Here is a 56,039-nt window from a genome sequence, read left to right as displayed (position 1 = left end):
GGGGCGCCAGGAACCCGATCGGCAAGGGCACCCGCGCCCGGCAGAGCGAGATCATCGAGCTTCCGCACGCGGGCCCGGCCGGCCGGGCCACCTCGGTTGAGGACATCGATTTCTACGGACGCGGCCGGGCCCGGGTGGCCATCATGCAGACCATCGTCCCGGTGCCGGGCACCGGTTCGATCCTGGTCGTGGCCGGCACCACGCCCAACCTGACCCTGGTGGACCCGTTCTTCGACATGTTCGACGCCATCGCAAGCACGCTCAAGTTCGACGTGTGATCCGGGTGGCGATGTGAACGACCCGAGAAAGCGAGGTTCCTGAGATGACACGGCCACCGACGGCCGAATGGGAGGTCCTCGACCTGTCCGAGGACCCCACCCCCGGCGACCCGGAGATCCTCCGCAAGCTCGCCGACGAATACGACTCGGTCGCTGACGACGCCGAGAGCTCTTTCACCTTCATCAGCCGGGTGGAGGCCGGCGAGCTGGGCGAAGGCCAGTCCATGGACAAGCTTCGCGAGGTGCTTGACGAGCTGCCCCAGCAGGTGGGCCGGCTCAAGGACTCCTACCGGCGCGCGGCGGACGCGCTGAGCGCCTACGTTCCCAAGCTGGAGGCACACCAGGACCAGGCTGAACGGGCCCTCCAGCAGGGCCGCGAGGCCCGCAGCCGGCTCGACATCGCCACGGCCACACTGGACGCCGCCGGGGCCAACCTCTCCACCCTTCAGAATGCCGCCGATCCGCCGCTCGACGACAAAGTGGCCCGCGACGCCGTCGACAAGGCCCAGGCCGAGAAGAACACGGCGCAGGGCGACGTGGACTCCGCCCAGGCCGATCTCTCGGCGGCGCAGCGGCTGGCAGCCGACGCCAAGGCGCTGCGCGAGACCGACGCCCAGGCCGCGGCCACGGAGCTGGACACGGCAAGCGGCGACGCTGTGAAGAAGAAGAGCTTCTGGGACGGGCTGTGGGACGAGATCGCGGGACTCGTCATCGGCATCGTGGCCGTCGTCGTGGCCGTGGTGGCGATACTCGTTCCTCCGCTCGCGCTGGTCGGTCTCGGCGTCGGTCTCGCGCTGGGCGTGGCGGGGCTGGGGTTGACGATCGGCAAAGGCGTCGCCACTGGTGAGTGGGACATCGCCGGTCTGGTCCTCGGTATCGTCGGCCTGGGGCTCGGCGGGATCGTGGTGGCCGCGAAGGTCCCCGCGATCACCAACGCGGTCAAGAACGCCGGGCAGTGGGGCAAGAACCTCGGCAAGCCCAAGCCGACGGGCGGCACCGGCGGTTCAGGTGGAGGGGCGAACGCTGTTCCGTTGCAGCCCGTGCCGCCACGCCCCTCGCCCCCGAGCCCCGCGCCGAGCAGTCCCGCGCCAAGCCGGCCGCCCAGCCCCGCACCAAGCCCACCCCCGAGCCCAGCACCCAGCAGCCCCGCGCCAAGTCCGCCGCCAAGCCCAGCGCCGAGCAGTCCCGCACCAAGCCCACCCCCAAGCCCCACACCCAGCAGCCCCGCCCCAAGCAGTCCCGCACCAACCCCGCCGCCCAGCCCGGCACCCAGCAGTCCCGCACCAACCCCGCCCCCAAGCCCCACACCCAACAGCCCCGCACCAACCCCACCCCCAAGCCCCACACCCAACAGCCCCGCACCAACCCCACCCCCAAGCCCCACACCGACGGCGCCCGCCGCGCCCCCACCGCCCTCCAAGCTGGACACCGCCGCCAAGTGGGCTGACCCAATCGCCATCGTTTTGGGCACCGCCGGCATCGGCTACGCCGCCTGGCAGTTCGACCAGGCAAAGGCTGATCAGAAGGAGGACGCGCAGCCAGCCTGACGTCCGCAGCACACGATCGCCCTCCCCTCCTCCCGGCCACCGACCGGGGGGGAGGGGAGGGCGATCTGCTCTGCCAGGCCCCGTCGTTCACACGGTGGTCTCCGGGACCTGGAGCATGCGCAGATTCCCGTCGCCCGCGCTGAAGAACACCCTCCCCGGCCGCCCCGCGCCGAGCCGGCTGCGCGGGATCTTGCCACCGATGAGGTCGCCGTCGCCCACTGCCTGGGGACTGAGCAGGGCGCCCTGGCGGTTGCGCCGAGCCTCGGCGAACCAGCCGGAGAAGCCGCTGGCCAGCCGGTCGATCTGGCCGGCGAGGACGAGGCCCCGGCCAAGCTCGCTGCCGGTGCGGCAGATCTCGCTGAGCACGGGCTCCGCCGCGGTCTGCTGGAGCAGGTCAGCGTCGTCGACGACCACCACGACCGGAGTTGTCGCCTCGGCCAGCACCTGTTCCAGCTCCGCCCTGGGGATGTCCGGCCCCTCATACACCGCGAGCACGCCCGGCCGCCCGGCGAGTGCCCGCAGCGGCGAGCGCCGCGGTGCCGCGACGACCACCGAGGTCCCCGCCTCCAGCAGCGAAAGCGCCATCGTGAGCAGGACCGTACTGCGTCCGGAGCGCTGCGGGCCGCCGACGATGAAGGACGGGGTGAGGGACAGGTCGGGGCCGTGGGCGGTGAGTTCGTCGCCGCCCACACCGACCGGCGCCCACATCGGGCCGGGCCGCCGATCCGCCGGGGGCAGGTGCGCGGCCGCCTGCTCCGGGGTGAGCCGGTCCGGCAGCAGGTCGACGCGGAACGGGCGGCGGCCGTACGGCACTTCGGCGTCGAGCTCGGTGCGGGCGGTACCGATGGCCTGGAGTGCGGCGGCCTGGGCCTGGCCCGTGGAGTCCTGGTCCAGGAGGGCGATCTGCACCTCGGTCTTGTCCACCGCGCGCAGGGCGCGCCCCGAGGGGATGTCGTCCGGGACGGCCCGCTGGGAGACGCCGATCATGGAGTACTCGGCCTTGTCGTTCATCCGCAGGACGAGCTTGTCCTCGGTCGTGGAGCTGACCCGGGTGGAGAACAGCGTGCGGTCTCCGGCGAGGAGCACGTGCACGCCGACGCTCGCACCGTCGCGCAGCAGGGCGAGAATGCCGCTCAGCAGTGCGCCCGAGTCGTAGTCGGCGAGGGTCTTGTCGAACACCTCCCAGCGGTCGAGGAGTACGAGGATGTGCGCGGGCCGCTCCTCCGGCGGCAGGACCCGGCGCAGTTCGGGCAGGTCGGCGGCGCCGCGGGCGGCCAGCAGTTCCTGGCGGCGGGCGACTTCGGCGGTGAGCCGGTTCAGCAGCCGGGCCAGCCGGTCGGGCTGGGTGCGCTGGACGACGGCGCCGGTGTGCGGGAGGGCTTCGAGGGCCAGCAAGGCGCCGTTGCCGCAGTCGATGCCGTACAAGTGGACGTCCGCGCTGGAATGGGCCCGGGCGAGCGTCCCGGCGATGGTCCGCAGGGTCTGGGACCGCCCTGCCCGGGGCGAGCCGACGATGTGCAGATGGCCGAGCGTTGCCAGGTCCAGGGCCACCGGCGCCTGCTGCTGCTCGGCGGGCAGGTCGACGAGGCCGTATGCGACCGGCGCGAGGTCGTATCCGCCGGGCGTCGCTGCGACGGGCGGCAGCTCTGCCGTGACCAGGGTGTCGGGTAGGGCGGGCAGCCAAGGACTGTGCTGCGGCGGGACGTTGAGATCCCGGGCGGCGCCGCGTACGGCTTCGACGAGGTCTGCGAGGTCGGTGACTTCGGCGTCCGCCGCCTGCTGTGCGGCGCGGGGGCGTGCGGGCAGCGGGCGGCCGAGCTGGTTCCAGCCGAGCGGCACGACCCAGGGCGCCGGGACCGACGCCGTGGACACGCCCGGCCTGCGGCCGCCTACCCGCCCGGCCTGGAACGGCACGAGGGAGTTCTGGCCGAGCCGTACGTAAGCACGTCCCGGGGTGTTCTTGGAGATCGCGGCGGCCTCGGGCGAGGTCAGCACGTCCTGGCTCTCGCCGGCGTCGGTCACCCGCAGGGCGATCCGCAGATTGGTGTTGGCGCGGATCTCAGGGGAGACCACGCCGCCGGGGCGCTGGGTCGCCAGGATCAGGTGGATGCCCAGGGAGCGGCCCCGCTGGGCGATGTTGACCAGCCCCTTCACGAAGTCGGGAAGGTCGCGGACCATCGAGGCGAACTCGTCGATGACGATGAGGAGCCGGGGCATTGGCGTGCGGCCGGGTTCGCGCCGCAACAGGTCCACGTAGTCGTCGATGTCCTTGGCCCCGGCATCGGCCAGGATGTGTTCGCGCCGCTTCAGTTCGGCCGAGAGGGAGGTCAGCGCACGCTCGACGAGGTGTGCGTCGAGGTCGGTGACCATGCCGACCGTATGGGGCAGGGACACGCAGTCCTTGAACGCGGAGCCGCCCTTGTAGTCGACGAGGACGAAGGTCATGGCGTCCGGCCGGTTGGCCACCGCCAGCGAGGCGACGAGGGTCTGGAGGAACTCCGACTTGCCGGAGCCGGTGGTCCCGGCGACGAGCCCGTGCGGCCCGTCACCCCGCAGGTCCAGGGCGAACGGGCCGTCCAGCGAGGCACCGACGACCGCCGACGTGGTGCGCCCGCCCGCCTTCCAGCGGCCGGCGACCTGCTCCGCCGTCGGGGGGTCCAGCGCGAGGACGTCCAGCAGCCGGGCCGAGGCGGGGAGCACCGAGCCCTCCTCCTCCACCCCGCTGGAGTCGCGCATCGGGCCGAGCGCGCGGGCGACGGAACGGCACCAGTCGACGGACACGGCGTCGGGGCGGACTCCGGTGCGGGTGGCGAACTGGGACAGCCCGACCCGCAAGGTACCGCCCGCCTCCTCGACCACGACTGCCAGGCACTCCTCCGGCAGCAGGCGTTCCTCGCTGTCGAGGCACAGGGCGTGCACACCGACGGCCGGTCCGTCACGCAGGATCTGCACCACGCCCGGGAGCGAGCGCAGCCGCCGGGCGCCGTCCAGGACGACGAGCACGTCCGGTTCCCGGGCGGAGCCCCGCTCGCGTGCCGCCGCCGTACGGGCGGATATCAGCGCGGTCAGCTCGGCCACCCGGCGGGCCGAGGTCTCGGTGTCGGTGCCGATGCTGGTCAGGGTGTCGCCGGACCGCTGCCGTACGTGGGGCAGCCAGCGGACCCAGGTCCAGGCGTCCTCGCCCGCCTCGCCGGTGGTGATCACATGGATGACCAGGTCCTTGGGACTGTGCAGGACGGCGGCCTGGGCGAGAGCCCAGCGCGCCACGGCCCGGGCGGCCGGTCCCCGCCCGGCGATGCCCAGTACCTTGTGCTCGCGCAGCCGGACCGTGACGGGCACGTCGAACGCGTCCCGCGCCACCTGGCGCCGGTGCTCGTCCTGGGTGGGGTCCTGGAGGACCACGTCGGACGGCTGGTCGGCGGTCCCGACCCGCAGTTCGAGAAAGTCGGCGTCCGACGTACGGCGCTCCCACAGCCTGCGGCGCGGGCCGACGGCCGTGAGCAGCACGGCGGCCGGGTCGGGAAAGCCCGCACGGCGGGCGGTGCGCTCGGCGACCAGTGCCTGTTCGGCGTCGGCCTCGATCCGGGCCTTCTTCTCCTCGTACTTGGCGAGCGTGGTGGCGTACGTTTCACGGCCGAACCGGCGGTTCATGAAGTGGTTGCCGAGGATCGAGACCGGTGTGAGCAGGCCGAACAGCAGGAAGGTGAGCCTGCCGAAGACCAGGACCCCGGCGCCCGCCACGACCAGCGGGAGGATCGCCGCGAGATACGGCAGCGGCCGCCTGGCCGGCTGGGCCGGCGGGGACGGCAGGGTGAACCGGGTCTCGGGCTTCGGCGGCAGGAGCCGTGGAGGGCGGTTGTAGTCCCATCCGGTGCCGTCCTCGGACGGCTGGACTGCCGCGTCCGGCCGCTCCGGCACGACGAGTTCGAGCAGGCATGCGCCGATCACGAGCTGCGCACCGATGGGCCACGACTGTTCGCCGTCGACCTCGCCGCAGTCCAGCCGCAGGGAGTTCTCCGCTCCCTGCGGAATGAGGATGCAGCGCCCGCCGGGCCCGACGCGGAGCACGGCGTGCTGCGGGTCGGGGGTGCCGCGGCCGAGTTGCGGTGTGCCGTCGGAGGCGAGACCGATCGGGTAGTCGCCGATGTCCAGTCGGTGCACCGCACCGGCTCCCGGGCCGCCGACCACGCGTACCTCCACCAGGCCACGCGGTTCCGCCGCGGGGAGTCCGGCGGAATGGCCCAGGCCGACCACTCCGGCGTCCCGCAGCGGCGAGTCCCTCAGGAGCATGTCCTCCGGCAGGACTTCACCGTCGATGTGCAGGCCGGATCCGGTCAGTGGCAGCGCGGCACCGCCCGCCTCGGCCAGCGCCTGCGCGACGGCGCCCATCGGTGTGTCGGGATCGGCGTCGAGGTGTACGTCAAAGGCGTCGCCGACATCGTCGACCACGGTGAACATCAACCGCACGTGGATTCTCCAGGCAATTCGGAAACGGCGGGAAGCCGCGGTGGGTGCGCGGGCCACTCGGGCCCGCACGGGCCCTACGGAGGAGGCACGCAAGCGGTTCACTCCGTCAGCACCGGGCGTGAACCGTCCGGGTGCCGGGTCCGTAGGCAGCCGTTGACCGTTCCCGGTAACTCTCGTGACCTTGACAAAGGTGGTCGCATGATCTCGTCCGTCACCCTGGCCGTCGTGCTCGGCCTGGCATTGATCGGCGCCATCGCCGCGCTTGTCTTCACCGAAGTCAGATCCCGCTCCGGCGCACCGCCCCGTCCCGCCCCCGCGTCCGTCACGGGACGGGATGCCTTGAACGTCATCGACCTCGGTCTGCGGAGTGTGGCCGCGGAATGCGTGCGTGCCGGCCGTGCTCTGCCCGATGTGTACGCCGTCGTCCTCTCCGCAGACCGGCTGACGCTACGGCTGTCCGGTGCCGACCCGGATGCGCCACCACCCTGGACCACGGACGACTCGGGCGAGGAGTGGTCGGCGGGACCGACGCAGCTGGACGGTACAGACCTTGGGGGTACAGCCGAAGTGGCAGATCCCTATGCGCTGACCGTCACCATCGGACTGGACCGGAACGACCGGGTGATGGTCGAGCTGTCGCGGGCGTCGGCGGCCATCTCCGTGACCGGGGACGGCCGCGACGTACGGAAGCTGGTACGAGCCCTGGTCGCCGAGTTGGTCACCGGCCCGGTGGGGCGTCATGCCGAGGTCACGCTGGTGGGATCGGCCGCTGCCGAGATGACCCTCGGGCTGGGCCTGCAGTCGACGCGTCTGCACACGGTTGCCACGCTGCGCGAGGCGCTCGCCCAGGACTCGGCCGACGCGCGGGCGTCGGCCGCTTCCGGCCCGGCATCCCCGGTCACCCAGGTCTTCCGGCTGATCGAGGGCAGCAGTGCAGTGATCGTGCAGGGCCGCGCCCCCCGGCTCTTCGTCCTGGACGCCGCCCAGTTCCGCGACGAGAAGGAAGCAATGACACACCTGAACGCGACGGACGCGCTGATCGTGCTCGGCGACGTCCCCGATTCCGGCTGGCGCTTCCGGATCGGTGACGACGGTTCACTCGACACCGGCCCGCTGGGGCTGCGGGTCGGCGTCCACGCAGGCCGGCTGTCCTGAGCCGGCCACCGTCGAACCACCGATGCGCCCCGCCGGAGCCTGCCAGCGGGGCGCATCGCGTGTGCGGGACCGGGTCAGACGGTGCGGAGACCGCGTTTGTGCAGGGCCTCGCGCAGCGCGCGCATCGCATAGTACGTACGCGACTTGACCGTGCCAGGAGGCACACCCAACACCTTCGCCGTCTGGTTCACGGTGCGGCCCATGTAGTGAACGTGCATCAGAACCTCCCGCTGGTACGGTGCGAGATCCTTCATGGCCTCGATCACCACCTGCGTGGTGAGCGCGTTGTCGACGCCGTCCTGGATCGGCAGTTGTGTCTCATCCGGGTCGCCGAGCTCCGGTGGCCGTGCCTGCCGGGCACGGTAGCCGTCTATCACCAGGTTGCGGACCACGGTGAACAGCCATGAGCGCAGTGCATCGGCAGTGGGGTCGAGCTCGGCAGCGTGCTGCCAGGCGCGGATCGCCGCCTCCTGCAGGACGTCCTCGGCGCGATGCCTGTCACCCCTCAGCAGGCGGGTGGCGAAGCGCAGCAGTACGGACCCGTGGCGTTCGTACAGAGCTCTGAGGAATTCCTCGGTCGGCTCTGCGGAACAGGCCCCTGGTGCGTGCTTGGTGGGCAGGAGCAGTTGCTGCAAGGAGTTCCCCCTGTGATCTCGTGCCGACCCGGTCGGTCCGAGGTGTCCCGGTCGTTGAAGACCTTTCGAAGGTGAGCCCGGACTTGAGACGCGCATCGTGGAGATGTCCGGTCTGGAACATCCCGTGCGCGCACCCGGCAATCGCACCGGTGCCTGTCGAACGGGTCGGCGGTGACGGCCTTCGCTCGCCGTCCGTGCCGGTCCGGTTCGAGCTGCCGATCACTTTTCTACCGGCAGGATCGGGGGCCGATCGGGCCTGCCAGGGCGGAAGTTGTGACCGCATGCGACCGATTCGTCGAGCACGATCCGTTGACCGACGTGCGCGAACGACGGTCAACACGTCGTTCCGCCTGCCCGATTCGGCCGGAGCATTGCCCGATCCCCGCCCGACCTGATCTCCAGGGGTTCACGGGACCCGGCGTCGCGGACGAGGAGGAGCCGAGATGGTCGAGGTGAGCAGGGACCGGCTAGTCACGACTCGGTTCGCCGACCGCCAGAACAGCGACGTCACCCGGACTCAGCGCCCGGTCGTAGGCGTGCACATCGGTGATGGCACCGGCCCAGACATCGACCGTCCTGCCATTGGAATTGCCGCGGCCGATCACGAGGTTGCCCGCGGGCCGCTCCGGGTTCCGTGCTCGGACGCTGCCGGCCAGGGCACCGTCCACGTAGATCCTGAGCATGCTGTCGCTGTGGCTGTAAGTGCCGACGAGGTGGTACCAGAGGCCCAGTTCTGGTTCGCCCACTGCGTCGGCGAGGGCACGGGCATTGACAAAGCTGAAGGAGAACCGCCTGTCGCTGTCGGAATACTGCAGCTGGAAGACGCTCGCCGTCTCGCTGTCCAGGGAGACAGCGGTTCTGAAGCCCCCGCGGGCGTTCAACCGGACCCAGGCGGCAACGGAGTAGTCGCCGTCAGCGGTGTCCAGGACCGCGGCACCGGTGTCCGCGAAGCCGGAGGAGCCGTCCAGCAGCAGGGCTCCCCCGTTGGGGCCGGTGGTCCAGCTCGCTCCGCCCTTGAGCGTCGCATGGTGATCGCCAACCAGATCCGTGGCAACTCTTCCGGACGTCGCGTGCGCGGGCCACCAGCCCACGCCCTTCAGACCCGGTGTGCCGCCGTGACCGGCGGGTCCGGCAGCCTCTGGGGTCTCTCTTGCGGCACCCGTGCCGCTGCGCATGTCGACGATCACGAAGGTCAGCGCGACGGCCAGTCCGACGATCACGGCGATGAGCGACCACCTGCGCGTCATGTGTCTCTCCAGGAGTTCGGGAGGATGGGTCTGTGCCGTGGTCGACGGACGCCGCGCGAAAGCGGTTCAACACCTGTGGGGCCGGCGCCGTGAACCGGGGTTCAGGAATCTCCGTTTCGCCCGATGGCGGGTCCGGGCAAGCGGAAGAGCATGCAGGGAGGTGCGACGGTGAGGTGTCAACAGGTGCGCGTCGAACTGGCGGCATATTCGCTCGGGGGGCTCGACCCCGCCGACCGGGAAACCGTGGAGGTACATCTGGCCGACTGCCCGGAGTGCCGGGAGGAACGTGGAAGCTACGTCGGTCTTGTCGGGCTGATGGGGACGGGGCAAGTGCGGGAGGCGTTCGATGTGCCGAGCGTGGATACCGGCCTCGAATGAGCCTTGCGGCTTACTGTCCGAAGATCTCCGGCCTGCCCGGTGGTCACTGAACGCCGAGCGGGCCGCTCACACCCGGATGACCTGAGGGCCCAGCAGCGAATAGCGCTGGGCCTCCGTGGCGGACAGCGCGGTATCGGTGACGATGGCTTCGAGCTCCCGCACCTCGGCGAACCGGCAGAAACTCACCGCGCCGAACTTGGTGTGGAGGCCGACGAGTATCCGGCGCCGGGCCGACTTCACGGCCTGTGCCTTGACCTGGCCGACCGCCGGATCGGGCGTGGTCAGCCCATGCTCACGGGAGATGCCGTTCGCACCCACGTACGCCAGGTCGATCACGAAGCCGGCCAGCATTTCTTTCGCCCATTGATCCACCGTGGCCATCGTCGTACCCCGCACTCGACCGCCCAGCAGCAGTACCTGTGCGTGGTCGCGCTCGGCCATGACGGCTGCGGTGGTGAGTGATGCGGTGACGATGGTCAGCCGCCGGTCCTGCGGCAGCGCCTGCGCGATCAGCTGTGGGGTGAAGCCCTCGTCGATGAAGACGGTGACAGCTTCCCCGAGCAGTTCGGCCGCCGCCGCCGCGATCCGGGTCTTCTGCGGTACATGCCGGGTGGCACGAGTGGCCAGAGTCGTCTCGAATCCGGCGCTCTCGACAGGGTGGGCGCCACCGTGCGTACGCCGCACCAGACCGAGATCCGCCAGTACCCGCAGGTCGCGGCGCACGGTCTCCGCGGAGACGGACAAGTCCGCCGCCAGGGTGGCGACTTCCACCGATCCGTCCCGACGCGCGACCATCAGAGCTTCTCGTCGGCGTTTGTCGGCGTTCAGGGTCTTCCCCTCCGGATTGGTGTCTTCTGGTGGCTGAACAAGGTGCGGGTGGCACACGCCCAGAGGCGCTCGTGAGCCAACGAGCTGACGATCGGGCGAGGTGCGGTACCGATGTTGTCCGAGCGCTGCTGTCACGGCATCGGTCAACCGGCCTATGGCGAGGCGCTGTCGGCCACATTCAGGCGGCCCGGCTCGGTCTGCTGGACCGGCTCATCACCAGAGGTCGCGGCGTCGAATGAGTTCGCCGACAATCCCCGGCGGGGGTGCGCGTCAACCTGACCGGACAGCAGAAGCTGGTGTCAGGGAAGCAGTCCATGCTCCATGGCAAAGACCGTGATACCGGCCCGGGTCCGCTGGCCGGTCTTGTCGTAAATGTGGGCCAGATGGTGCCCCACCGTCCGGCTCGAGATCGACAGTTGCATACCGATCTCCCGATTGCGCAGCCCTTGGGCCGCCAGGCAGAGCACCTGCACCTCACGATCGGTCAAGCCCGCGGGCAGGGCCGCATTCGGTGCGACGGGATACGCGACCTTGAGTTCGCGGCCGGTGAGCCGTTCGGGACCGTCCACCGAGCGACGGAACCCACCCGCTGCCCTCAGCTCGCTTTCCGCTCGCGCCGCGAACGCTGCGGCGCCCATCGTGGAGAGCTGCTCGTGCGCCGTCAGCAACTGCGCGCGAGCATCGACACCGCGTCTTTGGCGACGCAGCCACTCTCCGTAGGAGAGGTGCGCCCGGGCCAGATTCACGCGCATCCGTGTCCGTCCCAGTCGTTCGATCGCCTCCCGATAGAGGTCCTCCGCCACGGTGTCGTCCGAGACCAGGGCTCGCGTCGCGGCCCCGACGCCGAGAGCCCAGTCGGTGCCGCACGGAAGGGTCCTCTCTGCCAGCTCGTCCGCCGCGTTGACCGCCACCTCCGTCTGCCCCAGGCGACTGGCAGCCTCGACGACCTCGGGCAGGGCCCACACCCCGAACGCCGAGATCTGGATCTGCGCCGCGGCTTTCCGCGCGGCAACGAGCGCGGCGTCATAGCGGCCGCCGCCGTTGTGCAGCACAGCGGTTGCCAGCTCGGTGATCGTGACCGCGGTCGCCTCTCCGCGCGTCGCCGCTTCGCGTGCGCTGACATCCAACAGCCGCGAACCCTGCTCCGGGTCACCGCGCCATCCGGCCAGAAACGCTGCCCCGTACGTCGGTTGCGGCGCACCGGTCGCCTCTGCCACGGCATCGGCTTCCTGGATGAGCGCGCCGGCGGTGTCGAAGCGGCCCTCCTGCAAGCGCAGCCACGCCTCGAAATTCAGACCGACCGGCAGCACAGCGAGCGCTCCCGAGTCCCGAGCGGTCGCGGTCAGCCGCGTACAGAGCGCCTCCAGGGCATCGTCGTCCCATACGCCCCACGCTGCTCGACAGGCGAGCGGGAGTGCGCGCATGTCACCGGATCGCCGATACGCGGAGAGCGAGGCCCGGATATCCGGTACGGCTGCAGCCAGCCCCTTGGTGAAGAGCTTCACCAGGCCGTCGAGCAGAAGGTCGGCTCCTCCTGGAGGCTGCGGACAAGGTGTGCTGCTGAGCACTGCCTCGGCCGCCCGGACGACCGACTCGGCATGGCCGAATCGGCCTGCCCACGCGGCCGCCCACAGCACTTCCAGGAGTGTTTCGCGGGCGAGCCCGGCGTCGAAGGGGGTGAGCAGTCGCGCTGCTTCGAGCAGCAGCGGCGGAGCCTCGCTTCCCCGCTGCACCGCGAACGAGACCTGGCCGCGCAAGCGTACCGATCGGGCGTGCTGGAGGCCGTCGAGCAGACTGGCGTCCATCGCGGCGAGCAGGCTCAGCGCCTCGTCCGGAGCGCCGGCGTCGTGCTTGGCCTGCGCGGCCGTCAGCAGGCGTTCGTTCCGGCGGGTGGGGTCCGGCGTCAGTACGGCCGCCTTCTCCAGGAAGGCCGCCGCTGCGGCCAGACCGCCGCGGACCTGTGCGCGCTGCGCCGACCGCTCCAGCTCGGCTGCGACATCCTCGTCCACGCCGGTCGTCGCCTGGGACCGGTGCCAGGCGCGTCGATCGGGATCCGTCCGCCGGTCCGTCGCCTTGGCCAGTACCGAGTGAGCGGCGCGGCGCTCGGCCAGCGGCGCGGCCCGGTAGACAGCGGAGCGTACGAGCGGATGGCTGAACCGTACTCGTGAGGCGAGCTCCAGCAGCCCGGCCGCCTCGGCCGGGGCCGCCGCCTCGATGTTCGTGCCGAGGGATGCGCAGGCCCGCTGGAGCAGCGCCGGATCACCGACCGGCTCCGCCGCGGCGATCAGAAGCAGCCGTCGCGTGTCGTCGGGCAGTGCCGCGACGCGATCGTGGAAGCTCCGCTCAATCTTCCCGGTGACCGTGTCCGGGAGGGCGTAACCGCCCGCAATGGCTGACGGACCTGCGCTGCGCGCCAGCTCCAGCAGTGCGAGCGGATTGCCACGCGCCTCAGCGATGATCCGTTCACGGACCGCTCCGTCGAGTGGCGCCAGGACTTCCGCGGCCAGCAGCTCGCGGGCGTCACCCTCGGGGAGGCCCGGCACGGTGACGAAGGGCAGCCCTTTCAGTACATCGGTGTCCGGCACGTCACGCAGCCCGAACGCGAAGGCGACGCCCATGTCCCCAACCCGTCGGGCGACGAACGCGAGGACACGCGCCGAGGCGCTGTCGAGCCACTGGGCATCGTCCACGACACAGAGGGCCGGGGTCTCACGCGATGACTCGGTCAGCAGGCCGAGGACGGCCAGTCCGACGCGGAAGGGGTCGGCGGCCACGTCGCTGCGCAATCCGAACGCGGCCTCCAGCGCCTCTCGCTGAGCGCCGGGAATCCGGTCGATCCTGTGCAGGAGCGGCGCGCAGAGCTGATGCAGAGCCGCGAACGGCAGGTCCATCTCGAACTCGACGCCGACGGCACGCAACGGCTCGAAGCCCGTCGCCGCGTCCAAGGCGTAGGCGAGCAGCGTGGTCTTGCCGATACCGGCCTCACCGTGCAGGACCAGTGCGCCGCCATGTCCCGAGCGCGCCGATCGGACGAGCTGCTCGACTGCCTCTGCCTCGCGTGCCCGACCACGAAGCTGGGCCGGGCGCGACGGGAAATGTTCCTGTGCCACTTGATGCATCCCCCAGAACGCTTTGACGCCTATTGCAGTTCGGCGTAGGCCTCCAGGGCCGGTTCGAGGATATATGAGGCTTTGATCAGCCAGATTGAGCTGCTACTCACCAAGTGGTGGCGGGTCCGGCCGGCTTCTTCCCCGGGCCGGATAGGTCGGTTGGCCGATGCACCGTGGCGCCCGGTCGTGAATCGTGGGTCACAGAAAGACCTGCACCACGGCTCGTGGGCCAGGGACAGTAAGAGCAGTTGAAGGAGACTGATGGTCAACGCGCCCGAGGTGGCCGGTGTGGAGTGCATCGAGCCGGCTGAAGTCCACTTGGACGACCTCGACTTCATGGGCAATCTGCACAACGGCCGGTTCCCAATGCTGGTCGAACGTGCGCTGGTACGGATCTGGGCGCGGGCGGGTTATTCGTTCGTCGAGGGTGTGCCGACACATCCGGACGTGATGCACGCCGTGCTCGAGCAGACGTTCCGGTACCGCAGCCCGGTCCGCGGAGTCGGCCGCGTCAACGTGTGCTTCCGGCTGCAGCACCTCGGGAAGAGCAGCATGGTCTACGCCTTCCGCGTGGTCTCCGAGGACGGGGAGACGGTCCACGCCGAGGGCAGCCGCGCCGAGGTCAACATCGACATGGCCTCTCTCGGGTCCGCGCCCTGGGCCGACGCCACCCGTGACCTCGCCTGCAACCTGTTCGGGGCGTCCCCCGAGGGCACCGCAGCACCCAACGCGGCGGGCTGAGCCTGAGGGGCTCGAAAACAGAAGCTCCACCGTCTCAACGACCGCATTTCCAGGGGGACCTGACAGATGAACCGCACCCGCCGAAAAGCCTTCCTCGTTTCCGTCTCGCTCCTGGGAGGCGTCATGCTGATGACCGCTTGCCTGGGAACGGACACGGACGCCTCGCCGCCCAAGTCCTACGACAAGGGCTCCGGCACCCCCGAGGGCGGAGGGCCCAATGGCGGAGGAACCGAGGGCGGCACCGGAACCGGCACCGGCTCCGGCTCCGGTGCCGACACCGGTGCCGACACCGGTATCGGCGAGCGGGCCGAGGTCGGGCAGACCTGCGGCGCCAACGACCTTTCCTGGAACGCCAGGTCCGAGGGCCAGGCCGGCGGATACATCCTGATCACCGCGAAGGCCAAGTCAGGAATCACCTGTGCACTGCCCGCAGAGCTCCCGACGGTGGCCTTCGGGTCGGGCGGCACCGAAGCGCGCCCGGCGGAGCGGCCGACCGCCAAGCGGATCACCCTGAGCGGGTCAACCACCGCCTACGCCGGAGTGAACCCGAAGAACACCCCGGGAAACGGCGGCAAGGGACTGGACAGCGTCATCGTGGCCGTCGGCAACGACGATCCGAACCCCGTCTCGCTACCGATCAACACCATGACCGTCGATGACCCGGTCGTCACCAACTGGCACACCTCGGCATCGGCCGCCGTCCCCTTCGGCACCTGAACGCCGGCTCGCGGGGCGCCGACAGCAGTCGGCCCGGCGGAACTCGTCCCACCAAGTGAAGTGAGCCTTTCTCCCCATGCCCGAACTGACCGCGACGGCACAGTACTTCCTGGATCTGCTCGGCATCTTCGGCTTCGCGCTGTCGGGCGGCCTCCTCGGCGTACGCAAGGACTTCAACTTCTTCGGAACGCTCGTCGTCGCCGAAGCCGCCGGACTCGGCGGCGGCCTGCTCAGGGACATCGTGCTCGACGTCCCGTCGATCGCGTTCACCGACCCCGGCTACGCCCTGGCTCCGGTCACCGCGGCACTGATCGTCTACCTCGGCAGACCTCTCGCCCGCCCGCCCTACCTCTTCGAGGTACTGGACGCTGTCGGTCTCGGTCTGTTCAGCGTCACCGGCACCATCAAGGGACTCCAGCACGGCATGGACGCCGTCCCCTCAGCCGCACTCGGCGTCATCACCGCCATGGCAGGAGGCATCCTCGCCTCCGCAGTAGCCAGAGAACTGCCCGCCCTGCTCCGCTGGGACAGCGACCTCTACGCCCTGCCCGCCATCACCGGCGCCGCAGCAACCTCCGCACTCCACACAGCCGCAGCCCTCAACATCGCCACCGCAACCGCCGCGGCCCTCACCGCCTACACCTTCCGCCTCCTGGCACTCCACTACCGCTGGCGCCCACGCCGCTCAACCACCTGGCGCGGCGCAGCCACCCAGTCCCCCGCCCTCCAGCACACCGACGCCCAATTCACCGACACCATCCCGCTGCGAATCATCCGCACCCCATCAAGCCGCCCCACCGCACCACAACATCGCCCCCGGACCCGTCACCCCGACTGTCCATGACACGGCCCCGCCCCAAGCCCCAAGCCCCCAGGCCGTCGCCCGGGTCGTTCACTGGCACCTGCGTACTGGACGGGTCGTGCTCGACGGTGGCCTCGGAGAGAATCTGGGTATGAAGATCACTGCGCACCAGCTCAACCGGGCCACGCTCGCACGGCAGTTGCTGCTCGGCCGCGAGTCCCTGGATGCCGCGGACGGGGTGCGACGTGTGGTCGCGCTGCAGGCGCAGGAGCCCGCCTCGCCGTACATCGCGCTGTGGAACAGGCTGAGCGGCTTCGACCCGGCCGGCCTGGACGCGGCCTTGGCCGGTCTGCAGACGGTCAAGGCGACGCTGATGCGGATCACCTTGCACGCGGTCCACGTCGAGGACTACCGGGCGTTCCGCGAGGCCATGGACCCGACGCTGCGCGCCTCCAGGCTCGGCGACTCGCGCTTCACGGCATCCGGGCTCACCGCCGACGACGCCGACCCACTGGTTGCGGATCTGCTGACGTACGCCGACCGGCCGCGGACCGCCGCGGAGATGGGGAGTTGGCTCGACGAGCGACTGGGCGCACCGATGGATCCGGACGCTCAGCGGATGCTGCGGCAGTACGCGCCGCTGTGGCACGCGCGCACGGGAGGGCCCTGGTCGTTCGAAACACGGCCGTCGTTCGTCGCGGCAGGCACGCGGCCGGTGCTGGCGGATCCGGACGTTGCCGCCGGAGGTCTGCAAGTCCTGATCCGCCGCTACCTGGAGGGCTTCGGGCCGGCGTCGGTCGCGGACATGGCGCAGTTCGCGCTGGTCCAGCGGGCTCGGGCAAAAGCGGCGGTGCACGCGCTCGCCGACGAGCTCGAGCAACTGGAAGGCCCCAACGGCACGGTGATGTACGACATCCCGGGCGCACCACGGCCGTCCGAGGACACGCCCGCCCCACCCAGGCTGCTGGCGATGTGGGACAGCATCCTGCTCGCCTACGCCGACCGCAGCCGCGTTGTGCCACCCGCCTACCGCAAGCACGTGACGCGCGTGAACGGCGACGTGCTGCCCACACTGCTGGTCGACGGCTACGTCGCCGGCGTCTGGCGTCCCGTCGACGGTGGCATCGAGGCCACCGCCTTCCACCCTCTTCCACGCGATGCCTGGAAGGGACTCGCCGCAGAGGCCGAGTCGCTCATCGCATTCCTCGCCGACCGCGACCCCAGGGTCTACCGACGCTACGACCACTGGTGGGCCAAAGGGCTGCCGGGCGCCGAAACACGGCTGCTCCCCGGTGACTGAGCCGCGGGCCCGCCGTCAGGTGGCGGGTCCGGCGAGCAGCGCGTCGATCTGGCCCATAGCTGCGGCCATGCCCTCGGCCATGCCCATGGACACCAGTTGCTCCATCGCCTCCGTTGTCGGGAAGGTGCTCTCGACCGTCATCACGGTGCCCGCGTCGCCGTCCGCGGTGAGCTGCACGCGGATGGTCGTGGTGGGCAGGTCGGGGTTGGGACGGCCGGAGTCGTCGGCGAAGCCGTCATCGAACTCCAGCCGGTGCGGTGCGTCGACGGACAGGATGCGCCACCAGCCGTAGTGCTTGTCGCCCTCCGGCCCGGTCATGCAGTACGTGACCGTACCGCCGGGGGTCAGCTCATGGTCGATGACGGTCGCGGGGTACGTCGGCGGGCCCCACCACCGCTCCAGCTGACGCGGGTCCTGCCAGATCTGCCACACCCGCGCCGGCGGCGCGTCGAACCGCGCGGTGAGCTTCAGTGCGAGGGCTTCGGGGTTCTTCTGGACATCGATCACGGTCATGTCAGTGCTCCTTGCCGTCTCCTGAGCCGGGATCGGCGAGGATCGCGCCGATCCGGTCGATGCGCCCTCGCCACACGACCGCCAGCTGGTCCAGCAGTCGATGGGCCTCACGCAGTCCATCCGCATTGCCCCGCACCCGCTGCTCCCGGCCCTGCCGCTCCTTGGTGACCAGCCCCGCGTGTTCCAGGACGGCCACGTGCTTCTGCACGGCCGCGAAACTCATCGGGAACCGCCGGGCGAGGTCCGAGACCGAGTGCTCGCCGGTGAGGGTGAGAGCCACGATCTCGCGCCGCGTCGCATCGGCCAGGGCGCGGAAGAGGCGATCGGCGTGGTCGGCGGACTCCTGATTTACAACCATCAGGTTGTACGTTACCCGGGTGCCGTCCGGCTGAGCAAGAACATCGCCACAGCCCGGAGGCAGGTCAGAGCCGGAGGCAGAACTCACCGGCCGTTCTTCACTGTCCCGCCGCCGCGAGTCCGAGCGTACGGATGAGGTCCTGCATGTCGGCCTCGTACAGCTTCTCGGGGTCACCGACCATGTGCCGCAGATGGCCGTAGACCTCCAGCGCGAGGAGCCCGTGCATCCGGCTCCAGAACCGCAGGCAGAGCGCGACGGCCGCGGGCGGCAGGTCCGGGAAGGACTCGCGGGCCAGGGAGGCGAGGCTCGGCCGGAAGTCGGACCACTCGTAGTCGCAGCCCGCCTGGGAGTCGGCGGCCTGCGGCCAGGCGGCGGCGACCAGACCGAGCAGCACCGCGCACAGCCGGTGCTCCGCCTCCTGCGCGGCACCGGCCTCAGGCGCTGCGTACCCGGGCACCGGGTCGCCGTAGACGAGGCGGAACTCCTCGGGGTTCGCGATGGCCCACTTCCGGTAGGCGTGCGCGTGGGCGAGCACCTTGTCCGTCGCGCTGCCGGACGGGGCGGTCCGGTGCGCTGCCTCCAGCGTGTTCGCCAGCGAGTCGTAGACATCGGCGGTGAGCGCGGCGACCAGGTCGTCGCGGCTGGCGAAGTAGCTGTAGATGGCCCCCGCCGTCATGCCCATCTCACGGGCGATGGCACGCAGCGAGATGGAGGCCGGCCCATCGGCCGCCATGTGCTTGAGCGCGATCGCCTTGATCTCGGCCGTGGCCTCCGCCCTCAGTCGGGCCCTCCGGCTCTGCGTCGCGTCTCCCATGGTTGACAGCCTAACAGCGTTGAGTCAGAGTACGCCGTGAAAAGACTGAACAGTGTGTAGTAAACGCTTTGGTGTTCAGAATCCTGGACCCGTCATCCCGCCCGTCCATGCCAAGTACTCGAGGAAGCCTCGTGGTTGATACCGTCCCCGGATCCCAGCGGCGGACCGGGCTGATGCTCGCCCTGCTGGCGTTCGCCCAGTTCATCGTTGCCGTCGACTACAACATCGTGTTCGTCGCGCTGCCGGAAATCGGCAGCGCGCTCGGCTTTACCGCCCAGTCCCTGCAGTGGGTGGTCAGCGCCTACGCCGTGGCCTTCGGTGGATTCCTGCTCTTCGGCGGCCGCATGGTCGACCGGCTGGGCGTCCGCCGCATGTTCATACTCGGCCTCGTGATCTTCGGTCTCTCCTGCCTCCTGGGCGGGTTCGCCGAGAACCCCGCAGTCCTGATCACCGCCCGTGCGATCCAGGGCTTCGGCGCCGCACTGCTGACGCCGGCCACCCTCACACTGATCAACACCCGGTTCACCGAAGGCCCCGAGCGCAACAAGGCCTTCGCTCTCTGGGGTGCCGGCGGCAGCGGCGGTCTGGCCGCCGGCGCGCTGCTCGGCGGTGTGCTCACTCAGGCCTGGGGCTGGGAGTGGGTGCTGTTCGTCCTCGTCCCGCCGGCGCTGGTCGCCGCCTTCGTGGCGTTCGGCGCGCTCGCCCCGGACGAGCGTCCGACCAGTGAGCAGGGCGGCTTCGACGCCCTCGGCGCGATACTCGCCACCGTCGGCTCGTCACTGCTCGTGCTCGGTCTGGTCAGCGGCCCGGATGGGGCTCGCTGCGCGGCGCGGGCTCGATCGTCGCCGGCGTCATGACCCTCGCGGTCTTCGCCGTGGTCGAGAACAGGACCAGGAACCCGCTCGTCCCGATGCGACTGTTCGGCAACCGCAGCCTGGTGACGGCGATCCTGATCATCCTGGTCTTCCAGAGCGCGCTGGGCGGCTCGTACTACGTCTTCACCAACTACCTCCAGGGCGTGCTGGCTTACGACGCGCTGGAGGCCGGACTCGCCTTCGTGCCGCTGACCATCATCTCGATGGCCGCGTCACTGAAACTGGCCGGCGCTCTGCTCGGCAAGTGGGGCCCGCGAGCAACCCTGTTCACCGGCATGCTGGTCAACGGTGTCGGCATGATCGTGTTGGCCGTGGCCATGTCAACCGGCGCCTCCTTCTGGGCCTTGGTCCCCGGCCTGATCGTCTGGGGTGTCGGCGGCGGTGTCACCTTCCCGGCGATGTTCGCCTGCGCCGCGTCCGGTGTCGCGCCGCAGGAGGCCGGTGTCGCCTCCGCGCTGGCCACCACCTCCCAGCAGATCGGCGGCGCCGCCGGTCTGGCCCTGCTCGTCGCGGTGGCCACCGCGGGCCTGACCGGAGACACTCCGCCCGTCGCGGACGTCGCCGACGGGCTGCGCACCGCGATGTGGATCGGCGGTGCCGCCTCGATCATCGGCGGTCTGCTGGCCTTCACTCTCAAGAAGCCGGGTGCCGCGCCCAGCACCGCGACCACGACGCCCGCCAAAGCCAGGCTGTGAGCGGCCGTCACATCATGGATCGGCAGCGGGCGCAGGCCTTCTAGTCCCGGCCGATCCGAAGACCGAGACCCTGGACGGTCTCGTTCAGTGAGGCCTCCAGCGGGCTCGGTTCGATCCCGAACGCCTTTGTCGCGGCCGACGAGTCGAGTACGAACGGCCGGCGGAACTGGTACTGCGTCTCGCGCAGTTCACGGACCAGCGGGTTGCCCAGGCCACCGAGCCACAGCACCGGCGCGGGCATGACGGACAGGCGTGGCGCGGGGGCGCCTGCGAGGTGGGCGGCACGGGTCGCGAGGTCGCGGATGGACTGCGGCGGCGCGGTGGGGGCATGCCATGGCCGGCCCCAGGCGCGCTCGTCGGTCGCGGCGGCGACAAGGGTGCGGGCGACGTCGCCGACGTAGGTCCAGCTGTGTGCGGCGTCCAGGTCGGCGGGGACGCTCACGCGCGCGCCGGTCAGCGTCTTGGGCAGGACCTGCAGGGTCAGCAGGGACTGGGAGCCCGCGCCGAGGTAGTCCGAGGAACGGACCTCGGTCGCCCGGACACGGCCCGCCTCGTGTGCGGCCAGCGCATCGCGCCACATCTGGATCCGGACCCGGGCCTTGGCGCCGGTCGCGCGCAGCGGGGTCTCTGCGGTCATGGCACCGTCGACCGGACCGTAGCCGTAGAGGTTGGACGTGGTGACCAGGACCGCGCCGGTCGTCTGTGCCGCGGCCAGGATCGCCGCCGCCAGCGGCGGCCAGTCGGTCACCCACCGGTGATAGGCAGGGCCTGCGCAGTTGTAGAGCGCGGTCGCTCCGCGGGTCAGCTCGACGAGGGTGGGCGCGTCGGTCGCGTCCGCCGCGACCTTCTCAATGCCGGGGTGGTCGGGGCCGGTTCCGCGCCGTGTCACGACGCGGACCTGCTCGCCGCGGTCGGCGAGCAGTCGTGCGGCCGCCGTTCCGACCGGGCCGGCTCCGACGATCACATGCAGGGACGACACGACAAGCACCTCCACGAACGTCGATCTGTTTCGAGAACACTGTTCTCCATAACTCCAGCCTCCCTCGACGGATGCGCTCTGTCAAGAACAGCGTTCTCTTATCGTTCCCTCGTTCTCGGGCTGTGCGACAATCCGTCGCATGACAGCGAAGTCCGCCCGCGCGCGGGTGCGCGCCGAGATCACCGAGGAGATCAGGGCCGTCGCCCGTCGGCATCTCGCCACCGACGGCGCCAATCTCTCTCTGCGGGCGGTGGCACGGGATGCCGGCCTGGTGCCCTCGGCGCTGTACCGGTACTTCGACAGCCGCGACGCCCTCCTCACCGCGCTGATCACCGACGCCTACGAGGCGCTCGCCTCCGCGGTGGACACCGCGGAGGCGGCCGTGCCCAGGGACAACGAGGCCGGCCGGTGGCTGGCGATGTGCCACGCGGTCCGGACCTGGGCGCTGGACAACTCCGCCGAGTACGCGCTCATCTACGGAAGCCCCGTGCCGGGTTACAAGGCGCCCTCGGACACGACGGGCCCCGCCTCGCGGATTCTCCTCACGCTGAGCGGCATCCTGCTCGACAGCGCGGCCGCCGGGCGGCCGGCACCGCCCGGCCGACCGCTCCCGGCAGCACTCCGCAAGGATCTGAACCGGCTGCTGAAGCAGTGGCCGGGGCCGCTGCCGACGCTGCCGGGGCCGCCGCCCGAGGCGGTGCTCGCGACGGCGTTGACGCTGTGGACGCAGCTGTTCGGCCTGGTCGGCTTCGAGACCTTCGGCCGGCTCAACGACATGATCGACGCGCGGGACGAGTACTTCGACCACCAGGTCCTGGTCATGGCCGACCTGGCAGGTCTCTCCGCCGCGGACACATAGCGCCCCGAAGGGCGGCCCCAGCCGTCCCGGAGCTCAGACGCCCGTACGGCCGTCGATGCGCTCGATGAGGTCCGCGTGGCCGCAGTGGCGGGCGTACTCGGCGATCATGTGGGTGTAGATCCAGCGCAGCGTGACCTGCCCGCCCATGAAAGGGCTGGAGTCGTCGAGCGCGCGGGCGGCGCAGTTCACTCTGGCGCGGTCGCTATGGCGGCGTACCAAGTCGCCGGTGCGGTACATGCGCTCGCCGGGTTCACCGAACGGGCAGGCGACGAAGCGTTCCGCGGTCAACGCGGGCTGGTTCAAATACCCACGGGCGAGCCCCGTGCCGGCCAAGTAGAGCTCCCCCACCTTGCCGGCTGGAACCGGCCTGGGGAACTCATCGAGAACGTAACAGACCGTCCCGTCCACCGGTCGACCTATGGTGGGCGGGTCAGAGGCTCGCACAGGATCGCTGAGCGTCGCGCACACGGTGGTCTCCGTGGGTCCGTACGCAATGATCAGTCTTCGATTTCGCGACCACCTGGCCACAACGCTCTGGGGGCATGCCTCTCCACCAACCGCGAAGGTCCGTACGGTGGGCAGCTCGTCCTGACGCAGCAGGGCAGCATCGCCGGTCCGAGGAAGAGATGCGTGACCCGCTCACGTGCGCATACCTCGGCGAGTCCCACCCCGGGCAGCGCACGCAGAGTCGGCGCGAGAACGAGAGCCGCTCCCGTCAGCAAGGCCATGCACAGTTCCCATAGCGCCGCGTCGAAAGACGGAGAGGCGAGTTGCAGGACCCTGCTGGATGGCGAGAGCGCGAGTCGCTGCTGGCTCGTGGAAGCCAGGTTCGCGATGCCGTGATGCGTCACGACAGCGCCTTTTGGGGCACCAGTGGAACCCGACGTGTAGATCACATACGCCGGATGGTTCGGTCGCAGAGAGGCACACCGGTCGGCATCGCAGAGGTCCCGACCATCCTGACGCTCCCACCTTTCCACCGTGACTGGGTCGTCCAGGACCACCAGCCCATCCTTGCCACCAGCCACCGGCAGGACATCGCGGTGCCTCCTTCTCGTGACCACCAGGGCCGGACGCGCATCGGCAAGCATGAGCGTCATCCGCTCGTGGGGATAGTCCGGTCGACCGGCAAGTACGCTGCGCCTGCCTTGGACACCGCCAGCACCGCGGTCACCAGCTCCACGCCGTGCGTCAGGGCGAGGGCGGCGGTCACTTCCGGACCCGCCCCGCGCGCCACCAGTAGCCGGGCCAACCGATTTTGCTCTGCTCACCCCGCCCACGGACCCGGGCAGTCGGCCGTGACCGGCGCGTGGCTCGACACACTCCCGTCCCCGTCGTCCTCATGGAGCGCACCATCCCGGCGGCACACATGGCCAGGCACGTCGACTGCATCGGCACCGACCGCGCCGAGGGCCACCCTGCGATGGCCGAGCTGCACCAGGTGCCGCACCGCGCGCGGACCGCGCCCCCGGCGCTTCCCGAGACCCGGCATCTCATCGACGCGCGGATGCTTGGCCTGTTGCGCGCCGGGTCCACGCTCGTCAACACCGCCCGGGGGGCTGGTCGACCAGGGCTCGCTGGTCAAGGAGGTTCCTCGCCGGAAGGATTTACGCGGTCCTCGACGTCACCGACTCGACCCCGCCGAGCGACTCGCCCCTGTACGACCACCCGCACGTGCTGCTCCCCCCATACCGCCGGCTCATTGAGCACGGAGCTGAGCCGACTCGCGGACGGCACCCTGGACGAGCTGTCCCGTTACGTGAACGGACGCCCCCTCCAACACGTGGTTCATGCCGATGACTTGGCCCGCAGCGCGTAGACCGAGTGCCGCGGCAGAACCGTACGGACTTGGTGCTGCGCGGCATCAGACCCGCGCGGGCCTCCGGTCGGCGTGTGTCCCCCCAACCGACCTGGAGTTCCCATGTCCCCCCTGAGCCGCAGGACATTCCTTGCCTCCTCCTCCGCTGCCGCCGCGGCGGCAGCCGCCTCGCTGCCTGTCCTGACCCCGCAAGCCTTCGCCGCCGAGGACGATTTCGCCCTCATTCGCCGCCGCTGGGCCGACTGGCTGACCGGTGGCGAAGTCGACATCGCTGATCCAGACTTCGCCACCAAGCTGAGCGCTGTCTCCGCCACCGCCGCTGACCTGCTCGGGAAGCTCAACACCAGTCCGGACCGCGAGTACCTGTGGGAAGAGCTCTCCCCGGTCACCGACTCGGCCAACTTCCGCATCTCGTACGGCTGGCTCCTGGGGATCACCGGAGCCTGGGCGACGAAGGGCAGCGACCAGTACAACGACGACGCGATAGCCCAGAGGATCCTCGAAGGGATCGACTTCCTCTATGCCAAGGTCTACAACGAGAACGCCACGCAGACCGGTAACTGGTGGGACTGGCAGATCGGTTCGCCCAACAGCCTGCTCGGCATCTCCGTCCTGCTGTACGACAGGCTCGGCGTCGACCGCCTCTCCGCCGTCGACCGGACCATCGGCCGCTGGGTGCCGGCCACTACCCTCGACGGCCGCTCGCTCACCGGCGCCAACAGGGCCAGCATGTGCCGTGTGGCTGTGCTCCACGGAGCCGTCGCCGACAGAGCGGAGCGCATCGCGCACGGCCGGGACGCCGTCTCGGATCTCAGCGGCGGCGGAGAGAACTCCCTGTTCGGCTACGTGGAGTCCGACGACGGCTTCTACCGCGACGGCTCGTTCATCCAGCACCACTACATCCCGTACGTCGGGAGCTACGGCGTCACTCTCCTGGAGGGCGTCGCGAGCCTGATGGCACTGCTTTCCGGGACCCCCTGGCAGATCACCGACCCGGACCTGAACGTGATCACCGACTCGGTCGACAAGACATTCGCGCCATTCCTTGCCGACGGCGGCCTCATGATGGACACCGTCCGCGGCCGGAGCATCTCCCGCGAGGCCGACCAGGAAGACCGGGCAGGTTACAACGCCATCTCCAGCATCCTGCTGCTGGCCCGCGGGGTCGACGACGCCACGGCCGCGCACTGCCGGTCGCTGGTGAAGGGCTGGTTCACCCGCGGGCGGATGTCCTACACCCACGAGTACGCGAACATGAGTCAGGTCGCGCTGCTGAAGGAGGCGATCGCCGACCCCGCGAGCTCCGCAGCGAAGCCGCTCGACGCGCATATCCAGATGGCCGACAGCGACCGCGTCGTGCACCGCCGAGCCACCTGGTCGGTCGCGCTGTCGCTGAGCTCCAAGCGGATCGCCCGCTGTGAGGTGACCAACCGGGAGAACCTGCGCGGCTGGTACATCGGCGACGGGATGACCTATCTTTACCTGCCCGGGGACACCGGACAGTTCAACACCGGATTCTGGCCCTCCGTCGACCCGTACCGGTTGCCGGGGACGACGTCAGGTCTTGAGCCGCGCGAACAGCTGCCCAACGGCTACCACATGGGCCTGACCGACTGGGCCGGCGGTGTCGCCATCGGCCGGTACGGGGCCGCGGGCCTTGACCAACGCTCGTACGACGAGAAGCTCACCGCGAAGAAATCGTGGTTCTTCCTGGAAGACGCAGTCGTCATGCTCGGCGCCGGCATCACCTCGACCGGGAGCGCAGGCGTGGAGACCACGGTCGAGAACCGCAATCTCCGTCTGGACGAGACCGCGAAGCTGACCATCGACGGCCGAGGCTGCCCCACCGGCCTGGGCTGGGAGGAGACGTACTCCCGGGCGAGGTGGGCTCATCTGGAAGGGGTCGGCGGCTACCTGTTCCTGGACCGCAAGGGCATCACGGCCCGGCGCCTGGAGCGCACCGGGACCTGGCGGGATCTCACGGTGACCGGCACCACCGTGCCCATCACCAAGCCTTACCTCCTCCTGTCCCGTGAGCACGGTGTGGGGCCGGTGGGGGACTCGTACGCGTACGCGCTGCTGCCGACCGCCGGCAGCCTGGAGACGAGGATCCGGTCTGCCGTGCCGGGATTCACGGTCCTGTCGAACACCGCCGCGGTGCAGGCCCTGAGCGCCGGGCGGAGGCTCTTCCTGGCGAACTTCTGGTCAGCAGGATCCGCCGGCCTCGTGGACTGCCAGAGCCCTGCGTCCGTGGCCGTGGCACGGGAACGGGGCCTGGTGACCGTGGCGGTCTCCGACCCGAGCCGCACCACCGAGAAGCTCACGGTGCGGGTTTCGCTGCCGGTCGGGCACGTAGTGTCCCGGGACGACACGGTCGCCGTGACCCGCCGTTCGGCAGGCGCCGTCACCCTCTGCGCAGATTTGGCCGGCACCCGCGGTCACACTCAGTCGATCACCTTCCGGGCCGTCTGAACGGGGGCCGGGCCGTTACACCTCGCGCTCACCTCGGCGTCCATCCGAACGAGCATGCTCACCACGCGTGTTCTGCGAGGTAGCAGCCGATGTCCCGGGAGCCCCACTGCCCGTCGCCACGATGACGCGATAGCGGCGGGAGAGGTTTTCGCCGGGCTCGAGCACCAGCTCGTCGAAGAAGGACCAGGACGGCGCCACCAAGGCGAACGGATCGTTGCGCACGAAACAGTGGGCCGGATGGCTGCCGTTCCTTCCCAGGTGATCGTTCTCGGGGCGTGCGCTAAGAGGGCATCTGATCTGGATTGCTGGTGGTTTGATCCGTTCAGGTGACTGCGGCAGCAGTGCGTCGTTGCTTGTTCCGTGAGCTCTCGGCGCCCGTATCGCAGTGACGTGTCCGATGCCCGATGGGCTTTGATCGAGCCGGTGTTCACGGCTTGGCGAGCGGGGCGGACCGGGCCAGGCACAGCCGCTCGAGTGCATGATCTGCGGGAGATCGTGAACGCGATCCTCTACGTGAACCGCACCGGTATCCCGTGGGAGTACCTGCCGCACGACCTCCCGCCCTACAAGACCGTCTACGACTACTACGCGAAGTGGGAAGCCGACGGCACCACGCAGCTGGTCCATGATCTGCTGCGGGAGAAAACCCGCCGGGCCCAGGGCCGTGCGGTGGCCCCGTCCGCGGCCGTGGTGGACGCGCAGAGCGTGAAGACCTCGGCCAACGTGCCCGAAGCAGACCAAGGCATCGACGCGGCCAAGAAGATCAAAGGCCGCAAGCGGCACCTGGTCACCGACACGCTCGGCCTCGTCCTCGCCGTGATCGTCACCGCCGCATCGGTGCACGATTCCGCCGGCGGCAAGCAGCTCCTCGAGCATGTTGCCGCCGCGCATCCCAGCGTGGTCAAGATCTGGGCCGACGGCGGCTACCAGACCACCGTCATCAACCACGGAGCCCGCTTGGGCATCGACGTCGAAGTCGTGAAACGGCCCAACCGCTCAGGATTCCAGCCTCTTCCGAAGCGATGGGTGATCGAGCGGACATTCGGCTGGTTGATGCAGCACCGCCGCCTGGCACGCGACTACGAAGCCTTACCCCAGCGGTCCCGAGCAATATCCACTGGGCCATGGCTAACAAAATGAGCCGCGAGCTCACGGGAGAATCCACGCCAACCTGGCGAATCGAAACGGGTGAATCGGTCAACACAGCCTGAACAGTGATCAGATGCCCTCTAAGACCAGGGTGGCATGGCCGTCGACACCGTTCGAACTCTCCCGAGTACGCGTGCCACGGGCCTGCTTGCCCATGACCGCGGGCCCTTCGCAGTCGGCCGTGAGGATCCTGCCGCCGCGGAAGGCCCGCGGACCGCGCCAGAGCAGCCCGGAGTAGCCCGCCCCTTCGCGGCCCTCGGTGGTGGGGCTCGCGAAGCGGAGGGCGTCGTTCCTGCGGTTGGTGATCGCCGTCGACCATGTCAGGTGCCAGGCCACGGAGTCCCCGCGTGGGACCGGGCGGCCTCGATGGGCCGCGACTCGGCAGCCCAGGCGTCGCCGTCGTGATTGCGCCAGATGAGCCGTTCCGCGATGACCGCCCGGCCGCCCGCGGCGCCCACCTCGTCGAAACTCTCGTGCGTCATCGAGCCAACGCACTCGGGCAGTTCGACGTATTCCTCTCCGGGTACATAGGTGGGGTCGCCCCAGAGGTTCTGGCCTGACAGATGGGAGGCCGTGAGCTGGATGCCCTGTGCCAGCGGTGGTCGTTGGGCCGGTAGTCGGTGACGATCTTGCCGGAACGTGTGGCGAGGGGGTGCAGATACGGCTTCGGCGCTTCGTAGGGCGCTTCGGGGCGATAGACGTAGGACAACAAGCGTGTCTCGCCCGCCGCCACGTCGATGCGGTCTCCGTGGGCATGTGTCAGCTTCACACCGTCTCCCTCGCCGCGGTGCCGGGCGCTCAGCCCGGGGTGTCGCCGTGGAGCGCGGCGTAGAAGGGGTCGTCAGTCTGGATCGCACCAGCGCAGACCGTGCCGTCGGTGAACGCCGACTTGTACAGCGCGGTGATGAATTCGAGGGTCGCCCGGCCGCCTGCTCCGCTGGTCCGCGGCCGGCGTCCGGCCCACGCGTCGTCCACGAAGGAACGCAGTTGGGCCACATGTGAACTGGGCACGTCCTCCCCGAAATCCCGCCAGGCCCTGGTCTCCGCCTCCGTGGCGCCGGGTGCCGGGGTGATCCGCCAGTCGGCGTTGGAGTGTCGGTACAGGTGTGTCACCTCCACGGTGGCGCGCTCGCAGTCGATGCGGATGCGGCTCACCTCATCCGGGCTGAGCACGCTGTTGACCACGGTCCCCAGCGCGTCTCCCCCAGGGCAATGCTGGACGCCCCCGGTGTCGCGCGCTGAGGGAGTTGCCTTTGCGCGCTCTTCAGCCGTACGACTCGGTCGGCGCGGGCGTCGACGAAGTGCGGATCATGGCTGGCCATGACGATGGCCAAGCCGCGCTTGGAGGCCAGCTCACGCAGCAGGTCGGCGATGTCGTCGCGCAGTGCTTCGTCGAGTCCGGCCCGTGGGTTCGTCGAGGAGAGGAGCTCGGGTTTGCGGGCAAGGGGCGCGCGAGTGCGACGCGGCGTTGCTGTCCGCCGGAGATCGCGGTGGGCCTGCGGTCGGGGAATCCGTGGTCCGTGGGCAGCTTGCATTCACGCAGCAGGTCGAGCACCGCCTGGCGGCTCGCGGCAGTAGCAGTGGCAGTGGCAGTGGCAGTCTCCGCGACGAGATGGCGGATCTTCATGCGCGGGTTGAGTGCGGACCCCGGGTCCTGGCCTACGTAGGCGACTTGGGTACGGTGCATCGCCTGCAACGCCTTCGCCTCCAGGCCGGGTACCTAGTGGTCCAGGACATTGAACGCGGCCGAGTCAATGGTGACTTGAGGGCGAAGGTGGCCGATCAATGAACGCAGCAGCGTGCTCTTGCTGGACCCGGAAGGGCAAGCACATCGACCCGCTGTTCGTTGAAACGAAAAGGACGTCATCGATCGGAAGCGTTCATGTGGGTACGCGCTGCAGCCCGGGACGGGTACATTGACCGGTCAAGCGAGACGAGAGAGCCCCTTCCGGTCGTCGGCCCCCAGCTGCCGGAGTCCGGCCTAGCGACCGTGAGCGGCCCGGACATGGCGCCCTCGGCGCAGCCCTTGCCCCTCTGCTGAGCAGGAGGTGCCCGAGAGCAGTGGTCCCCTCGGCGCGGCCTGCAGGCAGCGCGGCACAGACCCACCAGGACGCCGACGGTGGGTGGCAGTCGACGGTCATCGGTGAGGGGCGTTTACCGGCAAGTTCCGCACTCTGTGGAAGGACCGGACATGACGGATCTCAGCGGATACGACGGCGAGAGCTTCGCCACCGACCTCACCAGGGCCACCGCTACGGTCGGCGCTCCTACCGACGCCGGTGTCGCCGAACAGGCCTTCAAGGCATTCCGGCCGGACTTCACCACCGGGACCGTGCTGTGGCGATGCACTGACCGCAGCGGTGACCCTCTCTCGTTCCGGCTGTTCCCTCTCGAACCCGTGAACACCCAGGCCAGGGCCATCAGCGCCGGACTGCTCGACCAGCGCCATCCCCTCATGCCGCTGGCCACGTCCTGGTCCACGCTGTACGACGCCAATACCCAGCACTCGTACGCCTTCGACTCCGACTTCGGGCTCACGAAGACGTGGATCTACTTCGGATCGCGTCGGCCGGCGGCCGAGATCCTCAGCGCCCCGTCCGTTCCCCGCGCGATCGCGCGCCGTGGGGCGGAGTTCCACGAGCGCGGCTTGCGTGACATCAGCTTCGCCGCCATCGACTGGCGGTACAACACGGTCGTTCTCGACTTCGACATCTCCGGTCCGCTCACCCCCGAGAGCCTCGCCTCTCTGGTCGCCACGACCGGCGCACCCGCGGTGTCGGCAAGGACCGCGGACACCGTCCTCGCGTACATCTCCCGTGATCACTGTGTGGCTCTGGCCGTCGACCCCGCCAACGGGTACGCCGTGGACTGCGGGTTCTCCGTCATGGACGTGCCCACGGCGAAGCTGCCGAGGCTTCCGGCACGTCTGGAGGCGTTCTTCGCGGACGCACCCACTCACGCGAAAGACGAGTTCAACGTCGTTGGGTGGTCCTTCGGGAAGAAGGGCCCGTACATGAAGGCCGAGCGGCAGTACCACGGCGACATCCGTGCCCTGCTCGCCAGTTGGACCGAACAGACCGCCGACCGCAGCGCCTCCGGGGAGTGAGGACGATGACCACCACCGAACCTGCCGCGAACCAATTCCGCCCGCAGCTCGTCTTCGACGACCCAGCCGCCGAACGCCGGCACCTCCTCGACGCCCTCTCCCGCGCGTTCTGGCACTTCTCCGCGCTCGGCTTCGACGAGGGAATCGCCGGCATCATCACCGTGCGCGACCCGGAGCACGCCGACACGTTCTGGACCAACCCCATCGACATCCCCTTCGGTCACATGAGCCCCGGGAAGCTGATCCGCTCCCATGGGCCCACGGGTGACACCCTCGAAGGAGAGGGCGTTGTCAACCTGGCCGCGTTCGCCATCCACGCCGAGATCCATGCCGCCCGCCCCGACACGCAGGCCGTCATCCACCTCCACACCGACTACGGGCGCGCGTACTCAAGCCTCGGCCGGCTCCTCGAACCCCTCACCCAGGACCACACGGCGTTCTTCGAAGACCATGTTCTCTTCGACGAGTTCACCGGGATCGTCTTCGACCGCTCGGAGGCAAAACGCATAGCCGCCACCCTCGGACCGCGTAAGGGGGTCATCCTGCAGAACCACGGCCTGGTCTCCGTCGCCGAGAGTCTTGAGGCCGCCGTGTGGTGGTTCACCGCCTTCGACACCTGCTGCCACATCAGCCTGCTCGCCGAAGCCGCAGGAACCCCCACACTCCTGGACGAGGAGGTGGCCCGCCTCACGGCGCGTCAGATCGGCACCCACCAAGTCGGATACGCATCCGCACGCCGCCTCCTCGCCCGAGCTCTCCCCTCCCCCAGACCAGCCGACTGATACAGGGGGCCACGCGCCATGGTGACGCAAGTCGAGTTCGATCCGGCTGCCTTCAGCCTGTCCAACCCCGATCTGATCGCTGACCCCTACCCGGCCTACGCGCTCATGCGGAGCGCGGATCCCATTCACCGCTCCGCCATGTACGGAGGCTCATGGGTGCTGTTCGCCTACGAGGACGTGGCCGCTCTCCTGTGTGACCCACGGCTGACGAACAACCGGGCCACCCTGCCCCTCAAGGCCCTCCCCGCAGGGCAACGGGCCGAGTTCGCCGACATCGTGCCCGTACTCGACAACTGGGTGGCCTTCTTCGACGGCAGCCGACACTGGATGCGGCGCCGGCATATGAATCAGGTCTGCGACCTGTTCACCAAGGACGTCCTCACGCGGGTGATCCAAGAGTCGATCGACATGCTCCTCGACCGGTGGAACGGCCGCCACGACGTCATCGCCGACTTCGCCCGGCCCCTGCCGGCGATCGTCATCACCCGTCTCCTCGGCTCGCCTTGGGAAGATCACGAGAAGCTCGCCGCATGGTCCGACAGGATCGCCTACCTGTTCGGCGCGAGCGCCCTCACCGTCGACGATCTCCGCGCCGGCCAGGCAGCACTTCACGCCTTCGCCTCCTACCTGCGCGAACAGGCACACGAGGCCATGTGCACGGGGGCCACCACGATGGTGACGCGCATGACGTCGGAGACCACCCGCGAGTTCAGCTTCACCGTCGAAGAGGCGTGCGCGCAAGCGATGCTGCTGATGTTCGCCGGCGTGGAGCCGACCCGCTATCTCATAGGCAATGCCGTCCACGCCTTGGACGCATCCCCCAGGCAGAGACGCCTCGTCACCTTCAGCGAGCGCACCCGGGCCATCGCCGTGGAAGAGTTCCTCCGGCACGGCACTCCCGTGCAGTACATCGGCCGCATGGCCGCCGAGGACTTCACATACAAGGGCCACCGGATCGAGGCCGGTCAGCCGGTCCTGCTCTACGTGGGGTCGGCCAACCGGGACGCCGCCCAGTTCCCCGACCCCGAAGTCCTCGATCTGACCCGGAGACCGAACCTTCATCTGGCGCTGGGGAAAGGCCCGCACAACTGCATCGGCGCCTTCCTGGTCCGCGTACAGACCGCCATGGCTCTGCATTCGCTGCTGACCCGGTTCCCCGATCTGCGCGTCGTCAAGGAGACTGCGCCCATCAGTAACACCAACCTGGGTTTCCACGGCTTCAATTCCCTGACCGTCGACACCTCTGCGCAGCGGCCCGACGATCAGGTGGGGCTCGATGCGGCGTTGTAGTCGAAGATCCATCCGAAGTCGGAGGCCATGGAGCCGCGGGCGAGATCGGCGTCACGCGCCTGCTGCCGGGGTCCGTCCGGCAGCCGGAACCGCGCGCCGTGTTCGGCCGTCAGGTCATGGATCGTCCGGACCCGCTCGGCCCGTTCGCTTTCGTAGGCCCTCAGTGCCTCCACGGGGTCCGCGTGCGTGGCCAGGGATGCCGCAAGTCTGACGGCATCCTCCATGGCCAGGTTGGCGGCCTGCGCCAGAAACGGCGGCATGGCGTGCGCCGCATCCCCGACCAGCGTGATCCGGGCCGCCTTCCATGCGGAGGACAGCGGCCGGTCGTACAGCGCCCAACGGGTCATCGTCGTCACGGAGGTCAACAGGTGAGTGACCGTCGCATCCCAGTCCTCGTAGTGCCCAAGGACCATGTCCGGATCCCCCGGCTCCGACCAGCCCGGGCTTGTCCACGGCTGACCGTCCGCGCTCGCGCTGATGTAGTAGGCGCTGCCGCCGCTGATCGGATACGCCACGAAATGCCGCTCGGGACCGGCCCAGATGGTTGCATGCCGAGGATCAACCGACTCCGGCACGCGGTCGGACGGGACGATGCCCCGGTACATGACGTTTCCCGTATAGCGGGGGCTGTCCCCGCACAGCTGATTGCGGATCGTGGAGTGAATGCCGTCCGCGCCGATCAGGAGGTCGGACCTCACGGACGAGCCGTCGGAAAGCCGTACGCGCACACCGTCCGCGTCCTCATCCACGCGCGTCACGGCCGCCCCGTACGTGACGGTGCCCTCCGGGATGCCTGCCCGCAGCGCCCTGTTCAGGTCCGCCCGATGCAACGTGTAGTACGGGGCGTCCTTGATGCCGGTCAGGTCGAGAGTGCCGATGATCCGGCCATTTGCCCAGCGGCGGATCGCCAGCGCGTCCATCGCGCTGCCGTAGCGAGCCAGATCCACGCCGAGCCGCTGAAGGACGCGCATGCCGTTGGGTGCGACGTGGATACCCGCCCCTTCCGGGTGCGGCCCGGGCGCCGCCTCGTACACCCGGCACGACCAGCCAGCATCGAGCAGAGCAAGGGCCGTGGTGAGGCCGGCGATACCGGCACCGACGACAACGGCTGTTCCAGGGCTGGTTGCAGTCACGTCCGGGGTTCCTTCCTTGGGCTTCCGCTTGGAGCATAGGGACCTCCTGCTACCAAGCAAGAGTGAAGAACCATCCCGACCGACATCGTGAAAGGCAAACCATGGCCGTGCTCGGGACACTTCAGGTAAGCCCACAGGGGCTCGGTTGTATGCCGCTGAGCGACATGTACGGCTCCTGCACCGTGCGCGACGGCATCCGCGTCATCCACCGGGCCCTCGATCTCGGCGTCACGCTCCTGGACACAGCCGACATGTACGGGCCGCACACCAACGAACAGTTGCTCGGACGAGCCCTGGCGAGGCGCCGCGACCGGGTCGCCATCGCCACGAAGTTCGGTGTCGTCCGCACCGCCGGCGACACTCCTGCGCACTGGACGATCCGCGCCGACCTCGCCTACGTACGGCAGGCCTGCGAAGCCTCCCTAAGGCGCCTGAAGACGGACCGGATCGACCTCTACTACCTGCACCGTGTCGACCCCACCACGCCCGTCGAAGAGACCATCGGAGCCCTTGCCGACCTCGTCCAAGAGGGGAAGATACGCCACATCGGCTTGTGCGAGACCACGGCCGAGACCATCCGCCGCGCCCATCGCACGCACCCGCTCACCGCGGTTCAGAGCGAGTGGTCGCTGTGGTCACGGGACATCGAGCACGCGGTCGTCCCCACATGCCGTGAACTCGGCATCGGCATCGTCGCCTTCGCCCCGCTCGGCCGCGGATTCTTCACCGGCCGACTCACTGCCACCGACCGGCTGGCGGCGAGCGATATCCGACGCGCTCTCCCCCGCTTCTCCGAGGACAACCTGCCCCGCAACCTTCCCATCGCGCAGGCCGTGCTGCGCGCCGCCGGCAGGCTCGGCATCACCGCCGCACAACTCGCCCTGGTGTGGCTCCATCACCAGGGCGACGACGTCGTCCCGATCCCTGGCACCCGGAAGGTGCACCACCTGGAAGAGAACATCCGGGCCCCCGGGCTTCCCGTCACCCGCGATGTCCTCGCCTCGCTCGAAGAGGCCGCCCGTCACGTCACGGGCGGGCGCTATCCCGACACCATGAACCGCCACTCCCGGTAAGGACACCCTCATGGCAGACGTGTTCGACCCACTCACCACGTACAACACGGCTTCCGACAGCTACTCTGACATCCGAGAACGTCGCGCCCCGTTCTGCCTCGACGAAGTCACCAACCACCTGCGCATCCAGCCCGGCGACCACGTCCTCGACGTCGCCTGCGGACCCGGAGGCGTCGCGCTCCGCGCCGCCCGGCAAGCGGGTCCCGGAGGCCGCGTCATCGGCTGTGACATCTCCGACCAGATGAGGGAGGCCGCCCGGCGCCGAGCCCATGAGCTGAAGCTGGACAACGTCAGCTTCGAATACGCCGACATCGACCGGCTCCCCTACACACCGGGTACGTTCGACGCCGTCTCCTGCAGCCTCGGTGTCTTCTTCTCGCAGCAGATCGTTGCCGCCATCAGCAGCCTGCACCGCCTGCTCAAACCTGGCGGCCGACTCGCCATCTCGACCCTCGGTCACAACTTGTTCACCCCCGCATCCGGCCTCTTCCTCGACCTCGCACAGGCCCATATGCCCGGCCTTGCCATCGACTTGCCGTGGAAGAAGACGGAAGACCTCACCACCCTGCGCACTCTCGTCGAAGAAGCCGGCGTCGCCGGTGCGGAGTTCCTGCAGGCGGCCTACGCCACCCGTCTGTCCGACGCCACCGACATTTGGCAGATCATGATGGGCACCGGATTACGGAACATCGCCATGCGTATGGACGAGAAGGCGCTGCACCGCGTGCGCCGCGACCTTGAGGGGTGGCTCGGCTCCAACGGCATCCGGCAGCTCACCACGACTGTCAACTACGTGGTGTGCGAGCGACGTTGAGGGGCGACGACCCCAAACAAGAGGCACTCCTATTCGTGCCGTGCGCATGGGCGGTCGGCCCTCGGGCGGGCACGGCGGAAGGGATGACGGCTTCGCCTGTGGCGCGCAGGTCCCATGCCAAGCGGAGCGCGTCGATCAGCGTTCGCGCGCTGTACGGCGACACCGCCAGTTCCCGGCGTGCCTCGGCCAGCAGCTCGGTGGCGCTGTCGGGACCGCGCTCCTCGGCGCGGCGCTTGCGCTCGTTGAAGTTCCTGCGGCCGAAGATTCCCAACAGGGTGAAGGAGAAGTAGGCGTACGCGGCCGCCTCGTCGATGAGCGGACCGGCCCCGTCCGGCAGAGCCGGGACATCGGGCTGGGCCGTGTCCCGTGCCGAGTGCAGGGCCAAGTGTTCCAACGCTCGCTGGAGCTCCCTGTCGCATGCGGGGCAGAGACGGTCGACGGTACGCAGAAGGCCGGCGAGGGTCCGGAAGGAGCCGAGGATCATGCTGTTCTGCGGTGACCATTGCTGCTTGGCGAGCAAGGTGCGGAAGCCAGCCAGGGTCTCGGAGAGTTCCTCCAGGTTCATGGCCTGTGCGATGTCGAAGAGTTCGAGTTGGTTGAGGGATACCGCCGGCCAGCGTGTTGGCCAGCAGCAGCACACACGGGCCGGTGAGCTCTGGCGCCCGCTTCTCCAGGATAGCCTTCGACTCCGCCAGGATCCCCGGCTGCACATGGACCACGTCATCGAAGGAACTGTCCGTCACGTCACGGTGCGGCAGACCTCGTCGGACGAAGGCAGCGCCGACGTCCTCCGCCACGGAGATGAGGTAGTGGACGTGCGGCACACCCAGTATCGCCTTGATTTCACGCTGGAATGCGAGCGCTTCCGTATCGGTGCCGAGGGTCCACTCCGTCGATCGCGATGATGAAGCGCCGATGGTGTGCCGGAAGATTCTCCGCGATACGGGTCACCAACTGCTGGAAATTCGCGACCAATTCGGGGTAGCTCGACGGGAGGATGGACAGCGAGCTGGTATGCGTCGTGCCCAGGGTGAACAACTGGACAGCACCTCCGGTGTTGAGAGTGGAGGACGAACCCTGCACGGTCTGCAGCCGGTAGAGGCGGTTGCGGCAGTCGGTCACGAGCTTGGGCTCGGCACTGGGCATCCACGAGCGGTCCCCGAACTTGAGGAGCACGATGCCCAGGAGCCATACGCAGAGCAGGAGCGCGCTCTCCGAGTCCGTGAGGATGGCCCAGCCGGCCTCGACCGTCGCAAGGAGAGCGAGCCCGGCCAGGAAGAACAGTCTGTTCAACGGACCGGCGACCCGCCGCCTCGGTATCTCCCAGGGACCGTACTCGTCCAAGTCGAGTTTCACGGGTCCGATCTTCACCGGTGGTTTCCAGGCGGCGAGCCAGCTCCGGCAGATCAACCACAGGACGAGCAGTCCGGCCGGCAACGCAACGGCGGGTCGGGAGACCAGCAGGCTCGCGTTCCGGCGGATGTCCGGATCGAAGCCAAGCCAGACGAAGGGACCGCCCAGCAGTCCAAGGGATACCGATTCGTGGCTGGCGAGTTCGGAGTCAACTCCACGAAGACCTACAAGGTGACCTCCCACGGTGACTACTACCGCAGCGTTTTCTACTCGGCGACGCCGGTGAACTGATCTGCCGAACTGGATCTGCCTGACCAGACCTGCTGCAATCGTCCACCAGATCCGGAGTCCTGTGCCGGCTTCGCCCCGCCGGTCGTTCGACCGGCGGGGCGAAGTCGATTGCGCGAAATGGCGGGCGCGAGCCCGGCAGCATCGAACGGCGTGCCCTCTTCGCTTACGCGTCGTACTAGGGACCGGATCATTCGGACGCCTCGGCGTCGTCCGACGCGACGGCGTCCGCGCCATTTCTGGGGGGACCGCCATGGCAGTTCCGTGGTCGGGTCGCGGTAAGCATCGCGACGAACCGTCTAATGCCGGAGGATGGACGGCCTCAGCAGTGGCCCGCCGCGGCGCGCCGAACGGCGGGCGACGTGCATCTTCTGACCAGGGAATGCGATAAACCCGGAGGCCTTGTCGGAGACACGGGCTCCCGGGTTCGGCCACCTGCCCACCCGTTGCCGTCTCACTGCGCTCGGGCTCCCTCTGTGCCCATGGCAAGCAATTCGCAAGGCAACGACAAGCACCGATCCGCAGGATTGCCTTCCGCACCCCCACAGGTAGATCGACGCGCCAGCGTCGAATGGCAGAAGGAAGCCGATGCACAAGCGTTCATTCAAAAGGTGGTCGATCAGCACGGTGGCCACCACCGCGCTCGCGGCCGGCGCCGTACTCATTCCGGGCCACCGCGGCTGAGGCACGTCAGCCGTACGTGTTCCGGCTGTGCAACGAAGGCAGGAATTACGCTGTCGCGGCGGGTGTGTACGGCATGCCCCCCGCGGGCGGCCACTACAAGTTCCAGCAGAAGATGGTCGAGCGGGGCGAGTGCCATGTCATCGACATCCCTGAGCGCTTCACTGCAAAGGTCAACGTCCGAGCCTATGGCCCTGGCGGGAGCGCCCACGTCACCCAAAAGGCCATCGACACCGGCAAGGGCCTGAACATCACCACCTGGGGCGACCGCTACACCAGCGTCCCCTACAAGCTGACCTGATCCGGGCAGCGCCACAACGGTGCTCCTGGCAGCGTGGGGCATTCTCATGGCCACCACCTGCCAGGAGCTCTGGCTGCCGCAGGAGCGGCCTCGGAATACACCTGGTCTCGGCGAACGCGACCCCGAGGAGCGGGATCAGCGCGCGGGGAGTTCACCTGTTGCGGCGGTCACAGTCGCCCTCCTCCCGGGCATTCGTGGCGTCCCAGATGGCGCGGCACGTGTCGAGTGCATCGCGGTCGGTGCAGGGCTTGATAGGGAAGAGGGGCGCTTGGCCGAAGAGGTCGGAGCGCAGGCGGATCACGCTGAGCTCGGCTGGGTCCCGCCTGTCGTCGTGCTGCGCGCCGGCGAAGGTGGCGGTCTGGCGCCAGCGGCGGCGGTCGAGCCACCAGGCGGCCCGTTGGCCGATCCAGCCGAGGATCGCAAGGAAGGCGAGGAAAACGACGCTGGCCGACAGAGCGACGATGTGGTAGGCGGCGATGGTGCGGATCCGGTCGAAGACTTCGTAGGCGATCACATCCGCCTCCCCTACGCCCGTCCAACGGCGACCGTGATGGCTCTGCCCTTGCCAGCGTTGGCGAACACGAACAGTGGGATGCCAGCGCGCTTGTGCGCGGCGAGGACGGGGAGTCCACCACTATCTATGCCGCTGTCGTCTGCGTGCACGTTCGTGACTTGCTTCATATGCGTCCCTGGCCTCGTGTTGATTCCTGACGCCAGTTGCTACGCCTGCAGAGCAACATTAGTTCACCCCGCCCACCCCAACGGACGACACAAAACGTCATCCAGTTGACGGCCTGGCGGTGGCGCAGAGGGATCCAGTGGCGCCGGGTGCCCGGCAGCTATCCATTCCTTGCCGCGTACATGAGGGAATGCCCCGCGCGCCGGGAGTTCTCCACGGGACGGGGCATTCGAAACAAGCTGGAGACCGGTATCGGTGACCGGCCGGCGCCTTGGCGACCAGCGGCGAGTGCGTGCCAGCAGGCACTTCGTAGGCACTTTGCTGATGTCGTGAGCGGTTGGGTTGGGTCAGTTCGATGAAGGGGGCGACTCCGAGTGCTGACTGCCGCGATCCTGCAGGTCCACGGTGTACCGCCTTCAGGCCCGGGCCGCCACTAACAGCGGCCCGGGACCAGGTAGTTGGCCGCCGGCAGACACGACGGCCCGGCAGTGACGTCCGAGCAAGCGCGCCACCGCCGACGGACGCCCCCTGAAGGGCGGCGGGGAGGAGACGTACGAGCCCCTTCTTCACGTTCCACGGCTTCCGATATGTCGAAGTTACCGGCTGTCCTGGCACTCCGCCGCTATCGGCGGTCACGGGCTTGGTGATGCACACTGCCGCACCGTCACCTTCGAGATGGAAACCGACGTGCCGATGCTGGACCGGCTGCACCACAACATCGCCTGGGGCCAGCGCGGCAACTTTCTCTCCATCCCCACCGACACCCCTGCCCGCGACGAACGCGTCGGCTGGACCGGCGACATCAACGTCTGCGCCCCCCGCCGCCGCGCACGTCATCGAGCGCGCCCTTCCTCACGACGTGGCTGCAGGACCTGCGCGACAGCCAGTCAGCCGAGGGCAGGTACCCCCGACGTGGCCGCTCATCGGCCCGCCCGGGGATGGCGTCGGCGGCTGGGGCGATGCGGGGGTGACCGTGCCTTGGGCGCTGTACCAGGCGTACGGCGACCTGCGGGCGCTCTCGGACTCGTGGGAGTCGATGGTGCGGTTGCTGGACTACCCCCGGCAGCACAGCAGCGACCTGCTCCGCCCGGCGGAGGGCCTTGGCGACTGGCTGAACATCGACGACCGGACACCGAAGGACGTCATCGGCACGGCCCATTTCGCGCACAGCGCCGACCTCGTCGCCCGCATCGCCGAGGTGCTCGGTAGACCCCGGCCCGTATACCACGCTCTACAAGGAGATTCGGGGCGCCTTCCGTGCCGCCTACATGACCGCAGGCGGCCGGGTGACGGGCGACCCAGACCGCATACGTCCTCGCCTTGTCCATGGGCCTGCTGCCCGAAGCCGACCGCCTCGTCCAGCTGATCGAGGCCAAGGACTGACATCTGTCCACCGGCTTCCTCGGCACCTCGCGGCTGCTGCCGGTGCTCACCACCACTGGGCGGACCGACGTGGCATACCGGCTGCTGCACCAGCGCACCTTCCCCGGCCGGTGCTACCAGATCGACCATTGCGCGACGACGATGTCGGAGCGCCGGGACGCCATCAAGCCGGACGGCAGCTTCCAGGACGCCCGGTGACCGATTCGGATGCGGGAACCGAAGCGTGGGAGTCCGACAGTAAACACTACCTATGGTGCGAATCGGTCAGTACCACCCCACTCGTCCCGCAGGATGGCCTGCAGACTGCCACGTTCGGGCGGGAACAACACATGGCTGCTTCTGATTTGGTCAGCCGCCTGCCCGATTGGCAGCCGAATCGCATGGCGGGCAACAGCTCTCGCTTGACTGCCCGATTGGGCCACGGCTTAATGGCGCCCACTGCGCTTCTACTGGATCCATGTGAATTCCCGATCCAATTCTCTGCCGCGTAACGGCGCAATACAGCGTTATGGAGGATGCCGTGAACGGCCAGCGCATTCGATTCCGACTGCTCGGACCGCTCGAAGCCTGGCAAGGGGACAGGCAGCTCGATCTGGGGCCGCCCAAGCGGCGCGTCCTGCTGACCCGGCTCTTGCTGAGTGTCGGTCAGTCCGTGTCGGTCGATCAGTTGTGTGCGGACCTCTGGGAGGGGCGGCCGCGCCCGGCCGGTGCAGCGTCCACTGTCCATTCCCACATCAGCCGACTGCGCGCCGCCCTGGAACTGGGCCGCAGCCGCGACTTCGGATCGAGCCTGCTCATAGGCGAATCGAGCGGCTATGTGCTGGCCGGCACGGCCGAGGACCTGGACACGCTGGCGTTCGAGGCATCCCTGCACCAGGCTCGCATGTTGAGGGCCGCGGCCGATCTCGGCACGGCCCGCCGGACGCTCGAGAGGGCTCTGTCAATGTGGCGGGGCCCGGCACTTCACGACGCCGCCGATCACCGGTTCGCGGAGCAGGAGGCATCCAGGCTCCTGGGGCTGCGGCAATTCGGTGAACAGACGCTGGCGGGCATTCTCCTGGACCAAGGCCAGGTGGATGCCGCCATTCACATCACCGAACGCCTCACCAAGTCAGCCCCCTTGCGCGAGGAACCCTGGGAGATATTGCTCCGTTCCCTGTACCGGGCCGGACGCTCCGGAGAGGCCCTGCACCACTACACGACGCTCCGCACGACACTCGCCGAGGAACTGGGCGTCAACCCCGGCCCGGCCCTGCGCGAACTACACCTCGCCATACTCCGACACGACTCGACGGTACTCGGGCCCGTCCTCCCAGCCCGCCCCATCCCGTCCACCGGGCCACAGCGCAGACTTCAGACCGGCGCCCCGCAGCCCCAGACCAGCCGAGGCATCACGCCGACCCTATCCGCCGAAACCCCCCACCTTCAGACACCGGGCAGGGAAGACCAGGCCGCCCGTCTGCGGGAAGTGGTAACCGCGGCAGGCGACGGCCCCCGATGGGCCGTCGTCACCGGCGAAGCCGGCGCGGGCAAGACGGCTGTCCTCTCCGCAGCGGCCTCGTACGCGGCGGCGAACGGCTTCACCGTGGCCAGGCTCGGCTGCCGGGACACAGGACCCGAGCTGGCTGCCCCTTCACCGGCAGAAGAGCTGCTCGCCAAGCTGCGAGAGGACCAAGCCCCCAGCGGCGCCTTTGGCACGACGTGCAGGCACTTCCCCTCCCCGACGCTGCTACACCGGCTCCATGAGCGGCCCGTTCTGTACATGCACGACGATCTCGACGAGAAGTGCGCCGCATGCATCGCGCTGCTGCGCCGGCTAGCGTCACTACTTCACGACGAGCCCGTCGCCGTCGTCGTGTCCCTGCGCGATCCCAAAGCACCGGCCCTGGCCGAACTCATGGCCCAACTCGCCTACCTGGGCGCGGAGTACATCCACCTGGAACCACTGGACGTCGCTGGCGTCGCACGGATCCTGTCCGCCCACGGCGAGGACAGCTCCCCAGAGGTCGCTGCCGCCCTGCACCAGCGCAGCGAAGGAAATCCCTTCATCCTCCGCGAGCTACTCCAGCTCCCGTCCCGGCACCGGACCGGGCCCCAGGCCCGGCTTCCGCTCTCCGTCGAGGCCGTCCTTCTGTGCCGTATCAAGGACCTGCCGGAACCGACACGCCTGTTGCTGGCGAATGCCGCCATTGACGACGAGGCACTCGACGTACAGCTCCTCGCCACCGCCCAGTCCCTGTCGCTCTCCGAACTCCTCACCCTCATCGACGAAGCCATGCGTGCCGGTGTCCTGACCTGGCAGGAGCCGGAAGCAGATGGCCACGACGGGCACTACAGCTTCCGCGGCCCGATGCGCGACGTGGTCCTCTCCACCCTCACGCCCGCCGCCCGCCAAGTGCGCCACGTCGTGCTCGCCGATTCCCTCGAGCAACTGCCCCGAGCCCACCTGCGTTCCCTCGCGAATCATCTGGCCCAGGGCGGCCCCTGCGTCGAGGCAGAACGACTGGGCCGGGCCCAACTGCTCGTCGGGCATCAGTGTCATCGCGTCCACCGGCACGAGGCTGCCCTCACCTGGTACACCAAGGCCGCGGACACCGCCAGGGAAGGGACACCCGCCTTGTTCCACGAAGCCGTGCGCGCCATCCGGAACCTGAGCGCCAACCAGGCATCCGCCGCCCACCCGAGCCCCGAGGCGATCCCGGCCACGGATGACACCGCGGTGGTTGATTAGCTTTGGCCGACTCCGGGCCACGATGGAGGAGCCGGCGGCACTCGCCGCGGACGCGGCGGCATGGGCGCTGGTGTTGGACTTCGCGGCGGCGGTGCGGGACGTACGCCGACTGGACGGGGGTGAGCGACCCCAACACGGACCAGGCCAGGCCCCCGTACAAACCGAACGTGAAGTCGATCCTGTCCACGGCTGAGGCAATCGCCGAGGCCATGGCGTCACGAACGGCGGCCCGCCCGAAGGAACCGCAGGCCAGATCGCCGAAGGACGGATCGGGCCAGTAGGCGGTGGTGCATCAGCCAGCCGGTTGGGTCATGAACGCCCGCCGTCCCGCCCGCGACTACGAACGGCTGATCCAGCACTCCGAAAGCCCGATCACGGCGGTGACCTGGCAGGGAACCACGCGCCGTCCAGATCAGGAGTCCACCGCTCGAGGGGTCCCACGGCACCGGAAGAGCCTGATCAGCTCATTCCTGGCGGGAGCGCACTCCAGGGCCTTCCGCCCCTCCTCCGTGACTGCATGCCTCGATCAGTTCGAGGTCACTCTCCACCCCAGAACAACGACGACTCTGCCACCCCGTTACACCCCACCCGCAACTCCAACCTCAGAAACCTCTCAACCGAACGGCACAACCAGCAGCGGGACTCGGCGTACGTCGTCCAGGGTGAGCGCGAGGCCCGCCAGAGCGCAGGCGGCGCGCATGAGGATGTCACCATCGGCTTCGCCGGGCTCGAAGTCCTCCGTCTCAACGTTGCCGGCAGCCTCGAATGCCGCACGCAGTTCGGCAGGCATGCCAGCAAAGCCCTCGTCCAGCTCGAGGTCGTCGAAGTTGACCCATTCGACCTGCTCGCCATCGACGGCATAGGTGAGACTGGCGTCCCCGTTGATGGTGTACACGCTCGTGGCCGCCGTCCGTCCATCGGCGGACAGCGCCTTCGTCACCGCGTCGTCGTAGGTGAACCCGGAGTCGTCGTAGACAAAGGTCCACTCGCCGACGCGTCCCGCCAACAGCGCGGCAGAGCCGCCCGGTTCCACACCAAGAGCAGCACAAGGCAGTGACGTCCACTCATCCGGCTTGCTGTCGGGCAGCTCGCAGGATCGGATCAACCCCGGCTTGGCGCCCAGCGCCTCCAACGCGTCCTCCGCTTCGATACCGCGCACGACATGCAAAACGTGGTTCGGATCCCCGCCGGCCAGATCACTGATCCATATCGGTGTTCCTTCGGAGTCCAGTGTGCTCGGCGGAAAACCAGGCGTGGGCATGTTGACCTCTCGGTGTAGTAACGATCGCTGATCACCTGGGCGGCGATCACCCTCATGACCCGCCGCCTCATCCGCAGTAATACGCGCCCTTTCCGGGACCCACTTGGGCAGGCGGCCTGACTGCCAGCACATCATCGGCCTCCGCACCAGCTCGGCCGGAGTCGTCCACCTGACTGCACTCCGAAGCGCTGGACTTCGCAATACGTGACGGTCCGCCGAAGATCCGGTGGACCGTCACGAGAGTCCAGAGCTAGCTCCGAGCCCTGATAGGGGATTCGAAGGAGCCCCTGACATTGACATGTACGCCCTTGGCGGTGGGGAAGGTGAACCCACCGAAGTTCTTGAAGCGCCCACCCGAATTCTCGATCTCAAGCCGGACCGACTGGTTGTAGCCCGTGCCCAAAATGACCATTGCGCACTGCCCGCGGTTCAGGATGTGACTCGACCACCCCTGGCGGAACCCCGTGGGCGGGAGGTCCGCCTGGAGAGTGAAGTTCGTTCCGTTGTTGCAGACACTGAAAACGCCCGGAATCGCCGCCTGCGCGGTGGCGACCGGAACGAGTACAGCGCTGGCTACGACCACCGTGCAGGCCGCAATCCGTGCCGACCACTTCTTCAAGGTGCTCTTCTGCATCGTTCTCCTCGATCGTCGGCGCAACGCTTACGCACTTGCCCGCTAGTGGGTGTCTTCCGGTGATGAGTGTCACCTCCAGCCCTTGTCGCCCTCTTGCGTAGACCTTGCCGCCGGAACAGATACTGGTCCGCCACACCTGTCCGTCAACGGCCGCGAGGGACGGCAGGTTCAGAAACAGCTACGCAGGTACTGGGGGCCAGGGCGTCAGTTCCTCCGCGTGCGTCCAGGCCCGGATTGCGTCTCCTGGACCACGTCCTCGGCGCGCTGGCGGTCACCGGGCACAAAGCGCAGGACGTGCTGCAGCAGCAGCCTTGCGGAATCCTGGTAGATCACGCGCGCCAACTCCTTCCCGGCTGTATCTACCGGCCCGTCCGGCTCGCTCATGGCGCAACACCGGTGGAAGCGGGGTCTTCGTTTTCATCGCGTAACCCTGCTCAGGCCACGTGTTCGGCGGGCCGGATATGGCCCGAGCTGGCGGCCGTCGCGGCGCAGCGCGTGTGGTCCTCGGGCGGGCCGGTACCCGCTGCCATGACGAGCCGGGTGCGGGTATCGATTTTCAGCCTGCGGCGCGGCGCATACGGAAGCTCGCCCGGACGCCGGGCGGCGCGGTTGCCTGAAGCGGGAACGAGTGCGTCGTCAAGGGCCGCGGAGTAGCGGCTACAGCGCAAGCACTGTGCCTCCAACGCGAGGAGCCGCGCGAGCGAGTCGACGATCCGGTCGGCCGCCGATTTCGACACGTCAAAGGATTCTGCCATATGATGCAATGTCAGGTTGACTTTCGCCAGCCGCCAGCGGTGCACACTGCACCAGAGGAAGGCTCCAGGGCCGCTCCCGGCGGGCGTGGCTCCCTCTTCCCGGAGGTGCCGGGACCAGCGCTGCAAAGCCAGCCGGCGTGCTCAGGCTCCTGGACCAGTTCGGCTCCCCGACCCAGATCCGCAAGGCCGGACACCGACGACTGGTCAACCTGATCCGCCCGAAGGCGCCCCGGATGCCTAGCGGCTGATCAAGGACCTCTTCACGGCACTCGACGAACTGATCGTCATCGTTCCCGGCGCTGACGCGGCCGCGCTGATCGTACCCGACCTGGCGCGCTCCCTCGCGGTCGTGCTCGGCCAGCGCCAACTCCTGCTCACGAGGATGGACGTTCCACGAATACATCTGGGGTTCATAGGAGTTGAGCAGATCCGCTCAATCCCGGCCCCGATCCCGGTAGAGGGCACGCACATCGGCGGCCAGTTCGGCGGACGGCACGCACTGGCCACCGAAGCCGTCGCAGCGGGCGAGGACCGCGTCGTGGATCAGGTCGCAGGCGTCCGTCGAGTTGGCCGTCACAGCGTTCACCGGTGCCGCAAGCCCGTGGACTTGCGAGACCAGTGACAGCTTCACACGTCCCGTCCGGGTTGCGGCAGCAAGCCGGACGACCCCGGGGTGATTGGCCAGCCGCTCGATGTCCGTCAGCGGCGCGTCCGTGTCGACAACGGGCATGACCGCGGTCGCGGCGGTGGGGTCCAGAAGAGCAAGCACCTCCCCCACGTCCGCCGCGGACCGGACCTCGGGCAGGACCACGCCATCCGCCTGTCCTACGAGTTCCGCGAGCCTCGCGGCGACCTCCAGGTATCCGCTGGCCACCAGCCGGTCGGCGGGGTGGAGACGCAGCCATACTTGTGCGTCGAGGCATTCCCGGGCGACCCCGAGCAGCGTGCCCGCCGCAGTGAGTGCGGCCTCCAGGCCGTGACACGCGGCACACGTGAGGACGTCGATGATGAGCGCCTCCACCGAGCCTGGCGCCCACTGGCTGAGGTCAGGCGGCCGACCGGGGTCGACCATGACGAAGGCGTGTGGAGCCACGAACCTGTCGGTGCGGCGGCTGTGGGGGCGCTGAGGGGTCGGCTGCTCCACGGTCACAAAGATCTCCCTGGACGGGCGGGTCCATGCGGTGCCCACCGAAGACGTGTTGGGTTCCTGTTCACCGACTCAGTCAAGGACTCACCCCCCACTACGCGCTGCGCGCTTCGTCGGGTCACCAGGCGGCGTTCTGTTTGCGTTTCGCGCCTCGGCTCACCGGACTCAGGCGACCTCGCGGCTGTGCCAGACCGCCACTGCGTCCGCGATCGGCTGCTCCGTCTCAGGCTCGACTAAACCGAACTGGCCACCTTGTTTGCGCTCCTCCAGGTACCACCAGATGCCGTCGAAGTTCTCGGCGAAATCGGAAGCTGCATAGGCCAGTTGGGCGCGACCCATGGAGACAGCGACCGTGCGCAGAGCATGCTCGGGCGTCTCGACCGGCTGCCAGGGATGCGGATTGTTCCCGTACCGGCCATGCACCTGATCCACCACCGCTACTCGGCGGCCGTAAAGCACTCGACGCGAACGGCTGTCAGCGGTAGCCAGGCGCAGCTGCCACGGCTTGTGCCGTGCGCGGTCCGTGGCCGCAGGCTCGTTCATCCAGTCTGCCTACGTGCCTCCGAGCGGCCCATAAAGCGTCTACCCGCTCTCGGCGGTCAGCCACTCGGAAGTATCCTCCGCATGCGCAGTGGGCGCTCCGAGGCGCCGCACCCACACCGAGCGCAGGAGTTCCACATACACCACGCGGCCCTCGGTCGAGCAATGGCCGCCGGCCGGCTGACCATCTTGCGGTAGGCGGGTGTATCGGTGGAGGCGTGACGTCGATTCACTCCCAGCCCTCACTGCAGTGGCGGTTGACGAGCCGCTGGAACTCCAGAACCCTTGCCGCCTGCGTGCACGCCGCCTCGACGTCGGGCAGCGTCATCGACAGCGCTCGCGCGACCCGTCGCGCATCCCAGTGCATTTGCATCAACTGCACCACCAAGGCGGGCTTGTCCAACGGGCGGATATCGACGTCACGTCCTTGCGCCAACGCGCGGGCCTTGGGCTTGGTCGCCTCGAGCCGACGGAGTTGAAAACGCAGGCTCCGGCGCTCTGCCGGTGTGGTCCCGCCCCAGATCCCGTCGCTCTCATGGGACCGGATCGCCAGCGCCAGACAGTCGTCACGCACCGGGCAGGCGGTGCAGAGCTTCTTCGCCTCCCGGATGTCGGATTCCCTCAGCGGCACTCCGTGTGCCGGGAAGAAGATCCGAGGATCGGCACTGCGGCAGGCCGGTGCGGTCGATTCTCCCCAGGAACTCGGCGGGGTTACCCCAGCACCGATCCCGTGAATGTCCTCTTCCAGTGCATTTGTCACCACAATCAGCTCTCCCCTTGCTTGGCCTCTGGAAAAGACACGGATCCGGCGGAAAGCAAGTTCAGCCATCGTGGCCACGACCAGTCCCGTATGCCACCGGTGCGTCCGGCCGGATGTCGCGCTGGCGCATACTGTCACCTCCGCGCAATGACGTAATGGCACTGGGCACCCGGCAGCGCACCGCGGGGAATTGCCAGCCGGGCTGACGGGTACCGGTGCCCCCGGGGGGCTGCACGCGACTCAGCCGCAAGGCGGTAGGCACCGGGCAGCAGCTCGTGCTCACAGACCGCTGCATTCGTAGGGACCCTCGCACGAATCCAGTTGCCTGTGGAATGACGTTGTACACGTTCCGCCCGCGGTAGTGCTCGCTGAACAAGCGCTGGTGGAGGAGGCGTCGACCGACGGACACCAGGTCATGTTTCGCGAGTTCCTTGAGCCGGTCGAGCCATCCCAGTGCGGCTTGAATGCTCTGGGACTCGGCCGCCTCCAGAACCGCCACCCCTATCAAGGTCCACTGATGCGCGGGATGGCCCAGAGCACGCACTTGCAGAAGACGCCACCCGTTCCGGGCGACGAGGGGTCGGAGCCGATCGGCAATGTGGGGCGGCGAGGACGTTCAGGGGCTGGCCTGCTGTTCGTGCAGTCCGGTGCTGTCCTGTCTGGCGGGAAGTTCGTGGCGGTCGGTGGGGCGGAGCGCGTATCGGCCGGCCCAGGCGGCGAGCACGGTCGCAACGTACGCTGCGTCGGCTGCCTTCGTGAGCAGGTGGTCGGCCTGGTCGAGCGCGATGAAGGATTTGGGGTGACGGGCAGTGTCGAAGATTCGTCGTGCGTTGTCGACGCCCACCAGCTCGTCCGTCGGCGAGTGGAGTACCAGCAGCGCGGCCTGGAGGTTCGCGATGCGCTCAGCCTGCGGCTGGGCGGCGATGTCGTCGAGGAATTGCCGTTGGATGCAAAACGCACGGCCCGCCAGCAAGACATCGGCCTGGCCCTGCCGCTCTATCTCGGCCCGGCTGTTCCCGAGTAGGCCCAGCACATGGTCGGGACTGAAGGGTGCAGCGATCGTGGCGACCGCCCGCACCTGCGGAATGCGGTGGCGTGCGGCAAGCACCGCCGCACCGCCGAGTGAGTGTCCGATCAGGAGCGATGGTGCCTCGAAGCGGGCCTGCAGGTACTCGGCGGCCAGCACCAGGTCGTCGGTGTTGGAGCTGAAGTGGGTGTTGCCGAATTCTCCTCCGGAGCCGCCAAGACCGGTGAAGTCGAAGCGCATCACGGCGATGCCGAACCCGGTCAGCGCCCGGGAGATACGGGAGGCGGCGACCTGATCCTTGCCGCACGTGAAGCAGTGCGCGAACAGGGCGTACGCCTGCGGCTTGTCCTCGGGCAGTTCCAGCCGAGCGGCGAGCTGTCCGCCCTGCGATCCGCTGAACTCGATCTTCTTGCTCTGCATCAGCGTGTTTCCTCAGCTCTGTGAGGCCTGGAGGCACCGGCAGCGGCGGGCAACGCGCACACAGTTGCCGCACGCTGGGGGCACTATTCCGGCGGGCGTCATTCTTGAAGAATTAGAGCAGACCGAACGGCGCGAGGCAGGGGCACAGGCGGTCGCAGTCGGGTCCGATGAACAGATCGACGGCAAGGGTCGAGACATCACCCGGTATCCCTCCCCTCGTGCGCGAAGCCCATGACTGTGCACCGTGCCGAGGAACTTGATCTCGGCGTCCACCGCCTGACGGCCGCGGTAGTTGAGGTGTCGTCCGAAGCGTTGGAAGATCTGGGCGAATTCCGGCTCGACCAGAGCACTGCGTCGACGGCACTGGGCCCGTTCGGTTGGGGTGACGAGGCGGGCCGCCATGTCCACTCCGATGCTGCCGGTCCGCTCCCGCCATGCCTCCGCACGGTCTCTGGAACGGTACTCGCGTCCCGGCGTCGACGCGGTCGCAGAGCACGCCGCCGAGCACGACCCAGCCGTCCGCCGTAGGTGAACCCGGTCACGCTGGGACGGCAAGTGCGTCAGCGTGTGCGGTACGGCTGGCCTCCTGCTGCTCGGCCGACCACGCCCACTGGTCGAGCTGCACCGTTTCCAGTTGCGTACCGTTCTTCCGCCCCGCACAGGAGAGTTGACGCTCATGGACATGCGCATTGCGTCGCCGGGTCTGGCACCGGAATCTAGACTATGGCTGACCTCTGCCCAGCTGGTGGACGGGCGCAGGGTGGACGTACTGATTGCGGGTGGGACCGTGACCGAGGTGGTGGCCGCCGGCGCGTCGGACGGGCGTCCAGGCCGGCGACTGGATCTCGGCGGCTATCTGCTGCTCGGCGCGCCCGCGGAGCCGCACGCACATCTGGACAAGACCGGCACATTCGATGACGTGGCGTGTGGCGCAGGAGAACTGAACGGCGCGATAGACGCCTGGCAGCGCTGGTCGGCGGGCAGGGACCGGGCCGACATCGTCCGCCGCGCGGAAGGCACCCTGTCCGCCCTGGTCAACCATGGCGCGACAGCGATACGTACACACGTCGCCCTTCGTCCCGACGAGAAAGTGCCCATCGCGCTCGAGACTCTGATCGAGCTGCGTGAACGATGGCGGGACAGGGTGAATCTGCAGGTCGTTCCCATGCTGTCACCGGATACACCCGACGCGCTGGCCAAGACGGCGGTCAAGGCCGGTGCCGACCGCCTTGGCGACGCCCCGTATCGCTCGCCGGACCCCGACGCCGCGGTGGCCAGACTCGTCGGCCTGGCCCAGAAGTACGAAGTCGGCCTGGACGTCCACACCGACGAAAACCTCGATCCCGGGATGCTCACACTGGCGACGCTCGCGGACCTGGTCATCGCGCGGGACTTCCCTCATCCGGTCACGGCGAGCCACTGCGTCAGCCTGGGGCAGGTGCCGCCGGACCGTCGGCGACCCATCGTGGACAAGGTGGCGGAGGCGGGCATCGGTGTCATCACCCTCCCGCTGACCAACCTCTATCTTCAGGGGCGCGGCCGGAGCCCGGTCCCGCGCGGACTCACCGCGGTTCAACCGCTCCTCGCGGCGGGCGTCGTGGTCGCCGGCGGCGGCGACAACGTCGGGGATCCGTTCAACCCCATGGGCCGGGCAGATCCGCTGGAGACCGCGTCACTGCTGGTCACCGCAGCGCATCTGACAGTCGAGCAGGGGTACTCGGCGGTCAGTGACGCGGCGCGCCAGGTGCTCGGGCTGCCTCCTGCCGGACCGGTACCCGGACGGGTCGCCGATCTGCTCGCCATCAAGGCGTCCAGTCTCACCGAGGCCGTCGGCCGGGCGACGGAGGACCGTCTGGTGTTCATGGGAGGGCGGCTCGTGAGCAGAGTGACGGTGCGGCGCGAGCTGTTCGGCGGCGTCAGCTCACCGGACGGTCCGTGACCTCCTCACCTCCTCTGTCTCCTCGGTGGTGTCTCGGCGAGGCGGCGCAGGTAGAAGCGCACCCAGTTGGGGCCGTACGGGATGTACACGCGTGTGTCGATACCCCGTCGGAGCAGGTCGTCCACGTCGTGCGATCTGATGCCCAGTGATACCTCGCACGGGAGTGGTCCCAGGCTCAGCAGCAAAGTCTCGCGCAGGACCCGGTCGTGGGTGGCGAGTGTGACGTCACCTCCTTCCTTGCATATGCGATGGGCGATCCGGGCGAAGGACATGTCCGTCCATTCTCCGCGCGGCCAGGACACCTCCGGACTCTCCGTAAAGGCTCCCTTGACGAGTCGCACCGGCACTCCAGCCGCGGCCAGACGTGCAGCGTCATCGGAACTGCGCCGGAGGTTGGCCTGCACCGTCGCCATGACCGGTGCACCCTGAGCCGCCACCTTGAGCACTGCCCGCAGGGTGTCCTCGGCGAGGTCCTCGCTCTCGGCGCCAACCTGCAGCCAGCGGCCCGGCCCGAGCTCGCCCGCGATGCGTTCCAGCTCCCGTACACAGGTGGACCAGGAATCCCGCAGGCCCAGGTGGGAAGGGTCGGCAGCCAGCCACACCGGCGGCTGCCGACCGGACGTCGCGGTGACGAGATCGGCGTAGGCGTCGCCAACCCGCACCGTGTGCACCTCGCCGGTCTCCACTCCGAAGAGATCCAGACTGACACCGCATCCCTTCGCTGCCAGCTGATCCGCACGGGCCAGGGCCTCGGCGAGGTCCCGGCCTCCGACGTGACGCCGAGCGTTTTGCCACAGCACGCTTCCTACGTACGGAACCGCGTCGGCCAGCCGGCTCAGGGCGGCGGAGAGACCGGGAGCGGCCAACGCCCGTCGGAGCCGGTAGTGCCGGGCACTCATCCAGGTCACCTCACTCGCCGTGGGCCGATCATCATCGGCTGGCCATGGCGCCGATGAGCTGACTCCGCAGGAGGCCGTCGGTCTGGAACACACCGCGCAAATGCTCGGTAGTGACTCGGGCTCCGTGCGCCTTTGCTCCGCGCAGCGTCATGCACGCGTGGCTCGCCCGCAGCATGCAGCCGGCCCCCTGTGTGTCGAGACACTCTGTTAGCGCCTCCACGACCTGCTCGCCTATGCGCTCCTGCATCTGGGGACGGGCGGCGTACTCATGAACGATGCGGGCGAGCTTCGAAATGCCGACGATCTCCGCGCCAGGCGACGGGAGATAGGCCACGGTGGCCTGCCCCGTGAACGGCAGCATGTGGTGCTCACAGACGGACGTGAAGGAAATGTCGGCGGCGATGATCAACGACGGGCCGCCGACGGGTGGAAAGGTCACCTGCAGATGTCGTCGCGGCTCTCGCGTTGTGCCTTCTGTCAGCTCGAGCAGTGCCTTGGCCAGCCTTCGCGGAGTGTCGCGGGTCGACTCGTCCTCGCACTTCATGCCCAGCGTACCGAGCAGTTGCCTGGCAGCCTCGACCGCTTCCGCCTCGGCGGAGGCCGTCGTGTCGTCAAGCAAGGTGATGCGATTGGCCCTAGCTGTGGCCATGAGGTCTCCAGGTCGCCGAATTCACGTGTGTTTCAGAGATGTTCACCTGACTGACTTGCACATCGACCCGCGCGTCGAGCTCTCTGATGACCTGGCTGCCTACTCTTCCGATGAGAATGGCCACATTCTCGACCGTCGGCCAGGCGAGTTCATGGGACAGTTTCTCGGCATCCGATGGATCACCGGCCCCGAATCTGTACAACTTGCAGTGATGGGACAGCAGGACGGGCACGAGGTCATCGGCCGCCCCCAGCATCACACCGTGGTCCAGATACGTGTCGATCCACTGCCGTATCTTTCCCTTGAAAGCCCCGAACTCCACGACGACACTGTCCGGGATGGACGCGGCGGTCACCTCGATCTCGCACCACCAGGAATGCCCGTGCAGGTTCACACATTTGCCGCCCAGCTGCGGTAGCCGATGAGCGGTTTCGAAGTTGTGGCGTATCGTCACCGAGTGGTTCACGCCGCCTCCCATCGCGCGATGGCTCCGCCCTCACCGAAGACGCCCACGCCGGCCGACTCCACAACCACACCTTTGGCTATGAGGTGTTCGCCGAGTTCTCGCGCGATCGCCTCGCAGGACGCCGCGCCCCATTGTCGCTCGGTCGGCCCCCACCAGTTCCGGACGGTGTCGGTCAGATTGTGGAATTCGATGTCACGCTCGTCGTGAGCGACCAGGACATCGACCCTGACCCGGAAAGTATGGCGATGCCTGCTGGCCAAGTAGTCACGTTCGGGAGGCGCATCGGGCCAGCAATGGAACCCGATGAGGTCCAGTTCGATCCAGATCGTGGTGCTCGAATACCGCCGGTCTCCGCCGGCCGCTGGGCTGTCGACTAACGTGGCAGGCGCAGCGTTGAACTGACCTCTCAACGTTCCTCCAGGTGGCTGCTCTACGCGTGACTGCTCTAGGCATGAAAGACGTCGCAGGCATTCCTCCCGTCCGCTGCAACTTCCCTTCAGCCTCGGCCTGGACCCAGCCGGCTGAGGTGCGAGCGGTGGAAGGTCGGGGCGAGATGACGCCTTGCGCCGACGATTCTAGGACCACATCCGGCAGTGACAGCAAGGCATCTGCCACGTGCGGTCCTGGCCTCCAGCGCGTGGATCCGACGAGCACGACCAGGAAATTCGCACAGCGCGTAGCCGCCGGCGCCCGCGCGACGAGGCCAGGAAGGCGCGAGCCGTGCAGGCCGGACTCGAGGCGCAGCCGGACAAGCAGATCGTCGACTGGCCGCTAAGACTTGTCCCGTAAATCGGTCGTGGGCCTGTCCCTGGATACTGCTCGGTGTTGTCGTACTGCTCGCGATGGTGCGAAGTGCCGGTTGGATGCCAGTAGCTGCATTTCGATTCGCCGTTCGGTGAGTAATGCGGCAAGCCGGGCCCAATGCCGGCTTCGGTCCAGTCCCGCAAACGGCGCCAGGCCGTGACACCGGAGCCGCCGATACTTGGCGTGGCACGTTGCGCCAAGCCACACCCGTGCGCAGGGCGTAGATGCTGCCCGCCAGCACAGTGCGGTCGGCTGTCCGGTGTCGCCCTGCGTAGCTGCGTCCCCGCTGAGGGGGCAAGGGAGTGATACGCGTCCACAGGTTCGGGTACGAGAACGCGTTCACGCTCGGAAGCGTGGCGGAAGATCTCAGTTGAGGTGTGCCGATGGGCCCGGCACACTCGGCCGATGAGTCAGCTGTTGCCGACGCCGTCGATGTAGGTGTCGGCAAACCCATCATGGCAGTTTTTGGTCTTCAGTACGCGGTTCCCCGTACCGCCCAGCACATACATGGTGATGCACTGCTGGGTCGCCCGATTTCGGAGTTGGAAACGCCCTTGTCTATCCCGGGTCTTGCGCAACTCAGACGAGATCTGGTCGCTATAGAAGGTTCCCACTCTGGCACGCTCGGATGTACATGTTGCCGGACTGATCGGCATTAAGGCAGCGTTTCGTCGCCTTGTTCTTGAGGAGGCCGCTGAGAGGCGCCGCCTCTGCGGGTGCAGGAACCAGGGCAAGTTACTCGCAGGGCTACTGGTGGGAGGCGTCGCTGTCGGCGGACTCTTCCATCTCTTCCATGAGCCGCGAGCTGGCGTGGAACAGCTCGGCGAAGCTGGCGAACTCCTCAAGCTCCCCGTATTTCGGCTCGAACAGATAGGCGGCCCACTCTCCGTTCGGACCGGTATCAGTCGGGTCGAGCAACCAGATGTCTTCGCCGCTGGCGACCTCCAGCGACCGCCGGAACAGCTGTACGTAGTCGTTGTCCTGGTCCGAATCCTCGCCGTAGAGATCTATGAGGTCCCCGCCCCCGTCGTTATCACGCATCCAGGAGACGCGCTCGCACGGGTAGACGAGATCCACCCAGCCGCCGACGCCACTCCACCCGTCGCTGGTCAGCAGGAAGGTGTGGAAACTCCGTGGGAACTGGACCCCGAGCCGATACTCGGCCGCCGACACAGCTGCCTCGGCGGCCGGATCCTCGCCCATCCAGCGCGTCACTTCCCGCTCTCGCTCAAGCGAGGCACGCTGGTATTCGTTGGCGGTCCGTAGATAAAGTTCACCGTACCCACGCGGGTAACTGCGCCACTCCTGCGGTGTAGTCAGCAAAGGAGTTGCCGGGACCGCGCCGCCTTCACTCATGTCGCTCATCATCCTCCTCCAACATCAGCT

At 68.5% G+C, this 56,039-nt stretch carries 51 protein-coding genes and 8 pseudogenes (1 of these 59 running past the window's edge); 24 read left to right on the top strand and 35 right to left on the bottom strand.

The window, feature by feature from the left end; translation table 11 throughout:
* Together ACH4YL_RS24015 and ACH4YL_RS24010 are read left to right on the top strand one after the other, a co-directional pair.
* Nucleotides 1-278, top strand: the 3' portion of a protein-coding gene (locus tag ACH4YL_RS24015) for a hypothetical protein (protein WP_398509463.1). The gene continues 358 nt to the left of window position 1, outside the view; only the last 278 of its 636 coding nucleotides appear in the window; the start codon falls outside the window, past its left edge; its stop codon occupies nt 276-278.
* A gap of 44 nt (nt 279-322) precedes the next feature.
* Nucleotides 323-1,825 (top strand): hypothetical protein, encoded by a 1,503-nt coding sequence (locus ACH4YL_RS24010; RefSeq protein WP_398509462.1) that lies wholly within the window; start codon nt 323-325, stop codon nt 1,823-1,825.
* Nucleotides 1,826-1,912: 87 nt separating this feature from the next.
* Here the strand turns inward: ACH4YL_RS24010 and ACH4YL_RS24005 are convergent, their stop codons facing one another.
* Nucleotides 1,913-6,283 (bottom strand): FtsK/SpoIIIE domain-containing protein, encoded by a 4,371-nt coding sequence (locus ACH4YL_RS24005; protein WP_398509624.1) that lies wholly within the window; start codon nt 6,281-6,283, stop codon nt 1,913-1,915.
* A gap of 207 nt (nt 6,284-6,490) precedes the next feature.
* Here ACH4YL_RS24005 and ACH4YL_RS24000 point away from each other — a divergent pair, with 207 nt between their 5' ends.
* Nucleotides 6,491-7,447, top strand: coding sequence for a hypothetical protein (locus ACH4YL_RS24000; protein WP_398509461.1), 957 nt, complete (start codon nt 6,491-6,493; stop codon nt 7,445-7,447).
* Nucleotides 7,448-7,521: 74 nt separating this feature from the next.
* Here ACH4YL_RS24000 and ACH4YL_RS23995 read toward each other — a convergent pair whose 3' ends face one another.
* The gene (locus ACH4YL_RS23995; RefSeq protein WP_398509460.1) at nt 7,522-8,082 is read right to left on the bottom strand and encodes a sigma-70 family RNA polymerase sigma factor; all 561 of its coding nucleotides are present in this window, start codon (nt 8,080-8,082) and stop codon (nt 7,522-7,524) included.
* Nucleotides 8,083-8,549: 467 nt separating this feature from the next.
* Nucleotides 8,550-9,329, bottom strand: a complete 780-nt coding sequence (locus ACH4YL_RS23990) for a LamG domain-containing protein (RefSeq protein WP_398509459.1) — start codon at nt 9,327-9,329, stop codon at nt 8,550-8,552.
* Nucleotides 9,330-9,512: 183 nt separating this feature from the next.
* Here ACH4YL_RS23990 and ACH4YL_RS23985 point away from each other — a divergent pair, with 183 nt between their 5' ends.
* On the top strand, nt 9,513-9,707 hold the full coding sequence (locus ACH4YL_RS23985; RefSeq protein ID WP_398509458.1) for an anti-sigma factor family protein: 195 nt from the start codon (nt 9,513-9,515) through the stop codon (nt 9,705-9,707).
* 66 nt (nt 9,708-9,773) lie between these two features.
* On the opposite strand, the gene ACH4YL_RS23980 is transcribed toward ACH4YL_RS23985, so the two are convergent.
* Nucleotides 9,774-10,502, bottom strand: a complete 729-nt coding sequence (locus ACH4YL_RS23980) for a DeoR/GlpR family DNA-binding transcription regulator (RefSeq protein WP_398509457.1) — start codon at nt 10,500-10,502, stop codon at nt 9,774-9,776.
* A 332-nt stretch (nt 10,503-10,834) separates the two neighbouring features.
* Nucleotides 10,835-13,645 (bottom strand): helix-turn-helix transcriptional regulator, encoded by a 2,811-nt coding sequence (locus tag ACH4YL_RS23975; RefSeq protein ID WP_398509456.1) that lies wholly within the window; start codon nt 13,643-13,645, stop codon nt 10,835-10,837.
* A gap of 261 nt (nt 13,646-13,906) precedes the next feature.
* Here ACH4YL_RS23975 and ACH4YL_RS23970 point away from each other — a divergent pair, with 261 nt between their 5' ends.
* From ACH4YL_RS23970 to ACH4YL_RS23955, 4 genes are all read left to right on the top strand, one after another.
* On the top strand, nt 13,907-14,386 hold the full coding sequence (locus ACH4YL_RS23970; protein WP_398509455.1) for an acyl-CoA thioesterase: 480 nt from the start codon (nt 13,907-13,909) through the stop codon (nt 14,384-14,386).
* Between the two features lie 66 nt (nt 14,387-14,452).
* On the top strand, nt 14,453-15,103 hold the full coding sequence (locus ACH4YL_RS23965; protein ID WP_398509454.1) for a DUF4232 domain-containing protein: 651 nt from the start codon (nt 14,453-14,455) through the stop codon (nt 15,101-15,103).
* Nucleotides 15,104-15,179: 76 nt separating this feature from the next.
* Complete coding sequence (locus tag ACH4YL_RS23960) at nt 15,180-15,947, top strand: trimeric intracellular cation channel family protein (RefSeq protein WP_398509453.1); 768 nt, start codon at nt 15,180-15,182, stop codon at nt 15,945-15,947.
* Between the two features lie 109 nt (nt 15,948-16,056).
* Nucleotides 16,057-17,205, top strand: a complete 1,149-nt coding sequence (locus ACH4YL_RS23955) for a winged helix DNA-binding domain-containing protein (RefSeq protein ID WP_398509452.1) — start codon at nt 16,057-16,059, stop codon at nt 17,203-17,205.
* Nucleotides 17,206-17,220: 15 nt separating this feature from the next.
* Here ACH4YL_RS23955 and ACH4YL_RS23950 read toward each other — a convergent pair whose 3' ends face one another.
* The 3 genes from ACH4YL_RS23950 to ACH4YL_RS23940 all read right to left on the bottom strand — a co-directional run bounded on the left by ACH4YL_RS23950 (nt 17,221) and on the right by ACH4YL_RS23940 (nt 18,890).
* The gene (locus tag ACH4YL_RS23950) at nt 17,221-17,718 is read right to left on the bottom strand and encodes an SRPBCC domain-containing protein (protein ID WP_398509451.1); all 498 of its coding nucleotides are present in this window, start codon (nt 17,716-17,718) and stop codon (nt 17,221-17,223) included.
* A 1-nt stretch (nt 17,719) separates the two neighbouring features.
* A complete protein-coding gene (locus ACH4YL_RS23945; RefSeq protein ID WP_398509450.1) occupies nt 17,720-18,076 on the bottom strand; it encodes an ArsR/SmtB family transcription factor in 357 nt (118 codons plus the stop codon).
* A gap of 97 nt (nt 18,077-18,173) precedes the next feature.
* Nucleotides 18,174-18,890 (bottom strand): TetR/AcrR family transcriptional regulator, encoded by a 717-nt coding sequence (locus tag ACH4YL_RS23940; protein WP_398509449.1) that lies wholly within the window; start codon nt 18,888-18,890, stop codon nt 18,174-18,176.
* A 131-nt stretch (nt 18,891-19,021) separates the two neighbouring features.
* Between ACH4YL_RS23940 and ACH4YL_RS23935 the strand changes: the two genes are divergently transcribed.
* Both ACH4YL_RS23935 and ACH4YL_RS23930 read left to right on the top strand, forming a co-directional pair.
* Nucleotides 19,022-19,747 (top strand): MFS transporter, encoded by a 726-nt coding sequence (locus ACH4YL_RS23935; RefSeq protein ID WP_398509448.1) that lies wholly within the window; start codon nt 19,022-19,024, stop codon nt 19,745-19,747.
* Nucleotides 19,744-20,460: an MFS transporter gene (locus tag ACH4YL_RS23930; RefSeq protein ID WP_398509447.1), complete on the top strand. Its 717-nt coding sequence runs from the start codon at nt 19,744-19,746 to the stop codon at nt 20,458-20,460. The genes ACH4YL_RS23935 and ACH4YL_RS23930 overlap by 4 nt, the downstream gene beginning before the upstream one ends.
* Nucleotides 20,461-20,500: 40 nt before the next feature.
* Here ACH4YL_RS23930 and ACH4YL_RS23925 read toward each other — a convergent pair whose 3' ends face one another.
* Complete coding sequence (locus ACH4YL_RS23925; RefSeq protein ID WP_398509446.1) at nt 20,501-21,439, bottom strand: NAD-dependent epimerase/dehydratase family protein; 939 nt, start codon at nt 21,437-21,439, stop codon at nt 20,501-20,503.
* Between the two features lie 139 nt (nt 21,440-21,578).
* Here ACH4YL_RS23925 and ACH4YL_RS23920 point away from each other — a divergent pair, with 139 nt between their 5' ends.
* On the top strand, nt 21,579-22,298 hold the full coding sequence (locus tag ACH4YL_RS23920; protein ID WP_398509445.1) for a TetR/AcrR family transcriptional regulator: 720 nt from the start codon (nt 21,579-21,581) through the stop codon (nt 22,296-22,298).
* 33 nt (nt 22,299-22,331) lie between these two features.
* On the opposite strand, the gene ACH4YL_RS23915 is transcribed toward ACH4YL_RS23920, so the two are convergent.
* Nucleotides 22,332-22,631: a DUF664 domain-containing protein gene (locus ACH4YL_RS23915; protein ID WP_398509623.1), complete on the bottom strand. Its 300-nt coding sequence runs from the start codon at nt 22,629-22,631 to the stop codon at nt 22,332-22,334.
* A 27-nt stretch (nt 22,632-22,658) separates the two neighbouring features.
* Nucleotides 22,659-23,511: pseudogene (locus tag ACH4YL_RS23910) on the bottom strand (AMP-binding protein); the annotation flags it as partial.
* Between the two features lie 708 nt (nt 23,512-24,219).
* On the opposite strand from ACH4YL_RS23910, the gene ACH4YL_RS23905 reads away from it, so the two are divergent.
* Entirely contained in the window at nt 24,220-26,589 is a 2,370-nt protein-coding gene (locus ACH4YL_RS23905; RefSeq protein WP_398509444.1) for a polysaccharide lyase 8 family protein, read from the top strand.
* Between the two features lie 15 nt (nt 26,590-26,604).
* Here ACH4YL_RS23905 and ACH4YL_RS23900 read toward each other — a convergent pair whose 3' ends face one another.
* Nucleotides 26,605-27,069, bottom strand: coding sequence for a DUF6807 family protein (locus tag ACH4YL_RS23900; protein WP_398509443.1), 465 nt, complete (start codon nt 27,067-27,069; stop codon nt 26,605-26,607).
* Here ACH4YL_RS23900 and ACH4YL_RS23895 point away from each other — a divergent pair.
* Nucleotides 26,950-27,800, top strand: a pseudogene (locus tag ACH4YL_RS23895) (IS5 family transposase). The gene ACH4YL_RS23900 and the pseudogene ACH4YL_RS23895 sit on opposite strands and share 120 nt — an antisense overlap.
* 7 nt (nt 27,801-27,807) lie before the next feature.
* On the opposite strand, the gene ACH4YL_RS23890 reads toward ACH4YL_RS23895, so the two are convergent.
* The 4 genes and pseudogenes from ACH4YL_RS23890 to ACH4YL_RS23875 form a co-directional block, all read right to left on the bottom strand.
* Nucleotides 27,808-28,074, bottom strand: coding sequence for a DUF6807 family protein (locus ACH4YL_RS23890; protein WP_398509442.1), 267 nt, complete (start codon nt 28,072-28,074; stop codon nt 27,808-27,810).
* Nucleotides 28,059-28,471 (bottom strand): annotated as a pseudogene (locus ACH4YL_RS23885) (DUF6807 family protein). The gene ACH4YL_RS23890 and the pseudogene ACH4YL_RS23885 overlap by 16 nt, the downstream one beginning before the upstream one ends.
* A gap of 65 nt (nt 28,472-28,536) precedes the next feature.
* Nucleotides 28,537-28,935, bottom strand: a pseudogene (locus ACH4YL_RS23880) (gfo/Idh/MocA family oxidoreductase); the annotation flags it as partial.
* 67 nt (nt 28,936-29,002) lie between these two features.
* Nucleotides 29,003-29,365: a hypothetical protein gene (locus ACH4YL_RS23875; RefSeq protein WP_398509622.1), complete on the bottom strand. Its 363-nt coding sequence runs from the start codon at nt 29,363-29,365 to the stop codon at nt 29,003-29,005.
* Between the two features lie 564 nt (nt 29,366-29,929).
* Between ACH4YL_RS23875 and ACH4YL_RS23870 the strand changes: the two genes are divergently transcribed.
* The 3 genes from ACH4YL_RS23870 to ACH4YL_RS23860 are packed head-to-tail and all read left to right on the top strand — an operon-like array spanning nt 29,930 to nt 32,916.
* Entirely contained in the window at nt 29,930-30,844 is a 915-nt protein-coding gene (locus ACH4YL_RS23870; protein WP_398509441.1) for an aromatic prenyltransferase, read from the top strand.
* A 5-nt stretch (nt 30,845-30,849) separates the two neighbouring features.
* Nucleotides 30,850-31,626, top strand: a complete 777-nt coding sequence (locus ACH4YL_RS23865; protein ID WP_398509440.1) for a class II aldolase/adducin family protein — start codon at nt 30,850-30,852, stop codon at nt 31,624-31,626.
* Between the two features lie 18 nt (nt 31,627-31,644).
* Entirely contained in the window at nt 31,645-32,916 is a 1,272-nt protein-coding gene (locus ACH4YL_RS23860) for a cytochrome P450 (protein WP_398509439.1), read from the top strand.
* Here ACH4YL_RS23860 and ACH4YL_RS23855 read toward each other — a convergent pair.
* A complete protein-coding gene (locus tag ACH4YL_RS23855; RefSeq protein WP_398509438.1) occupies nt 32,889-34,049 on the bottom strand; it encodes an FAD-dependent monooxygenase in 1,161 nt (386 codons plus the stop codon). The genes ACH4YL_RS23860 and ACH4YL_RS23855 overlap by 28 nt on opposite strands.
* Before the next feature lie 149 nt (nt 34,050-34,198).
* Between ACH4YL_RS23855 and ACH4YL_RS23850 the strand changes: the two genes are divergently transcribed.
* On the top strand, nt 34,199-35,122 hold the full coding sequence (locus ACH4YL_RS23850) for an aldo/keto reductase (RefSeq protein WP_398509437.1): 924 nt from the start codon (nt 34,199-34,201) through the stop codon (nt 35,120-35,122).
* A 10-nt stretch (nt 35,123-35,132) separates the two neighbouring features.
* A complete protein-coding gene (locus ACH4YL_RS23845; RefSeq protein WP_398509436.1) occupies nt 35,133-35,936 on the top strand; it encodes a class I SAM-dependent methyltransferase in 804 nt (267 codons plus the stop codon).
* On the opposite strand, the gene ACH4YL_RS23840 is transcribed toward ACH4YL_RS23845, so the two are convergent.
* Nucleotides 35,908-36,501, bottom strand: coding sequence for a hypothetical protein (locus tag ACH4YL_RS23840; RefSeq protein ID WP_398509435.1), 594 nt, complete (start codon nt 36,499-36,501; stop codon nt 35,908-35,910). The two genes, ACH4YL_RS23845 and ACH4YL_RS23840, sit on opposite strands and share 29 nt — an antisense overlap.
* Nucleotides 36,502-36,779: 278 nt before the next feature.
* The gene (locus ACH4YL_RS23835; RefSeq protein ID WP_398509434.1) at nt 36,780-37,292 is read right to left on the bottom strand and encodes a hypothetical protein; all 513 of its coding nucleotides are present in this window, start codon (nt 37,290-37,292) and stop codon (nt 36,780-36,782) included.
* Nucleotides 37,293-38,325: 1,033 nt separating this feature from the next.
* Here ACH4YL_RS23835 and ACH4YL_RS23830 point away from each other — a divergent pair.
* A complete protein-coding gene (locus ACH4YL_RS23830) occupies nt 38,326-38,559 on the top strand; it encodes a hypothetical protein (RefSeq protein WP_398509433.1) in 234 nt (77 codons plus the stop codon).
* A 151-nt stretch (nt 38,560-38,710) separates the two neighbouring features.
* Here ACH4YL_RS23830 and ACH4YL_RS23825 read toward each other — a convergent pair whose 3' ends face one another.
* Nucleotides 38,711-39,073: a hypothetical protein gene (locus ACH4YL_RS23825; protein WP_398509432.1), complete on the bottom strand. Its 363-nt coding sequence runs from the start codon at nt 39,071-39,073 to the stop codon at nt 38,711-38,713.
* Nucleotides 39,074-39,913: 840 nt separating this feature from the next.
* Here ACH4YL_RS23825 and ACH4YL_RS23820 point away from each other — a divergent pair.
* From ACH4YL_RS23820 to ACH4YL_RS23805, 4 genes and pseudogenes are all read left to right on the top strand, one after another.
* A pseudogene (locus ACH4YL_RS23820) lies at nt 39,914-40,604 on the top strand (hypothetical protein).
* Nucleotides 40,605-40,663: 59 nt separating this feature from the next.
* Nucleotides 40,664-40,819 carry a hypothetical protein gene (locus ACH4YL_RS23815; protein ID WP_398509431.1) on the top strand — a complete coding sequence of 52 codons (156 nt, stop codon included), beginning with the start codon at nt 40,664-40,666 and terminating at the stop codon, nt 40,817-40,819.
* Between the two features lie 322 nt (nt 40,820-41,141).
* Nucleotides 41,142-43,352 (top strand): BTAD domain-containing putative transcriptional regulator, encoded by a 2,211-nt coding sequence (locus ACH4YL_RS23810; protein WP_398509430.1) that lies wholly within the window; start codon nt 41,142-41,144, stop codon nt 43,350-43,352.
* Between the two features lie 284 nt (nt 43,353-43,636).
* Nucleotides 43,637-43,753: pseudogene (locus tag ACH4YL_RS23805) on the top strand (IS5/IS1182 family transposase); the annotation flags it as partial.
* Between the two features lie 212 nt (nt 43,754-43,965).
* Here the strand turns inward: ACH4YL_RS23805 and ACH4YL_RS23800 are convergent.
* The 8 genes and pseudogenes from ACH4YL_RS23800 to ACH4YL_RS23765 form a co-directional block, all read right to left on the bottom strand.
* On the bottom strand, nt 43,966-44,613 hold the full coding sequence (locus tag ACH4YL_RS23800) for a DUF6461 domain-containing protein (RefSeq protein WP_398509429.1): 648 nt from the start codon (nt 44,611-44,613) through the stop codon (nt 43,966-43,968).
* 250 nt (nt 44,614-44,863) lie between these two features.
* Nucleotides 44,864-45,247 (bottom strand): hypothetical protein, encoded by a 384-nt coding sequence (locus ACH4YL_RS23795; protein WP_398509428.1) that lies wholly within the window; start codon nt 45,245-45,247, stop codon nt 44,864-44,866.
* 205 nt (nt 45,248-45,452) lie between these two features.
* A pseudogene (locus tag ACH4YL_RS23790) lies at nt 45,453-45,631 on the bottom strand (sigma factor); the annotation flags it as partial.
* A gap of 50 nt (nt 45,632-45,681) precedes the next feature.
* Entirely contained in the window at nt 45,682-46,002 is a 321-nt protein-coding gene (locus ACH4YL_RS23785; protein ID WP_398509427.1) for a hypothetical protein, read from the bottom strand.
* 433 nt (nt 46,003-46,435) lie between these two features.
* Nucleotides 46,436-47,152 (bottom strand): hypothetical protein, encoded by a 717-nt coding sequence (locus ACH4YL_RS23780; protein ID WP_398509426.1) that lies wholly within the window; start codon nt 47,150-47,152, stop codon nt 46,436-46,438.
* Between the two features lie 162 nt (nt 47,153-47,314).
* Nucleotides 47,315-47,692: a hypothetical protein gene (locus tag ACH4YL_RS23775; RefSeq protein WP_398509425.1), complete on the bottom strand. Its 378-nt coding sequence runs from the start codon at nt 47,690-47,692 to the stop codon at nt 47,315-47,317.
* A 226-nt stretch (nt 47,693-47,918) separates the two neighbouring features.
* The gene (locus tag ACH4YL_RS23770; RefSeq protein WP_398509621.1) at nt 47,919-48,518 is read right to left on the bottom strand and encodes a WhiB family transcriptional regulator; all 600 of its coding nucleotides are present in this window, start codon (nt 48,516-48,518) and stop codon (nt 47,919-47,921) included.
* A gap of 547 nt (nt 48,519-49,065) precedes the next feature.
* Nucleotides 49,066-49,896 (bottom strand): alpha/beta hydrolase family protein, encoded by an 831-nt coding sequence (locus ACH4YL_RS23765; protein WP_398509424.1) that lies wholly within the window; start codon nt 49,894-49,896, stop codon nt 49,066-49,068.
* Nucleotides 49,897-50,572: 676 nt separating this feature from the next.
* Between ACH4YL_RS23765 and ACH4YL_RS23760 the strand changes: the two genes are divergently transcribed.
* The gene (locus ACH4YL_RS23760; RefSeq protein WP_398509423.1) at nt 50,573-51,835 is read left to right on the top strand and encodes an amidohydrolase family protein; all 1,263 of its coding nucleotides are present in this window, start codon (nt 50,573-50,575) and stop codon (nt 51,833-51,835) included.
* A 5-nt stretch (nt 51,836-51,840) separates the two neighbouring features.
* Here the strand turns inward: ACH4YL_RS23760 and ACH4YL_RS23755 are convergent, their stop codons facing one another.
* The 7 genes and pseudogenes from ACH4YL_RS23755 to ACH4YL_RS23725 form a co-directional block, all read right to left on the bottom strand.
* Entirely contained in the window at nt 51,841-52,734 is an 894-nt protein-coding gene (locus ACH4YL_RS23755) for a proline dehydrogenase family protein (RefSeq protein WP_398509422.1), read from the bottom strand.
* 31 nt (nt 52,735-52,765) lie between these two features.
* A complete protein-coding gene (gene folE, locus ACH4YL_RS23750; protein WP_398509421.1) occupies nt 52,766-53,383 on the bottom strand; it encodes a GTP cyclohydrolase I in 618 nt (205 codons plus the stop codon).
* A complete protein-coding gene (locus ACH4YL_RS23745; protein WP_398509420.1) occupies nt 53,370-53,849 on the bottom strand; it encodes a 6-pyruvoyl trahydropterin synthase family protein in 480 nt (159 codons plus the stop codon). Before ACH4YL_RS23745 ends, folE begins: the two co-directional genes overlap by 14 nt.
* On the bottom strand, nt 53,846-54,109 hold the full coding sequence (locus ACH4YL_RS23740) for a hypothetical protein (protein ID WP_398509419.1): 264 nt from the start codon (nt 54,107-54,109) through the stop codon (nt 53,846-53,848). The genes ACH4YL_RS23745 and ACH4YL_RS23740 overlap by 4 nt, the downstream gene beginning before the upstream one ends.
* 625 nt (nt 54,110-54,734) lie before the next feature.
* Nucleotides 54,735-54,975 (bottom strand): annotated as a pseudogene (locus tag ACH4YL_RS23735) (transposase); the annotation flags it as partial.
* 88 nt (nt 54,976-55,063) lie between these two features.
* A complete protein-coding gene (locus ACH4YL_RS23730) occupies nt 55,064-55,267 on the bottom strand; it encodes a hypothetical protein (protein ID WP_398509418.1) in 204 nt (67 codons plus the stop codon).
* Nucleotides 55,268-55,400: 133 nt separating this feature from the next.
* A complete protein-coding gene (locus tag ACH4YL_RS23725) occupies nt 55,401-56,018 on the bottom strand; it encodes an SMI1/KNR4 family protein (protein WP_398509417.1) in 618 nt (205 codons plus the stop codon).
* Nucleotides 56,019-56,039 lie beyond the last annotated feature (21 nt).

Origin of the sequence: Streptomyces sp. NPDC020681 (assembly GCF_044334895.1) — a bacterium.
Taxonomy (GTDB): Bacteria; Actinomycetota; Actinomycetes; order Streptomycetales; family Streptomycetaceae; genus Streptomyces.
The sequence above is the reverse complement of the archived record's forward strand: the minus strand, read 5'-3'. Positions and strand labels throughout refer to the sequence as shown.

Coding starts and splice junctions, on each gene's coding strand:
- ACH4YL_RS24010 (WP_398509462.1), top strand. CDS start 323: ATGACACGGCCACCGACGGCCGAATGGGAGGTCCTCGACCTGTCCGAG.
- ACH4YL_RS24005 (WP_398509624.1), bottom strand. CDS start 6,283: ATGTTCACCGTGGTCGACGATGTCGGCGACGCCTTTGACGTACACCTC.
- ACH4YL_RS24000 (WP_398509461.1), top strand. CDS start 6,491: ATGATCTCGTCCGTCACCCTGGCCGTCGTGCTCGGCCTGGCATTGATC.
- ACH4YL_RS23990 (WP_398509459.1), bottom strand. CDS start 9,329: ATGACGCGCAGGTGGTCGCTCATCGCCGTGATCGTCGGACTGGCCGTC.
- ACH4YL_RS23980 (WP_398509457.1), bottom strand. CDS start 10,502: ATGGTCGCGCGTCGGGACGGATCGGTGGAAGTCGCCACCCTGGCGGCG.
- ACH4YL_RS23970 (WP_398509455.1), top strand. CDS start 13,907: ATGGTCAACGCGCCCGAGGTGGCCGGTGTGGAGTGCATCGAGCCGGCT.
- ACH4YL_RS23965 (WP_398509454.1), top strand. CDS start 14,453: ATGAACCGCACCCGCCGAAAAGCCTTCCTCGTTTCCGTCTCGCTCCTG.
- ACH4YL_RS23960 (WP_398509453.1), top strand. CDS start 15,180: ATGCCCGAACTGACCGCGACGGCACAGTACTTCCTGGATCTGCTCGGC.
- ACH4YL_RS23955 (WP_398509452.1), top strand. CDS start 16,057: ATGAAGATCACTGCGCACCAGCTCAACCGGGCCACGCTCGCACGGCAG.
- ACH4YL_RS23950 (WP_398509451.1), bottom strand. CDS start 17,718: ATGACCGTGATCGATGTCCAGAAGAACCCCGAAGCCCTCGCACTGAAG.
- ACH4YL_RS23945 (WP_398509450.1), bottom strand. CDS start 18,076: ATGGTTGTAAATCAGGAGTCCGCCGACCACGCCGATCGCCTCTTCCGC.
- ACH4YL_RS23940 (WP_398509449.1), bottom strand. CDS start 18,890: ATGGGAGACGCGACGCAGAGCCGGAGGGCCCGACTGAGGGCGGAGGCC.
- ACH4YL_RS23930 (WP_398509447.1), top strand. CDS start 19,744: ATGACCCTCGCGGTCTTCGCCGTGGTCGAGAACAGGACCAGGAACCCG.
- ACH4YL_RS23920 (WP_398509445.1), top strand. CDS start 21,579: ATGACAGCGAAGTCCGCCCGCGCGCGGGTGCGCGCCGAGATCACCGAG.
- ACH4YL_RS23905 (WP_398509444.1), top strand. CDS start 24,220: ATGTCCCCCCTGAGCCGCAGGACATTCCTTGCCTCCTCCTCCGCTGCC.
- ACH4YL_RS23900 (WP_398509443.1), bottom strand. CDS start 27,069: ATGCACTCGAGCGGCTGTGCCTGGCCCGGTCCGCCCCGCTCGCCAAGC.
- ACH4YL_RS23875 (WP_398509622.1), bottom strand. CDS start 29,365: ATGAAGATCCGCCATCTCGTCGCGGAGACTGCCACTGCCACTGCCACT.
- ACH4YL_RS23870 (WP_398509441.1), top strand. CDS start 29,930: ATGACGGATCTCAGCGGATACGACGGCGAGAGCTTCGCCACCGACCTC.
- ACH4YL_RS23865 (WP_398509440.1), top strand. CDS start 30,850: ATGACCACCACCGAACCTGCCGCGAACCAATTCCGCCCGCAGCTCGTC.
- ACH4YL_RS23860 (WP_398509439.1), top strand. CDS start 31,645: ATGGTGACGCAAGTCGAGTTCGATCCGGCTGCCTTCAGCCTGTCCAAC.
- ACH4YL_RS23850 (WP_398509437.1), top strand. CDS start 34,199: ATGCCGCTGAGCGACATGTACGGCTCCTGCACCGTGCGCGACGGCATC.
- ACH4YL_RS23845 (WP_398509436.1), top strand. CDS start 35,133: ATGGCAGACGTGTTCGACCCACTCACCACGTACAACACGGCTTCCGAC.
- ACH4YL_RS23840 (WP_398509435.1), bottom strand. CDS start 36,501: ATGAACCTGGAGGAACTCTCCGAGACCCTGGCTGGCTTCCGCACCTTG.
- ACH4YL_RS23800 (WP_398509429.1), bottom strand. CDS start 44,613: ATGCCCACGCCTGGTTTTCCGCCGAGCACACTGGACTCCGAAGGAACA.
- ACH4YL_RS23795 (WP_398509428.1), bottom strand. CDS start 45,247: ATGCAGAAGAGCACCTTGAAGAAGTGGTCGGCACGGATTGCGGCCTGC.
- ACH4YL_RS23785 (WP_398509427.1), bottom strand. CDS start 46,002: ATGGCAGAATCCTTTGACGTGTCGAAATCGGCGGCCGACCGGATCGTC.
- ACH4YL_RS23775 (WP_398509425.1), bottom strand. CDS start 47,692: ATGAACGAGCCTGCGGCCACGGACCGCGCACGGCACAAGCCGTGGCAG.
- ACH4YL_RS23770 (WP_398509621.1), bottom strand. CDS start 48,518: ATGGCTGAACTTGCTTTCCGCCGGATCCGTGTCTTTTCCAGAGGCCAA.
- ACH4YL_RS23765 (WP_398509424.1), bottom strand. CDS start 49,896: ATGCAGAGCAAGAAGATCGAGTTCAGCGGATCGCAGGGCGGACAGCTC.
- ACH4YL_RS23760 (WP_398509423.1), top strand. CDS start 50,573: ATGGACATGCGCATTGCGTCGCCGGGTCTGGCACCGGAATCTAGACTA.
- ACH4YL_RS23755 (WP_398509422.1), bottom strand. CDS start 52,734: ATGAGTGCCCGGCACTACCGGCTCCGACGGGCGTTGGCCGCTCCCGGT.
- folE (WP_398509421.1), bottom strand. CDS start 53,383: ATGGCCACAGCTAGGGCCAATCGCATCACCTTGCTTGACGACACGACG.
- ACH4YL_RS23725 (WP_398509417.1), bottom strand. CDS start 56,018: ATGAGCGACATGAGTGAAGGCGGCGCGGTCCCGGCAACTCCTTTGCTG.